A 40,758-nucleotide genomic window follows, 5' to 3' on the forward strand; every position below is an offset into this window, starting at 1 on the left:
GAGATCGGCAACCCCCGCGCCGACGCGGATGGAATTGATCGCGTCCGGATCCCCGGCGATACGGATATGGCTGGTCACCGCCCCGCCCCTCTGGGCAAGACCCGCCATGTCGATGATGCCGGTGCCCTTGCCTCCCAGATGCGCGGCCATGCCGAGCACCGCGCCGACGGTGACGACGCCCGTGCCGCCCACGCCGGTGAGAAGGATGGCGTAGGAACCGGGACCATCGAGCGTCGGAAGCTCAGGCGCGGCGAGACCGGAAATATCCGACCCGTCCATTTCAACCGCCCCCACCGGCTTCTTGCGCAGCTCCGCCCCTTCCACGGTGACGAAGCTCGGGCAGAAACCCTTCAGGCACGAGAAGTCCTTGTTGCAGGTCGACTGATCGATCTGCCGCTTGCGACCGAATTCCGTCTCCAGCGGCTGAATGGCGACGCAGTTCGACTTCACGCCGCAATCGCCGCAGCCCTCGCACACCAGCTCGTTGATGACCACGCGCTTGTCGGGATCGGGGAATGTGCCGCGCTCACGCCGGCGGCGCTTTTCCGCCGCGCACGTCTGATCATAGATCAGGATGGACAGCCCCTCGACGCCTGAGAGCTCCCGCTCCACGTCGAGAAGCTCGTCGCGGTGATGGATGGTCGTGCCCTTCCGCCAGCCGATCGAGGGTAGATACTTGCCCGGCTCGTCGGTGACGATGGCAATGCGGTTTGCGCCTTCGCCCGCCACCTGGGCGGCGATCTGCGGCACGGAGAGCCCACCGTCATGCGGCTGCCCACCGGTCATCGCGACCGCGTCGTTATAGAGAATCTTGTAGGTGACGTTGACGCGGGAGGCCGCGGCAGCCCGGATCGCCAGATAGCCGGAACGGTTGTAGGTTCCATCGCCGAGATTCTGGAAGACGTGATCGCGGATGGAGAACGGCGCCTCGCCCACCCAGTTGGCGCCCTCGCCGCTCATCTGGGTGTAGCCTTCCGTGTTGCGGTCCATCCACTGCGCCATGAAGTGACAGCCAATGCCGGCATAGGCGCGCGAGCCCTCCGACACCTGGGTGGAGGAATTGTGCGGGCACCCGGCGCAGAAATAGGGCGTGCGCACGGCCACGTCCTCGGTCTTGCGCAAGATCTCCTGAGCCTCGGCCAGATGGCGGGTGCGGGCGATCAGTTCCTCGTTGGGCGAGAACTTCGAAACCCGCTCGCCGATGGCAACCGCGATGTCGTTGGCCTCCAGCGCGCCCTTGGCAGGGAAGAGCCAGCGGCCCTCCTCGTCGCGCTTGCCGACGATGACCGGGGCGTCAGTGCGCCCGTAAAGGATCTCGCGCATCCGGCTCTCGATCAGGTCGCGCTTTTCCTCAACGACGACAACTTCCTCCAACCCCTCAGCAAAGCGGCGGATATGGATATCCGTCCGGCTCCAGCGGCCAGGAGCACCCGACCTTGTAGAGCCGGATGCCGAAATCGGCGCATTTCACCTCGTCGACCCCGAGACTGTCGAGCGTCTGCAGCACATCGAGCCAGCTCTTGCCCATCGACACGATGTCGATCCGCGGCTTCCTGCCGCCGGAATGGACGATCCGGTCGAGACCGTTAACAGTCAGATAGGTAAGGGCTGCGGGCAGCTTCACCTCGTGCAGCCGCGCCTCATGGGCAAGCGGCGGATCGCCGATGCGGATATGCGGCCCGCCTTCGGGGAAGGCGAAATCGGGAAGATCGGGAGAGAACCGCGCAAGCGAGGCATAGACCGAGCCGGTCGATTCCTCGTTGTCCCTTGAAGCATTTCATGCCCGCCCACACCCCGGCGAACCGCGACAACGCCCAGCCATGCAGACCGTAATCGAGCATTTCCTGAACGCCCGCCGGGTTGAGGACCGGGATCATCGCATCGACGAAGGCATATTCGGACTGGTGTGCGGTGGTGGAAGCTTTCGCAGGTGTGGTCATCGCCCATCAGCGCCAGAACGCCACCATGCGGGCTGGTTCCGGCCAGATTGGCATGGCGGAAGGCCATCGCCGGAACGGTCGACGCCCGGCCCCTTGCCGTACCAGATGCCGAAGACGCCCTTAACGCGCCCCTCGCCGCGCATGGCGCGACCTGCTGCGTGCCCCACAGGGCCGTGGCCGCCAGATCCTCGTTGATGGCGGGTTGAAAATGGATATCGCGCGGCGCCAGAAGCTTCTTGGCGCGTGAGAACTGCTGATCGAGCCCGCCCAGCGGCGAGCCGCGATAACCCGTGACAATAGCCGCCGGTGGAAAGACCCGCGGCCTCGTCCAGCGCCTTGCGCATCAACGCCAACCGTACCAGCGCCTGGGTTCCCGAGATGAAAACACGGTCGATATCAAAATCGTATTTGTCATCGAGGCGAACCGGCTTCAGGTGCATGTGATCTCCAATGTCGATTTCGAACAGGACGCAAGTCAGGCGAGGCGCGCGCAAAAGCTAATGAGAACGCTTGCGCTGCAGCGGCAGGGAGGGCCGCCGATCATGCCGTCGCCGACGGGGCCGGTCTGGGCAACCGGCCATGCGAGATCCTCCATAGCTTGGCCGAGAGGGAGGCAACACGTCAAATGGTTTATTGGAAATATATCGCATGAGATCCAGCAATTGAACTAAATGACCCTCAGGACGTTTTCCACATATGGATCAGATTATCCACAGTGTTCACCCACTTGAGAAAGCAAATTGTGCAGTGTTTCAGATTGAAAAACGAGAGAGGAATTCATGCGACGCATCCGTTTGCACGCGCCGGGTCAGACGATCTTCATTTTGCCGATCCCGCCCTTCTGGATGCTGGTTATCGGCTACGCAATTCTGGCACTGGGCTGCTGGATACGGAGGATTTAGACGCCCCCCAATCCCTCCGCCGGTCATCCCTGACTTGATCGGGGATGACGGCGGAGGGGGCGGACGGTGTCGCGTCCTACCCGTAGATTACGTCTGGCAACCACGTCGCGATCTGCGGCAGGAACCAGATCAGCGCAAGCGCTGCGACCTGCAACAGCACATAGGGAATGATGCCCCTGTAAATCGCGGAAGTGCGCACGCTGTCGGGCGCCACCCCGCGCAGGTGGAACAGCGCAAAGCCGAAGGGCGGGGGGAGGAACGAGGTCTGCAGGTTGACCGCCATCATCACAGCCAGCCAGACCCGGCTCATCGGCTCGCCGCCGAGCATCTCCATCTTCAGAAGCACCGGCGCCACCAGCGGCACGACGACGAAGACAATCTCCAGAAAATCGAGAAAGAAACCGAGGACAAACATCACCGCCATGACGGCCAGGACCGCGCCGAAGGTTCCGCCCGGCAGATCGGACAGTGCCGACTTGACCAGCTCCTCGCCGCCGAGATCGCCAAAGACCAGCGAGAAGAAACTCGCCCCGATGACGATGGCAAAGACCATCGAGGTGATCCGCACACTCTGGCGCGACACGTCTCCGAGAACGCCGGAACGGATGAGGCGCACCAGCACCAGCGCAAAACTCGCCGCAAAGGCTACCGACAGGAAGACGGCAATGACGATTCCGACCATGTCGAAGGTCGGGATGTCGTCGCGCATGGGGCGCAGATCGACGAAGGATGTCAGAACAAGCAGGCCGATGAGATTAGGCAAAGGCGATGCGCACGGCACGGCTCGCACCGGTCGCCAGACGGTTTCCTGCCAGAAGCAGCGCGCCTGCCGCCCCCACGCCCGCGGCTTCCGTCGGCGTCGCGATGCCCGCCAGAATGGAGCCAAGCACGGCGACGATCAGCACCACCGGCGGCATCAGGGCCGACAGAATCTCGCCCTTCGGCAAATCCTCGTCCTCGCTGACCATGGCGGGCGCGGCCTTGGGGCGGATCAATACCACGACCATCTGCCAGCCGATATAGAGGCTGACCAGCATCAACCCCGGCAGCAGCGCCCCGGCAAAGAGATCGCCGACAGAAACGGTATCGGGCGCGAAATTGCCCATCTCCATCTGCGCCTTCTGATAGGCGTTGGCGAGCTGATCACCGAGGATGACCAGCACGATGGAGGGCGGAATGATCTGGCCGAGCGTTCTGGTCGCCGCAATCCCGCCGCAGACAAGGACGGGCGAATAGCCGTTCCTCAGCATGGTCGGCAGCGACATCAGTCCCATCGTGACCACGGTCACCCCGACGATGCCGGTCGACGCCGCCAGGAGCGTGCCGACCAGCGTGACAGCCAGCGCCAGCCCACCGTTCATCCGCCCGAAAAGACGTCCCATCGATTCCAGCAGATCTTCCGCGATCCGCGATCGTTCGAGCACCACGTCCATGAAGATGAACAGCGGCACGACGACCAGCACTTCGTTGGTCATCTGGTCGAAGATGCGCAAGAGAAGTGCTGCAAGCGTGATCGAGGCGCCCGCGAAATGACCCAGCAGCGCGAAGACGAGCGCGATGCCCGCCAGCGTGAAGGCGACCGGAAAGCCCGACATCAGGAAGATGCAAGCCGCAACGAACATCAGGATATCGAGAGAATGGACGAGATCGGTGGGATTGAGCAGCATGGACATCACGCGACCTTCTCGCCGTCGACGCCCACCTCACGGGTGAAACGGCGCAGGACGATCGAACTGCCTGCCAGCGCCAGAACCACCTTGAAGACGATGCCGATCCCCTGCAATGCCATCAGCCCGGCAAAGACCAGAATAAGCGTCTTGAGAAGGAAGATGGCCTGAATGCCGGAGGTCTCGCGCGAGCCTTCCAGGATCGACCAGGACCGCGCCACATAGGGCGTCGACACCCAGAGGATGACGCCGCACATGGGCAGCAGAAAGAAGATCATGCCCAACGTATCGACCAGCGCCCGGGTGCGCGGCCGGGCGTCCCGGTAGAGAATATCGACCCGCACATGGGCATCGACGGCCAGCGTGTAGGCACCCGCCAGCAGAAAGGTCGAGGCATGCAGGTAAACGATCGATTCCTGCATCCAGATGGAGCCGAGGCCGAAGACATAGCGCATCAGCACCACCGTCACCTGTATCACCACCATCAGGGGCATAGCCCAGGCGATACCTCGCCCGATGAGGGTATTGAGACGATCGATGGCGACGGCGACGGCAAGCATAAGCAGAATCCCGGGGAAACCTTGCGTTCGCATAGCACTGCGGGAGCGAAATAAAAACGGGCCATTGGTGCGGTTTTCTATTCCTTCCAAACCCCGCCCCGTTCTCCCTTGGGTTAATTGCCGCAACGGCATTTTACAGACACAATTGCGTAAATTTTCATTGAAAAAAGTATCTATATCTTCGCACAACCGCACGAATTCTGTGGAGCAGCGGACATGCGCCGAAAATGCAAGGCCCTGCTGGCACTGGCATTTCTTTTCCCTGCGACCGCAGGGCACGCCTGCACGGGCGACATTGTCGCCTGCCTGACGGGCGGCTCCGAGACCACAAGCCGTCCCGGCTACTGGCATCATGTATTCAAGACGAACATCTACGGCGAACAATCCGCCTTTCAGAACCGCCTGCACTACGACCTCGCGTTCTCCCGCGGGCCGGAAGGTCAAGGGCGCCTTGAGAGCCGCTCCGGCAGTCTTCTCGTCTGTCCAATGACCTGGGAAGTTACAGAGAGCGGAAAGATCGTTCTCGGCTACATGCTTCACGGACGCGAGTTGCAGATGCAAGTGACGGCCGCGACCTATCAGGGCGCGGATCACAGCGACGTCACGTGCGGCTATCAAACCGCCAATCTCGTGATCACTCAGGCAATCAACCTGAATACGACGAACCTGATTACTAACTGCTACCACTGGGTGCAGGCACTGTGAGTAAGTCCGCCCCCGAAAAGCTTGTCGCAGACAAACTCGTTGCCGAAGAGCCCGACACCGATGGCGCTTCGACATCACTGCGAAAGCGTATGCGGAGAATATTCGGAATCAGGTTTTTCAGCGAGGCCGCTTTGGCCGGTTTGCTGGGTTGGTTGTTTACCCTGTTCCTCACTGACTATCAGCAACTCAGGGCGGAGGAGACCCGGCTGCTAGGATTAGCGCAGGACTATGTCGGTGCGGTCCACCAAATTCTCAGTCAACCGGAGCCCTCGGTGAAACGAGCGCCCGACCAGCGGCAGAACGACAGAGAGAAGTTCGCGACGGCCTCGGCAAAGCTTGCCGGTTTGCGGCGGGAGCTCGACACGTTCGCCCCAGGGTTGAGCACGGATCTGCTGATATTCCATGCAAACCTGAAGATGGCCGTCGTCGGCGTCCACGGCACGCGGGAGACTCCGGAGGGAACGCTTACCGCGTTCGCTTTTCTTCGGGGGAATTCGCTCCGTTGAGTGCGCGCCTCGACCGGTGCCTCACACTCTATGAAACGCATAGCATCTTCGAATTCTTCCTTCGCATCACGATACGGCCCGTTGAAAGCTGCAGCGAATAGCCTGTCCGGGACCGGCGTCTCTCGATCCTTGCCATTTGATCAAAGCACCTTGAGAGGCTCCATGACTTTCATCTGCATTCGAAGGATTTCGTACGCGGCGCTCGCGGTGCTGATGAGCGCGGGCGTAAGCACAGCAGCTGACCGTCCCGCTCCTGACGCCCGTCCTGTTCAACTCTATTATCTCGCCGTGGGATCCGAGGACTATGCCTATGTCTCCGATCCCGAACGCGGCCGTGTGCAGCCTGAGGACGGCGCGCAAGGGCTTTTGGGACGGGTTTCGGCACCCGAACATTCCGCCCGGCGGGTCGCCGAAGCGCTGGAGGCCGCCGGGACACATTCGTGCATCCTGCTGACCTCCGACATCAGCAATGCGCCGGGCGAAGGACGCATCTCGCGCGAGGATGTCTTTTCCGCCCTCACCGCGCTGAAACGCCGGATCAGGCAAGATAAGGCAGAAAACCCGCGCATCGTCTTCTATTTCATGGAGCACGGGTTCATGGGGCACGGGCTCGGAGATGCAGCAGGGCGCAATCTCTATCTCCTGTTCGGCAACCTGGAATTCACCAACAGCGCCGGTCAAAGCTTCACGCTCAGACTGATCAAGCGCGCAATCTGGAGCTGGGACGTGCTGTCCGCCCTCGTCTATTTCCGCGAAGACGACAGCATGCGCCATTTCGACGATTTCGTTCCCAGCCAGCTTATGCCCGACATCACCGATTGGCAGGACACACAGGCGGCCTTGCGCCGACAGCAGGAATTGATCGACATAGATCGGCAACGACGTGCGGAGAACGCATACCGCACGGACGGCAATCCGCTCGTTCCCTTCCTCGCCCTTTTCGACAATTGTTATGCCTCGGTGACCCAGGAACTGACCGGATTGGCGTCGATCGCTCCACTCGTCTTCCCCTTCTCCGCCCTGATGGATCAATCGCTGGCCAAACTGACCGACGAAGGCCTCGCGTTTTTCGCCGCAGAGCCCGGTCGTCAGATTTCCGATCTCGCCGACACGACGCGCGAAGGCTCGCAAGCAAACGCCCCGAGGATAGGATCGCTCGCCCGCCATCTCGTCGCCGTCATCGAGGCCCGACGCAAGGCCGGCAGGCCTCTCTCCGTTGCCGCGGTCGCGCACGTCTTCGGCCGGGGCGTTGCTCCGAACGAGTTCTCTTCGCCCATGCAGGAGGCGGCGAACTTTGCCGATTGGGTGCCATATGACGTGCCCGGTGCAAGATTAAAGGAGGACGTCACGGAGGTTGATCTCCTGCCCTTTTCCGGCAAGAACGCCGGGGCAACAGTCGAGCGCACCGGCACCGGCGCATCTCTCTCCACTTGTTGCGAATAGAAAAGCCGCTCAAGATCGAAACCTCGGGCGGCCTTTGATTTCAGAGGATCGAACCGGACCACAGCCACCCCGACCCGATCGACTTGTGGCTCAGAAGCTCAGCGACAGATCGCGGTGCCCGGACGAGCAGGCCGCGACATAGAGCGACTGGTCTTCCGACAGACGCGGCTGGAGACGCAGACCGATCGTGTCGCGGATCGCCGCCTCGTAGGCCTCAAGCGGGGCCTCCGCCTTCTGCCGCCAGGCAAGACCCGTCTCGTATGTCGTCATCACCTCCGCGATTGCCGCGCGGGTCGCGTCCTTGTCCGGCGTCTTGGAGCGCATCGCCTTACGCACGTCGTTGACCGCCGAGCGCAGATCCGACGTGCCCTCCACATCGCAGATCTGCCGCGTAGTCGACAAAGGCGTCCGGCTTCAACTCGTCGAGTTTCGGCTCCAGCGTATCGAACTCCGCCTTGAGCGCGACATAGGCAGACGTGTCGTGCAGCACCTTGAGCGTTTCCTGCAAGGGCTCGTAGGCCTGATCGCTCAGGCGCCGATAGGTCTGACGCGCCGTTTGCTCCTTGCACTGAATCTTGGAAAACGCGCTGCTGCGCTCCTTCCAGTCCGCCGGGATCTGCGCCTTCAACTCGGCGTGCTCGGCCTTCAGCTTCTCCACCTTGGCCTTCGCGCGCTCGCCGCGCACCTCGGTGTAGATGCCGTTCGGTTCGGCGCGATTAATGATCAGCTCCTCTCGATCTTCGCCTCCAGACGACGCATGTCGCGTTCGAGCGACCGCACCTCATCATGGATTGGACGATAGTCGCCTGCCGCCGCGTCGACATTCTTCTACACGGCAATGATCGCGTCCATCGCGGGCATGACCTCGCCCGCCCAGCCGATCGACTCCGCCAGATCGTCGCGCAGATCCTCCGGCAGAACGGAGAGATCCAGCGTCTTGGCCTTATCTATGGCCGAGGAGATGGCGGTGCCGTTTTCGGCGTATTGCTCGCGATCCCATTCCTCCATGCAATATTGCAGGCATGGGTTGCGGGGCGGCAGAGCGGTTTTCGAAGTCAGCGCCACGCAGTTGGGTAGGTAGTTCACCAGCGGCGGATAGAAGCCGACGATGCAAAGCATAAACAGCTGCAACCCGATGAAGGCGATGGCGCCCTTGTAGATGGAGAGCGTGCGCACCGTCGGGGGCGCGACACCGCGCAGGTAGAACAGCGCAAAGCCGCAGGGCGGGGTGAGGAACGAGGTCTGGATGTTCAGACCGATCATCACGCCCAGCCACACCGCGGTGACGTTTGCGCCCGGATCGGAGAGCAGGATCGGCACCACGACCACCGCGATTTCGATGGAATCGAGGAAGAAGCCGAGGATGAAGATCACCAGCATCACGATGAAGAACTGCATCCAGAACCCGCCGGGTAGGCCTTGCAGGGACTCGCGCACCAGCTCCTCGCCACCGAAGGCGCGGAAGGCGGCCGTCAGCATGGCCACGCCGATCAGGATGATGAAGACCAGCGACGAGGTCTTCGCCGTCTCGATCATCACCTCGCGCAGCGTGTTTTCGAACTTCATCGTGCGCCAGCCGCTCCACAGGAGCGCGATCAGCAGAAGAGAGACCGCGATGAGATGAGGGCGACCGCGAGCGAAGTCACGTCCGCTTGCGTCTGGATGCTCTTGATGTTGACCGAATGGAAGCCGACCACCATGGCGATGGCGATCAACGCAACGACCGCGAGCGTGGCGGGCCGATAAGCCCCTTTCTCACCTTCGCGCAAACGATACCCGGCCATGATCATGGCACCCGCGGCACCGATCGCGCCCGCCTGATTGACGGTGGCGACGCCCGCGATGATCGACCCCAGCACCAGGAGGATCAGCGCCAGCGGCGGCACGAGCGTCACCGTCACCTTGCCGAGGAACCGGGCGTTGATCTTCTCGCCGGTATGGACCGACGGCGCCAGATGCGGTTTGGCGATCGCAAAGCCCAGAATGAACAGCATTTAGAGCCCGACCAGCAGCAGGCCGGGCACGAAGGCGCCGAGGAACATTTCACCGGCCGACGTGGAGATCACGCCGAAATCCGACGGCATGGAGATCTCGCCGGTCGACGCCTTGTAGAGCTGCTGGCGCAGCGTCCCGGCCTGATCGACCGCGCTGGCCAACTGATCGGCCAGCATAATCAGCACGATGGAGGGCGAAATGATCTGCCCCAGCGTGCCTGAGGCGGCAATCGTGCCGGTGGCCAGCGGCACCGAATACTTGGAGCGCAACATGGCGGGCAGCGAGATCAGCCCCATCGCCACCACGGTCGCGTTGACGATGCCGGTGGTCGCGGCCAGAAACGCGCCCACGAAGACGACGGAGATGCCGAGACCGCCGGGTACTGGACCGAACAGCGTCGCCATGGTGACCAGCAGGTCCTCCGCGATCTTGGAACGCTGCAGCATGATGTCCATGAAGACGAAGAGCGGGATGGCGATCAGCGTATCGCGCTCCACCTCCCAGTAGACGCCTCTGAAGTTGGTAACGCCGGCAGACAACCACTGGCCCGGACCGCCGAGCGCGAAATAGGCATCGGGATTGCCCGCAAAGAGCCCGCCGGAGAAGGCCGCGATTGCGATGGTGACGATGGCCGACCCCGGTAGCGCGAAAGCAACCAGAAAACAGGAGCCCAGCGCCGTCGCCATCACGATGATCAGAAGGACGAGAAAGAAGAGTTCCATGAAAGTCTCGCTCAGCGGCTACTGGACGGCGTGGATGGTGTGTTCGCGGCCCCCCGGCTCGTCGCGGATATCGGTGACCGCCTGGAGGAAGTAGCTTACGAACTGGATCATCATCGACGTGGCGAAGACGGCGAGAAACGCGGTCATCAGATACTTGACGTAGAGACCGAAGCTCGCCTGGGTTGTCTCGAACGACAGCAGCGGCGAGTTGATGATGTTGGACTTGCCGCCCATGCCCACCACCAGCCCGACCCAGCACAACGCGATGCCGAAGACCACCGAACCGAAGGCGTTGACGAAGCCCTTGGTGCGCGGGGAGAAGTTCGTGAAGAAGACGTCCACGCACACATGCCCCTCCTCCTTCAGCGTGTAGGCGCTGGCGAAAAGGAAGAGCGCGGCGTACCAGAAGCGCACCAAGTCGGCCATGAAGGCCTGCTCGTAGAAAAAGATGCAGCGGCACAGGACGATCAGCAGCTCCGCCACCACCACGAGAAGCGCAAGCCAGGGGAAGCCCAGTGTCCGCGTGAAGATCGCGATGACGATGGCAAGCCCGATCAACGGCATGTGGACATAGGTCCCGCACCAGTGCGAACGGCCGAGATCGGCGCCAATCTCGTGTCCAACCACCGCGTCGAGAAGGCCCTCCACGCGCAGGAAAGAGATCGCCATGTCCGCCAGCCCGACACGATCAGCACGGTCCAGAAGGCTGCGCGGATGATGAAGGCGTTGATGTCGGAGATACACTGGGAATTCACCCTGAGCGGCGTATCGCGATGCGTTCGCACATAGATGAAGGCGGCCGCGATCCCCACGACATAGAGACCCGACTGGAGATAGACGGTTGGATCGCCCGAGGAGAAGGCGAACGCGCCGGGCATGTACAGCCAGTAGGTCAGATAGTTGTTGAGGAGAAAGGCGGCCAGGACGGCGAGAACCGACCAACCGAAGAGACGAACTACCATTGCATTCTCATTCGATCATGCGAGCCGGCCGAGGCACGGGCTGCTTTTGCGATCTTTTTTCCGGTTGCCTCATGCACCACGCACCGGCCGCAGGCTCCGGGAGCCCATTGCGACACCGCATGGCGAATGCACGACATCACGGAAAAACCTTCGGACAGGACGAGATGGGATAGACGGGCGGGCCCCGGTTCGGGTTCGCCCGTCTGATCAGGATTCGCGATCAGACCGTGATGCCGAGCACCCGGTTGCGCTGCGCGGTGTAGCCGGTGTCGGCGAGTAGCATCGAGCGGCCGAGATCTGAGCGCGCCTTGGCGAAGCTCTCGTGCACCCGGCGCGTCAGATCGGAATGCTCAACGGTCTCCGCGAAGACCTCTTCCACCGCCTCACCGAAGGCGTCGTAGACCTCGTCGGAGAACTTCCTGATCTTCACGCCGTGCTCTTTGATCAGCTTGTCGAAATAGGCGCCGTTGTTCTGGTTGGTTTCCGCAGCCTGCATGGCGTTTTCTTCCATGCAAGCCGCCTCGATGATCATATGATCGATCTTCGGCAGGCTGGTGAACCGGGACTTGTTAGTCCCCAGAACGAGCTGGGTGCCCGGCTCGTGCATGCCGGGATAGTAGTAGTACTGCGCCGCTTCGTAGAACTTCATGAAGTATTCGTTCCACGGACCGACCAATTCGGTCGCATCGATCGCGCCCGATACGAGGTTTTCGTAGATCTGACCGCCCAGCAGGGCGACCGGAGACGCGCCGAGCTTGGCCAGAACGTCGCCGCCCAGCCCCGGCATGCGCATCTTCAGGCCCTTCAGATCGTCGGCCGTCTCGATTTCCTTGTTGAACCAGCCGCCCATCTGGACGCCGGTGTTGCCCGCGGCGAAATTCTGCAAGCCATAGCCGTCGACCAATTCGTCCCACAGTTCCTGACCGCCACCGAACTTGATCCAGGCGTCCATTTCAGCATAAGTCAGGCCGAAGGACACGGACGTGAAATAGGCCCAGGTCGGGTGTTTGCCCTTCCAGTAGTAGTTGGCACCGATGTAGGCCTGCGCATTGCCCGAAGCCACTTCATCGAAGCTGTCGAAGGCGCCCACGCGCTCGCCGGCGGCGAAATACTGCACGTTGATATGGCCTTCGGTCAGTTCGCCGATGCGCGCGGCAAGGCGCTGGGCCGAGGTGCCGAGGCCGGGGAAGTCACGCGGCCAGGTGGAGACGATGACCATGTCCGTGGTGGATTGTGCGCGAACCGCGGGCGCAACCAGCGTAGCAGCCGCAGCGGCGCCCGCACCGAGACCCGTGTTCTTCAAGAATGAACGACGATTCATGAGTTTATTCCTCCCGAGTAAAAAAAGCGCGACAAGCATGCCGCGCTTACGATGACACCGCGCTCCATCTCCCAAAGGAACGCAGCGTCCGCCCTCGTCAGAAGAACTGTAAGTTAATATATAAAACGAATAGCGCGTAAATTTACAAGTTAAATTACTCATTATATGTAGAACTCTATACGCAAACCTTCATATGATATGAGCATTTACATCTCCCGAAGAGGACTTAGATGACAATGCCGATCGTATCGTCAGCTCGGATGTTCGCACCGCCGACGGTCATGAGTGGCACGCTGCTGCCGCGAACTATTATCTGAAAGCCGTGCTGATCGGCTCCAGAGCCATGCCGCTGATCCTGCCTTCGCTAGGCGAGGCGGATCGACCTCGACGCCGTTCTGGCACGCGTCGACGGGGTGCTGCTGACCGGTGCGCGCTCCAATGTCAGCCCGACACTTTACGGCGACGTGGAGGACGAGGCGAACGGGCCCTACGACCCCGATCGCGACGCCACCACCCTGCCGCTTGTCCGCCGCGCCCTGGAGCTTGGCATTCCGCTTCTGGCCATCTGTCGCGGCCTGCAGGAGCTGCACGTGGCGCTGGGCGGCACGCTTGCCAACGAGATCTAGACCCTGCCGAACCGCGCCGACCACCGGGCGCGCACGAGCAAGGATCAGAACGTCCGCTACGGGCTCGTCCACGAGGTCGCGGTCGCGCCGGGAAACTGCCTTGCCGCGACCCTGAATATCGGCCCGGCCGGCGGGCGGACGCGTGCAGGTCAATTCGCTGCACCGGCAGGCCATCGCCACGCCTGCGCCGAACCTCGAGATCGATGCACGCGCCGACGACGGCACCATCGAGGCGGTTCATCCGACCTCCGCACACGGCTGGGTTCTGGCAACCCAGTGGCACCCGGAATACTGGGTGAAGAGCGACGACACCTTGGCCCGGATCTTCGCCGCCTTCGGCAAGGCTATGCGGGAGTGTCAGCAGCAGCGGGCGGGATGAGGCAGGCGACACGGGGGAAGTGACGCGGCGAGGATCTTTGCCGTGGCCCATCCGTCGAGACGAACCTAACGGTCCTCCTCAGGATGACGTTGTGGGTGTTGAAAGATCTGGATTCATTAGCCCTTTCAGCGCGATAACGCCATCCTGAGGAGCCCGCGACCGCGGGCGTCTCGAAGGATGGGCGACATGCACGCCTTACCCAACCCCCAATTCGCCCCACCGGTTCGCCCAACCAAAATTGTGCTCTAGTATAGCGCGCACGGCTCACAACAACGCGGCGCACGAGGGAGAGAGACCGAGATGACCGACGACATACGACGGATGCTGCGTTCAAGGGCGTGGTTCGACAATCCGGACAACCCGGCCATGACGGCGCTCTATCTGGAGCACTATCTGAATTTCGGCTTCACCCGCGAAGAACTGCAATCGGGCAAACCGATCATCGGCATCGCCCAGACCGGCTCCGACCTCTCGCCCTGCAACCGGCACCATCTGGAACGGGCCAAGCGCGTGCGCGGCGGCATTCGCGAGGCCGGCGGCATTCCCTTCGAGTTTCCCGTTCACCCGATCCAGGAAACCGGCAAGCGGCCGACGGCGACGTTCGACCGTAACCTCGCCTATCTGGGCCTGGTGGAACTTCTCTACGGCTACCCGATCGACGGCGTGGTGCTGACCATCGGCTGCGACAAGACCAAACCCGCCTGCCTGATGGCCGCCGCCACCGTCAACATTCCGGCTATCGCCTTTTCCGTCGGCCCGATGCTGAACGGCTGGTACAAGGGCGAACGCACCGGCTCAGGCACGATCGTGTGGAAAGCGCGCGAGTTGCTGGCCGCAGGCGAGATCGATGCGGGTGGGTTTGCCGATCTGGTCGCCTCCTCCGCCCCCTCCGTCGGCTACTGCAACACCATGGGCACGGCGACGACCATGAATTCGCTAGCCGAGGCGCTCGGCATGCAGCTTCCCCGCGCAGCCGCCATTCCCGCCTCCTATCGCGAGCGCGGACAGATGACCTACCTGACGGGCCGCCGCATCATCGACATGGTGCACGAGGATTTGAAACCCTCCGACATCATGACGCGCGCGGCATTTGAAAACGCCATTGTGGTCAACTCCGCCATCGGCGGCTCGACCAACACGCCCATCCACTTGAACGCCATCGCCCGTCATCTGGGCGTGCCGCTCGACAACGACGATTGGCAGGCCCTCGGCCACCGCGTACCGCTTCTGGTCAACCTGCAGCCCGCGGGCGAGTATCTCGGCGAAGACTACCACCACGCAGGCGGCGTCCCGGCCCTGATCGCGGAGCTGATGAAGGCGGACATGCTGCCCCATCCCCACGCCGTGACCGTCAACGGCCGGTCGATCGGGGAGAATTGCGAAAGCACGCAGAACATGGACCCGCGCGTCATCCGCCCGGTCTCCGATCCGCTGATGAAGGATGCAGGTTTCGTCAACCTGAAGGGCAACATCTCCGACAGCGCGATCATGAAGACCAACGTGATCACGCCGGAATTCCGGGCGCGCTATCTGGAAAATCCGGACGATCCCAACGCCTTCGAGGGCCGTGCCATAGTCTTCGAGGGCACGGAAGATTATCACGAACGCATCGAGGATCCCGCGCTCGAAATCGATGAGGACTGTTTGCTGGTCATTCGCGGCGCGGGGCCGATCGGCTATCCGGGCGGGGCGGAAGTGGTGAACATGCAGCCGCCCGCCTCGCTTATCAAACGGGACATCACCACCCTGCCCTGCATCGGAGACGGACGGCAGTCGGGAACGTCATGCTCCCCCTCCACCCTCAGCGCCTCGCCGGAGGCCGCAGCAGGTGGTGGACTGGCGCTTTTGAAGACAGGCGACCGGCTGCGCATCGATCTCAACGCCTGCACCGCCAACATTCTGATTTCGGATGAGGAACTGAACATCCGGCGCAAGGAGCTGGAGGCATCGGGGGGCTTCGCCTACCCACCGCATCAGACCCCGTGGCAAAAGATCCAGCGCTCCCTCGTCGATCAATTCGACAAGGGCATGGTGCTGAAACCGGCCGTGGACTACCGCGACGTAGGCAATTCAGCCCCGGCCGTCGGGCCGCACGGCATGACCGGGCGTCCCGCGCGACAATCACTGAGCATGATACCGCGAGCGAGCGGCCAGAACGTTCGCTATTGTCAGTAAAGCAGCCGTATCCACCCCCTCTCCCGTGGGGGAGAGGGTTGGGGTGCGGGGCGTAGGATTGCCGTATCCACGAGAGCCCGGCCCCCTCAGCCGGACCTTCGGCCCGACCTCTCCCCATGGGAGAAGTGATTACCGCCGCTTTCCAACAAACCATGACACCACTCTGGCGCGTTACACGACCTCCAGATCGCGGGCCTCGTCGCGGTCGCCCGCGCGCACGAGTTCGTAGAAGACCACCTTGCCCTCCTTCAACAGCGCAAGACCCGTGGCCTTGACCGAATTCATGTCGACGAAGACATCCCGGCCACCGTGGTCAGGCTGGATCAGTCCAAATCCCTTTTGCGGATCGAACCACTTAACATTACCGTTTTCCATTTTTCTTCTTCCTTGTTTATCGAATAGAAAGGCAGTCACGCATATTCGCGTGGCAACCTTGTGCAACACTTACGGTTTTTGTTGAAAATCCGCGAAAGAAACGCGCGCCTTTTCGCAAGCGAAAGCCTCAAGCGTTCCGCTGCTGCGCCTGGCGTTTCCATAAAAAGAGACCGCGCGTGAATGCCGCGTCGGCCTGCCGTTCGGGTTTGCGTCCGTCACGGACGGCACCCTCGGCATGGTAAATAGATGGGACGGTCACCGCGAACTTCAAGTACCGGCAAGGAAAATCGGCAGAGCAGCCCCTTTCAAGACAAACGGTACGAGCCGATCTGTCTGACCGCCTCCCGCCGCTTTGATGCGTCGTCGTGATGCCCGGCTTACCACGTCACGATCTCCGGCCCCATCAAGGCATAGGGCAGGAAGATCGACAGAGGCTCGATATAGGTCACCATGATCAGAAACAGGAACAGGATCGCCACGAAGGGCGCTGCCGCGCGCACCACCTGAACGAGCGACATACCTGTGATACCTGATGTCACGAACAGATTGAGCCCGATCGGCGGCGTGATCATGCCGATCTCCATGTTCACCACCATGATGACGCCGAGATGGACCGGATCCACCCCAAGCCCCATGGCGATGGGGAACACCACCGGCGCCACGATCAGCAGCAGTCCCGACGGTTCCATGAACTGACCGCCGAGCAGCAACAGCAGATTGATCGCGATCAGGAAGGTGAACCAGTTGAACCCGGCCCCCAGCATCCAGTCGGTGATCGCCTGCGGAATGCGTTCGGAGGTGAGCACATGGGCAAACAGCAGCGCGTTGACAATGATGAACATCAGCATGATGGTCGTGCGCGCCGCATCGATCATCACCTTGCGCGTTTCGACATTGTAGAACGCGGGCACGAAGGCGCAGGTGATCTGCCACAGGTTGCGCCGCCAGATGCGGAGCGAGCGCGCATAGGCGGTGCCGATGCTCTCCGTCCGCCGGTCCGCACGCAGCACCGGATAGTAGCCCAGCACCGCCAGCGCCAGCACTACACCGGCCCAGAATCGCGTCTCCAGGCCGAGATTGCCCAGGAAGAAGAAGGACATGATCAGCCAGATGAAGAGTGCTGCCAGCGCATAGATGGAGGCGGAGAAGCCGACCCGCGCATTGGGGGCGTCATCTTCCGTCACCCACGACACGTCCTTCAGCGGTCCCATGTAGCGATAGATGAACACGGCAACGAAGAACGAATAGACCGCCGCAACGGCCGCCGCTTCCGTTGGCGTAAAGACGCCGCCGTAGATGCCGCCCAGGATGATGATGATCAGGAACAGGCCCCAACCCGCATCGCGTCCCGCCGTCAGCATCTCGTGCACGCCGACGAAGGGCTGCTTGGGCATGTTCTTGCGCCGGGCGTTGATATAGATCGCCACCATCAGCATCAGATCGGCCACGATGCCCGGAATGACACCGGCCAGGAACATGCGCCCGACGAAGACGTCCGTCGCCGCCGCATAGACCACCATCACGATGGAGGGCGGAATGAGAATGCCGAGCGTACCGGCATTGGCGATGCGCCCGCGGCGAAGTCCTTGGTGTAGCCGACCTCGCGCATGCCCGCGATGGCGATGGTGCCGATGGCGACCACAGTCGCCGGCGAGGAGCCCGACAGCGCGGCAAACAGCATGCACGAAAACACGGCCGCGATTGCCAGACCGCCGCGCACATGGTCGACGGCGGCCACCGCAAAGCGGATGATGCGCCGCGCCACGCCGCCCGTCGACATGAAGGCGGAGGCGAGGATGAAGTAGGGGATCGCCAGCAGGGTGTAGTTCTGCGAGGCGGTGAAGAGCTGCTGCGCCACCGACGACATGGAGTCGGAGGAGAACAGCGCGATTGCCAGAACGCTCGACAGACCGAGCGAGATGGAGATGGGGACGCCCAGGAACAGGAGCGTCAGCACCATGACGAAAAGTGCGATGACTTCCATGACGCTCAGTCCTTCAACACGTCTTTATTTTCGGCGACGAGGTCTTCCGCCTCATGCGCCGCAATCATCATCTCGCGGTCGCCCTTGATGATGGCCCAGGCCGCCTGCATGCAGCTGAAGGCGAAGAAGGCGAGCCCGGTCGGCAGGACCAGACAGGCAATCCAGCGCTGCACGCGCTCCTTGGTGCCGAACAGTTCCTGCATGATGTCGAGATAGCGCAGCTCGTCGAGGCCGATACCAGTGCGGAAATTCAGCGACCAGTAGGTCACCGCCCCGCCGCGCGTGTTGATGACCAGCACCTGAAGCCAGTCTGCGGAGATGAGGATGCAGGCATAGGCAACACCGCACAGCGCACCGAAGACGGCGAGTACGCGGAAGACCTTCGGCGGTAACAGCCGGATACCGGCATCCACGCCCAGGTGCGAGCCGATCTTCACGCCGTAATTCATGCCGAACAGGATCATCCAGGCAAACAGGATGCGGGTGAATTCCAGCGCCCCGCCCCAGCCCGTCGGATCAGTTCCTTCGCGGCGGCGGGGTTGGCGACCTTGTGGCCGGAGATCACGTAAAGATAAACGTCGCGCGGGCAGATCGGCGCGGGCTCGGCGAAGATCGCCAGCCCCTCCGGCGCGCGCCCGGCGGCCCATGTTCCGGCCCGCTCCGCCCACAGATCGAGATCGGCCGCCCCGTAACCGCTCTCGTGCGCCTCGCTCGTTCCCATCAGCCGGACATAGACGAAGGGGGCGATGATATCGGCGATCTGGGGAAACTCCGAATCCGCGGCAACGACCACGCCGACCTGATACTCGCGCAACAGTGCAACGAAATCGGGCGCGCAGAAACTGTCGTGGCGCACTTCCACCACATGCCGGATTTCCCGTCCCTCCACTGTCTTCGGCAAAAGTTTCAGAAAGATCTCGAAATCCTCAGGGTCGAATTTCTTGATCTTCATGAACTGCCAGTTGATCGGGTCGAGTTTGTCGCCCAGTTCCATCACTCCACCCGTGAAGAACTTCTCGATGGACGGCTCGGCCTCGCCCAGCACCCGCCGGTTGGTTGCGAAACGCGGCGCTTTCAGCGAGAAAACGAAATCGTCCGGCGTCTCCTCGCGCCACTTGATGAAGCTCGCGGGCTTCTGGCTTCCATAATTAGGTGCCGTTGACCTCGATGGAGGTGAGTTGACCCGCCGCATATTCAAGCTCACGCTTCTGCGCGAGTTTTTCAGGGTAAAAAACTCCACGCCATGGCTCATACGTCCACCCACCGATACCGACCCGGATTGCCCCGCGCTTTCCATCCGACATTCGCAAACCCACCCTGTTGCCGGGCCCCGAAAGGTGCATGTCTTTCCGGCAGACCAATGGTCCGTTCGGACCTACCCTATTGGCAGACAGGGACGGTTCGCGATGTTTTTTATTTTTTCACATCGCACTGCGGTTCCGATAGGTCAATTTTTCCGGGTGTTACGACCGAAAATCAAATCTAAAATTTTGAATTTTCCAATAAAACTACTAATTTATATTTTATATATTTCGGATAGGAAAATTTTTTCTATTATATAGGCACATTTTTCCAGTAAAATATTTATAAATATACGTCTGATACAAAATTTTTACAGCCTGATTTCTATCGTCTGTCCGTAAAAGAGATAAAGCCCCGGCAAATCGCCGGTGGAGACTGTAGCGGGCGGAAAGATGCTGAACATGGCCTTCGCGACGGCAACCTCTAACTGGCCCTACCTGTGGCCATGGACGTGAAAGAGCTGGTCGCCCGGGAACGGACGCAGAGAACGGAACGCAACATGAATGCGGCCAGCGACGATGAGTTGCTGCACCTCATTGGCACGGGCAACGAAGCGGCCTTCCGGCTTCTCGTAGAGCGTCATGTCGACCACGAATACCGCCGTCGCCCGCCGTATCCTGCGCAACTCCAATGATGCCGAAGATGTCGTTCAAGATGCTTTCCTTCAGGTCTCGACCCGCCGCGGTGAATGGCAGGCGGGCAAGGCGAAGTTCTCCACCTGGCTCTACCGCGTCATCACCAACCGCTGCATCGATCTCCTTCGCAAGCCCCGCATGGAAGCAATGGACGTCCTGCCGAAGATCCCCGACGACCATTGCGACCAGATGCAGAGCCTTTTGCGCGACGAGGCCAGCGTGCAACTGGCCGAAGCAATGACGCGTCTTCCTGATCAGCAACGCATCGCCATCGTCTTGTCTTATACAGAAGCTCTCAGCAACGCCGAGATTTCGAAATTCATGGATACGACCATATTCGCAGTTAAATCTCTTTTAAAGCGCGATCGACAGAAATTGAAGCGCATTTTTCGAAAAAAATACATATATATATAATATATATTATTACAAATCATTAATAATTATTTTACATTACGATAAATAAAAAATTCAGAATTGGTAATAATACTACATATTATCTTGAACGGAGCTCCCATTGTAGGGGCACACGCGCAAGAAAGCGCGTCAGTGTCGCGCCTGGCATGCGTGCGCTGGTCTTGAAGAAATCAGGAGACGACGATGCCCGTCATTTCGACGAATACCGCCGCGAACACCGCGGTCAGTTACCTCAACATCAATTCCACCGATCAGTCGGAATCGCTGGCCAAGCTGGCTTCCGGCGCGCATTACCAAGGCGTCCGACGACGCGGCCGGTCTGGCGATCTCGACCAAGATCTCGTCCGACGTCTCCGCCCTGGAACAGGCGTCCACCAACGCCTCGCACGGTATTTCGATCCTGTCGACGGCCGATGGCGGCGCAGCGAACATCTCCGACATCCTGGAGCGTATGAAGACGCTGGCCTCGCAGTCGGCTTCCGGTACGGTGACGGACACGGAACGTACCTACATCGAGGCTGAATTCGACCAACTCGTGGACGGACGGTATCGCCACGTCCACCCATTACAACGGCCAGAGCCTGCTCAACGGCACGTCCGACCTCTCCGACGACACCGTCGAGACGGCTGCCGAAGTGACCTCGTCGCTCACCAGTGCGACCACGGCTGACAGCTCGCTGACCACTAGCTCCACCATCAGCACTGCTGTCGGCGATGATCTCAGCTTCGACATCAACGGCACGACGATCACCCTCACGGCTACCACCACGACCCTTACGGCCGAAGACATCGTCGACGCGATCAACGCTGAGAGCGACACCACGAGCGTCGATGCTTCGGGCATGACTCTGACCGCGACCGGTGGCTCCGACATCACAATCGACAACGTCGGCGTCGGCTCCTCCAACACCACGCTGAGTTCCGCCGATCTAACGACCTTGGACTTCACCGACACCGACAGCGACGGCACCGAGACATTTTCCGTTTCCGACTTCCTGACGGTGAGCACCGGAGAGGAAGTCACGTTCGACGTCAACGGCACCACGGTGACCCTGTCGAACGATTCCGAGGAAGCTGTTGGCTACACGGCCGATGAGCTTGTCACCGCGATCAACGAGGCACTGGTCGAAGACGGCAACTACGATGTCTAGGCGAGCCTGGATGATGAAACCGGCGCGCTGACCTTCACCAGCCGCACGACCGGCGAGAAGGCCGAAGCCACCATCGACAATCTGACCGGCAGCCTGGACGGTTCCGCCGACTTCTCGCTTGCCGATCTCGGCCTGACGGAAGCAACCGCTTCGGCCACCGGAACCGCGACCGAGTCGAACACAACCGGTTCCGACATCATCGTCGGCTCCGATGTCTCCGATACGATCACGCTGACGATCCAGTCGCTGACCTCCGAGGACCTCGGCATTTCCAACCTCGACGTCTCCCACGCAGGAAGGCGCCGAAGAGGCTCTGTCGGTTCTGGATACGGCCATCGACACGGTGTCCAACGCCCGCGCCGAGATGGGCGCGACCATGTCGCGGTTCGAATTCCACTCCGCCCAGATCGATACCTCGATCGAAAACCTGGAAGCTGCGGAATCCGCCATCAGCAACGTCGACATCGCCTCTGAACAGGCTTCCCTGTCGGCATCGTCCGTGAAGGTTCAGGCCGCGGTTGCTGCCGCTGCCCAGGCCAATCAGATGCCGGAGAACCTGTTGTCGCTTCTGCAGTAAGCAGAAGAGGCCAAGTCCCGAAAAGCTCTCGACAGCCCAGAAACCGTCATTGCTTTGAGAGATCCGGCCGCTCGAGACCAAGCCCCGACCGCGCGCCCTTCCGGCCGTGCGGCCGGGCCCCCAATCCGGGAGGCCCCGCCATGAGCGACATATCCAGCAGTACCTCGACCACCACCACGACAACGACGAGTTCGACCTACACGTATTCGTACGACACTGCGGATATCGATTGGGATGCGCTCATCGAGGCTGCCGTTGCGGTCAAGACCGCAACCGCCGACACGATCGACGTCAAGATCTCTGACAACGAAACCAAGATCGCCGCCTACGAGGAAATGCAGAACCTCCTGCAGGACATCAACGACGCGGCCACAGCTCTTCGCGGTTCCACCGGTTCGACCCTGGATGACGACGACGTCTTCGCCGACCGCGAGGCCTACCTAACCTCCAACGGCGACGTGGATGCGGAATCCGCCATCGTGGTGACCGTCGACGAGGGCACCGACGAGACCACTTACGATCTCCAGATCCTGCAGCTTGCCAAGGTGCAGAAGGTCGCGAGCTCCGAGTACGAGACCAGTACCGACGAAATGGGACTCGAAGGCACCTTCACGATCGGATTGGAAGACGAAGAATCCGTCGAAATCGAAATCACCGAGGACATGACGCTCGCCGAGATCGCATCGGCGATCAACGAGCAGTCCGACACCACCGGCATTCAGGCGACGGTGCTGGAAGTTTCCGAAGACACCTACCAGCTCATTCTGTCCGGTACGGAAACGGCGCAGGAAATCGTCATCACCTCCACCGACGGCACAGACACCATGCAGTCCCTCGGGATCAAAGATTCCGACGGCGACTATGTCGACGAGCTGCAGGCGGCGCAAGACGCAATCATCACGCTGGACGGCATTGAGATCACGCGTTCGACCAATTCCATCGATGACGTTCTCGACAGCGTGACCTTCGACCTCTACCAGGAGACCGGCGAAGACGCCTCCATCTCGGTGGAGATTTCCTCCGACGTTAGCGCCATCAAGGACGCGATCATCGCCCTGGTGGATGCCTACAACGCCTACCGCGAATGAGCGATCACCCAGCAGGAAGTCAGCACCGACGGCACGGCGTCCGACGATGCGACGCTGTTTGCCGACAGCACCCTGCGCTCGACCAATTCCTCCATCGCCGACGATCTGTCGACGATCATCGATAGCGACTCCATGGCACTGCTCGGTCTTTCCTATAACGAGAACAACTATCTCGAATACGATGAGGACACGTTCAACAGCGCCCTACTCGAAGATCTGGATACGGTGGAGTCGCTTCTCACCTTCCAGATGGAAAGTTCCTCGTCCGATATCTCGCTTCTGCGCCGTAACACTTTGATGCCGTCGGAACTGACCCTCGACATAACGGTCGATGACGAAGGCAACATCACGGAAGTGTCCGTCGACGGCGACACCTCGCTCTTCACGATCGACGGCAGCCGCATCATCGGCGCCGAGGACACGGACTACGAAGGCATCACGTTCGTCTACACCGGCGACGAGTCCGAAACGGTGGAACTGACCTTCAGCTCCGGCGTCGCGGAAAACCTGTTCGTCACGACCTACAACGTGGCTGACGAAGACGACAGCACGCTCACGGACCTGATCGAGAGCCTGACCGAGACCAACCAACGAGGATCTTGAGGAAAAGGCCGACGACATCCGGGATCGGGCGGAGACCTACGAGGACATGCTGACCGAACGCTACGCCGCATATCAGGCCGCGATCGAGGAAGCGGAATCCAACCTCAACTACATTGAAGCCATTTTAGACTATGGGGACGACTGATCATGAGTGTCATGATGAATCAGGCCATTTCGGCCTATCGCAAGGCCACGACGACGGTACCGCCGGTCACCGCCGTGGTGCTGCTTTACGATGAAGCGATCAATGCCACTCAGAAGGCCGTCGAGGCCACCGAAGCAAAGCTCTATGAAGAGGCCGAGATCCAGATGCTGCGCGCCGTCAGCATCCTGCGCGGTCTGCGCCAGGCCCCCGGCATGGAAGCCGGGGGAACCTCGCCCAGAACCTCATGGAACTTTACAACACCACGATTCTGGCGCTGACGCGGACCGCCGGAAAGCCCGACGCGGTGGAACGCTACCGTCGGCTCACCTAGGGTCTGACCGAGTTGCGCGATGCCTGGGCGGCGATGACCACCCTGCTGCCGCGCGGCGCGACGACCGAGGCCGCGGGTTAGTCCGGACAACAGTCGGAGCTGCAACCCGGGTTGCAGCTCACGGCTGAAGTATGGGCAGAAAATCGGACAAGTGGTTATGGCTACATACCGATTTGCCTCAACATGGACTCACTTTCACCCGAGATGTAGGTTGATTATTAGCCGTCGGAACGGCGTCGCTGATTCCGCCGACACCGGTGCAATGGAAGTCATGACGCTCGAACAATTCGAAGATCGTCTCGACCGCAACGGTCCCGATCTCGGCACCTAGCCGAAAGGCCCGGCGACAGAGGCAGAAGCCCTGCTTGCCGAAAGCGCGCAGGCCCGCCAGCTCCTGGAGGAGGCCCAGGCGCTCAAGAACGTGTTCGACGCAGAGCCCGCCATCCGCGCGCCGGCGGGGCTCGCCGACTGTATTTCTGCTCGCGCGATGCAGGAAGACACGCCCCCCCCCCGCCGGTGCGGATCCTGCCGCAGAGCCCACAGCAGCCTTCCCCACCTTCAAGCCGCAGGCGAGCATCCCCTCGATTCCGGTCGCTGCCATGCGCACATCCGGGTCGCTTCCGCCGGCGTGGACGTCGACCCGCCCCTGGTATCGCGAACTCGCCTCGCTGATTTTCGGCGGGGGCAATCTGGCCTTTCCCGCCACAGCACTCGCCATGTGTTTTGCAGCCGGCGTGTGGGCCGGTTACACATTTAACGAACAGAATATTGATTCGACGGCGTACGAGACGATGGCATCGCTCTTTACCTATCTCAACCGTACGTAAAGCCGAGACGGAACAGCTTCATGACACGCCAACGCCTTACGGTTGTGCTCGCCAATCTGCTTTTTATCCCCATCGCCGCGAACCTGTTCCTGGCAGGTTGGGTCGCAAGCCGCAGTTTCTATCGGATGCCGCCCCCCGTCCCCCTGAAATGATCGACCGGTTCATGAAAGATAACCTTTCCGAGATCGGTTATAAGCAGGTCCATGCCCTGATCGAGCGTGTTCAGCTGCAGTTTCGCGACATGAACGAAACCATGCGCATCAATCGCGGTAAGATGATCGATGCGCTGTAAGCGGCCCAGTTCGACAAGAATACTTTCGACGCAGCTGCAACCGTCATCATCGGGTCGTGGACGTCTCTCGACAAGGTCACGCTTGAGAGCATCTCCGAGGTATTTCAAGGATTTGACCGCGAGGACCGGCGTGCCGTGGCACGCTTTATCGAGATGGGACCTCCCGGCCCGCCTCCACCAAGATAATACTACCCACTTGGCAATTTTCGCCCGTGCAGAATATACTTATCGGCAATATTTTCCCTGTAATTTATTGAAATTACTTCACCTGATCTAACTCCGCCGTTCGTTTCTTTAGCAACACGGACGGCTCGATCCCTCCCAAACAACAGATCGACCCGTCCGCCAATTCGTCACAGCGAACATCGGCGGTGCGGACATGACTATATCCACGGTCAACAGTTACAGCTTGACGACCACAACAACGAGTTCGTCCTCTTCATCTTAACTGGGCCTGACCAGTGAAGATTTTCTCTCGCTCATGCTGGAGCAGCTCCAGAACCAGAACCCTCTGGATCCGACCGATACGGATACGCACCTCGATCGGATGGTCTCCTATGCGAGTTACGACACGCAGAACTCGATCAATGACCAGCTGAGCACGCTCGTTGACTCCGTGGATTCGGCGATCTCCGGTTCCGGGCTCGGATATCTGGGTACCACCGTCGAGGCCTACGGCAACACCAACACCCTGACCGACGGCTCCGCCACCTGGGGCTACACGCTGGAATCGGACGCGGAGACCGTGACGATCACGATCTCGGACTCCGACGGGCAACACCGTGTGGACCGGCGAAGGCGAGACCTCTTCAGGATCCCACACCCTTGCCTGGGACGGCACCACCACCGACGGCACGACCACCGTCGTCGGTGTGGTTACCGGCATCGACAGCTCCTCCGGAGACACCGTTCTGCAAATCGGCGACGCCGAAATCGAAGTCGACAACATCCTGTCCATTCAGCCTTAGGAGAAGACCGTGAGCATCGCAGGTGCATTGAATTCAGCGGTCTCTTCGCTTTACGCCCAGAGCCAGGCCCTTTCCAACATTGCCGACAACCTCGCCAATTCGGAAACCACCGCCTACAAGGCCAATTCCACGTCGTTCGAAAACCTGGTGGCGAGCTCCGGATCGAGCTCCAGCGGCGGCGTGACCAGTTCCACCCGCTCCAACAACTCCGCGCAAGAGTTGCTGACGGCGACCTCTTCGGAGACGGATCTGGCCATCGACGGGTCGTCTCCACCATAACCGACGGCAGCGGCTCCTCCTACTACACCCGTAACGGCGAGTTCGAGATCGACGACGAGGGCTATCTCGTCAACGGCGACTACTACCTGATGGGCTGGGAGATCGACGAAGACGGCAACATCATCGGCGGCACGAGCGAAAGCTCACTGGTTGCGATCGATACCGACGCCTATCAGAGCTCCGTCGGCGCCATGACCGAGATCGACATGCAGGCCAACCTGCCTGTCGACGCCGAAGTAAACAACTCCTTCTCTACCACGGTCGAGATCTACGATTCGCTCGACACCAATTCCACAGTGGAAGTAACCTGGACAAAGACGGCCGAGAACACTTGGGAGATGTCATTCTCTGATCCGACGATCTCCTCCACCGACGCCGACGGCGGCGACACCTCCACGACCGCGATCGAGATCACCTTCAACGAAGACGGTTCGCTCGCCTCCACCAACCCGGATCCGGCCGAGATCACCATCTCCGACTGGACGACCGGCGCCGCCGACAGCACGATCACGCTGAACCTCGGCACGGTCGGCAAGTCGGACGGGCTGACCCAGCTTTCCTCCGACTCCTCCGAGCCGAGCATCACCATCGACTCCATCAGCCAGGACGGCCTCGCCTACGGCTCCCTGTCCGGCATCGAGATCGATGACGACGGTTCCGTGATCGCCAGCTACACCAACGGCGAAAGCCGCACGATCTACAAGATCCAGGTGGCCACCTTCGGCAACGAGAACGGCCTGAAGGAAATGAGCGGCGACGTCTGCGCCTCCACCACAACCTCCAGCACCAGCATCATCCAGGAGGCGGGTTCGGGCAGCGCCGGCACGATCAACGGCGGCTATCTGGAATCGAGCACCACCGACACCAGTGAGGAATTCAGCCGCATACTGTCGGCTCAGCAGGCCTATTCGACCTTCTCGCAGATCATGTCGACCGCTGCGGACATGTTCGACACGCTGATGACCGCGGTGCGCTGATCATGGCAGCGCCTGACGATCCCCTGCTCAAGGCATTGCGTCAAAGGATAGTCGAAGTCGACGCCATCCGACGCAACGAAGAAGGTCCACACAACCGTGTGGACCTTCTTCGTTGCGTCAGTCTCTCAAGGCGCTCGCTCCCCAACTCGTCGATCGCAAGGCCGAAGTGGGCAAGGACATAGGGCGGCTTCGCGCCGCCACCGCGGCCGCGGGCTCCTATGCCCACATGGCCGCCATAACCAAGAACCCTCGACGCTGAAGGAGATGTCAATGCCCCGTTCGGCTCCCCCGGTCGATCTTGAACAGACGCCGTCGCCCCAGGAGGACGTGGATGCAGCGGTTCAGAACATGATCGGGCTCTCGGATGCGTTGTTGCAACTAATAGACCGGGAAAACCGGCATCTGGCCGAAAGCATGCCCGTTCCGCTCGGCGATATTGCCGAGCGCAAGCATGAGCTTGTCGACGAATTGCGCAAGAGTGTCGGAAACGCCGACATGCAGAACGCCGCACTTGCCACCGCCTCGCCCGAACTCGCCGAGGCCCTGCGCCAACGCGGAGCGGAACTCACTGAGGCCCTGCAGGAAAACGGCGAACGTCTGCGCAAGGCGATCGCCACCAGTCATCACCGTGTCGAAACCATCATGCGCGCGATCCGCGAAGACGTGAACCGCCCCTCGGCCTACGGCGGCAACGGTCGCTACGAAAACGCATCCTATTCGGCACGTCCGGTCTCCCTGCGCCCCGGCGTAGAAGCCTGACGGTGAGGCCCCGGCGGGAGAAGAATTTGCCATGTCGCTCAGTACCGCAAGCAGCATTGCCTCCAGTTCGCTAACCGCGACACAGGCCCAGCTTTCCGTTACCGCCGCCAATATCGCCAACGCCGATACGGACGGCTACACCCGCAAGGAAGCCTCTTCTTCCACCCTCGTCACGTCCGGCGTGGGGACCGGCGTCGAGGTCTCGGAGCTTAGCTCGAAGGTCTCCCAGCTGCTGATCTCGGACCTTGCGGACGCGACATTGGAGACCACTTCGGCGACCGCGACGGCCGACTACCTCGACCAGCTTCAGACCGCCCTCGGCTCCACCTCCGACAGCGACGACGGCGGCAACCGCGGTGACCGAGCTCGATGAACTCGCCTCGCAATTGCGCGAAACATCGGAGAGAATTCAGGAACTGCGCGAGGACGCCGACAGCGCGATCGAGGATGTGGTTTCGTCCGCCAATGACGCCATTGCGGAAATCGACGATACCAGCACGATCACGGCGGATTCCGTCTATGACGGGACGTCTTCGAGCCTGTCCGGGGTCACGGTGAATGGAACCGATATCACCTCCGATATCGAAGGCGGCACGATCGGCGCATTGCTGACCCTACGCGACGAGACCCTACCCGCTGCCCAGAACATGCTGGACGAACTCGCCACCAGCCTGATTGACGAGATGAACACGGCCGTCTCCGGACTCATGACGGGAACGGGCGCCAGCGACATCGCGGTCAGCGAAACGATCCTCGCCACTCCCTCCGACTTGCTGGGAACGACCGATCAGGCTGACACCGCCCAGGCGCTGCTCGACGCCGTTCAGGACGACACCGATTTCGACGCGGCCGGCAGCCTCGGCGCAACCTCGACCACCCTGAGCGACTACGCAAGCGACATCCTGACGACGGTCGTTTCACAAACAACCAGCGCGCACTCGGCCCTCGACACCGCGACCACGTCGCTGGAAACGATCTCCGACAGCATCTCCTCACTCTACGGCGTCAACGTCGACGAGGAGACCGAACGGATGACAGAGCTTGAGACGCTCTATTCCGCTTCCGCACAGCTTCTCAGCACAATCCAGGAAATGTACGACGCCCTTCTGGCGGCGGTTTCATAAGGAGACGGGACAATGGCAATGCGCGTCACCACGTTCGCCCTGTCGAACTTTCTGCTGACCTATGCCCTGTCCACCCAGGTCAAGCTTGCGGAAAAGCAGACGCAGGAAGCCTCCGGCCTGCTCTCCTCTACCTATGGCGGATTGGGGTCGGATGCGGGCACGCTGGTCGATCTGGAAGTCTCGCTCGCGCGCTCCGAATCCTATGCCTACGCAGCCGAACAAGCCACCAACCGTGTCGAGGTGATGTATTCGGCGACCGGCAGCATCGTCGATCTGCTGACCGATATGCGCACGGAGGTCTCGGCGGCCTCCGTCGACACGTCCGACATCGACACGTTTCAGGACACAGCCGCAAGCCTGCTGGAAGAGCTGGAATCCCTTCTCAACACGCAATACGAGGGCCGCTACCTCTTCGCCGGCAGCAACACGCAGGAAGAGCCGGTCGATCTGGACAGCTACACCGCCACCGATCTGACCACCGCCGACACCAGCTACCATTCGGGCGACGACACGATCATTTCCGTCCATGTGAGTTCGCAACGCACCGTGTCCTACGGCGTGACCGCCGACAACGATGCGTTCGAGGAGGCCATTCGCGTGCTCTCCTATATCGCCAACGCCGACGAGTTGACCGATGACGACCTTGAGACCATCGGCGACATGCTGGTGGAAGCGCAGGACGGGGTCATCGCCATCCAGAGCGGCCTCAGCCTCGACGCCGGCTCGCTTGAAAATGCCCAGACCGAGCAGGAAGAGCTGATCGCCCTGACGGAGACCTCCATCGACGATATTCGCTCCGTTGATCTGGCGACCGTCGCGGTCGAAATTGCGCAATACGAAACCCAGCTCGAAGCAAGCTATGCCGCCGTCGGCAAGCTCTCCGATTTCAGCCTGCTGGATTACCTGTAGAGTGCCCTGCGGGAGAACCCGCAAATACGCCTTCAGGAGATCGGTCAGACGGCCACGGCGCGGCTCGTCTCGGTGTAGATTTCGCGAAGTCGCGTGACCACCGGCCCCGGCACGCCCGTACCGATCTTGACGCCGTCGATCTCCACCACCGGATTGACGAAACCGGTCGCCGACGTGGAAAACGCCTCGGTCGCGACCTTGGCCTCGTCCACCGTGAAGGACCTCTCCTCCACCTTCGCGCCGATCTCGCCGGCACATTTAAGAACCGCGGTGCGGGTGATCCCGGACAGGATGTCGTAGGAAAAACTACGCGTGACGATCGTCCCGTCGCCCTCAACGATATAGGCGTTGTTGGACGAGCCTTCGGTCACGAACCCGTCGCGCACCATCCAGGCATCGTCCGCGCCTTTCACCTTGGCCTCGTTCTTCACGATCGACGCCCACAGGAGCTGGACAGTCTTGATGTCGCAACGCCGCCAGCGCAGATCGTCGACCGTAATGACCTTCTGCCCGCGCTTTGCCAGCGCATTGTCGATGAGCTCCTTTTCCTGGGTGAACAGCACGACGGTCGGCGGCACGCTTGCGGCGGGAAAGATGAAATCCCGATCGGCGGCGCCGCGCGAAATCTGCAGATAGACCAGCCCCTCGGTGATCGCGTTACGGCTGACGAGTTCCCGATGAATGGCCATTAGGTCCGCGTCTTTCATGTAGAACGGCATCTTCAGCTCGTTGAGAGAGCGGTGCAGCCGCTTCATGTGGCCGTCGAAGTCGATCAGATTTCCGTCGAGAATCGACGTGACCTCATAGATTGCATCCGCAAAAAGAAAACCGCGATCGAAGACGGAAACCGTTGCTTCTTCTTCCGGCACATAGTTGCCGTTCACATAGACCGTACGCATTCAATAACCTCAAAGATCGGAAAGGACGAAGCGCGACTGCGCTTCGCCGGAAAGGCGCAAGGGGCGGGAGGGCCCCACGCGCCTCAAATCGTGTCCAGCGCCTCCGCCAGACGCTCCGCACCGTGGCGGAAGGGATCGACAGTCGAAAGGTCGAGGCGCGCCTCGATCTCCGCACAAAGAGTCAACGCTTCGTCCAGACCAAGCGCGGAGGTGTTGAGCGACACGCCTACCACCCGACAGGCCGGATTAACGATCTGCGCGATCGGCAGCGCCAGATCGCGCAACGCCTCGAGACTGGGAAGCCGGTAGTCGGGTAGACCGCGCATGTGCGGGCGGTTCGGCTCATGGCACAGAACCAGGGCATCGGGCTGCCCGCCGTGAATGAGCGCCATCGCCACGCCGGAAAAGGACGCATGGAAAAGGCTGCCCTGCCCCTCGATGATATCCCAGTGATCCGGCTCGTTGTCGGGCGTCAGATACTCGATCGAACCGGCCATGAAGTCGGCGATCATCGCATCGAGCGGCACGCCGTCACCGGTGATCAGAATGCCGGTCTGACCGGTGGCGCGAAAGGTCGCCTTGCGGCCCAGCGCCTGCATCGCCTTTTCCACGCACAGGCCAGTATACATTTTGCCGACGGAGCAATCTGTCCCCACCGCCAGGAGCCGCTTGCCCGTCCGCTTCTTGCCGTTGGCGATCGGATAGGACACGGAGGGAACGCGCACATCGTGCAGCGTGCGGCCGAGCTCCTTCGCCTTGACGGCCAGATCCGCCTCATTGCGCAGCAGATTGTGCAGACCGGAGGCAATGTCGAGCCCCGCATCGAGAGCTTCCAACAGGGCCGACTTCCAGACCGGAGAGATGATCCCGCCGCGATTGGCCACGCCGATCACCAGCGTTTTCACGCCGGCGGCGACCGCATCGGCAATCGTCATGTCGTGCAGGTCGAGATTGGCCTTGCAGCCTTCCAGGCGCAATTGGCCAAGGGCGTGATCGGGACGCCAGTCCTTGATGCCTTGCGCGACCTTCGCCGCAAGCGGATCGGGTGCATCGCCCAGAAACAACAGATAGGGAAGTTCGATCATGAAAACGCGCTCGTGTTGGAGGGATCGGAATAACGCTCCGGCATGCAGGTTTCGCGCCGTGTCGGACAATCCGGCGACATCCGCGGAAAGCGGACATCGCACACCCTGACAATGCCCAAGCAAGATCACGTGGGCAAGATCGCTGTTACGGTACGCCTATCTTGTGAACCGACAAAGAAGAGAAAAAGCGCCGCCGAAGTACCCTACAGCCCACTCTCCCAAAGAAGCCGACCCCGCTTTTCTTGTACGGGATCGGTTCTTGCTGCCTGAAACGAGATATTCGTTCCAGAGCATTCTAGAGCAGTACGTCAGGAGCGCCGTGCGCGGATCGACGCAGCCGCCTGCCGCCGCTTTTACGCCGCAGACGCGGCCTTGCGGCCAAAGCCTCACCGATCCTCCTGCCCGTCCCCGACCAGCATCCGCTCCACATAGCGGGTCTAAGCGGAAATCGTCGTGTGCACGAAGAGATCCACGATCTCCACCTTGACGCCGAATGCCTTCGACAGAGAGGCGGCCAACTCAACGGTCAGCAGCGACGTTCCACCGATCTCCAGAAAGGGCGTGTCCGAGGCGGGAGCATCGGTATCGATCGGCGATCCGCTCCCTGACGCTCGCCTTCATCTACTTGACGACGTTCGAGCGGGACTTCTTCGGCACGTCGCTCTTCGGCAAGGCGTTGTAGTCCACCTTGCCGTTATAGGTTTGCGGCATCGCGGAGAGATAGGCGAACCGCGAGGGGATCATGTAATGCGGCAGGCTTTCGCGCAGATCCCGCCGCAACACGTCATCGAAATCCCGATCGAGTTTCAGGTTCACGGCCGCAGAAGCCCTCGTTTCCCTCGGGTGAGACATGTGCGCGGCTTCGAATTCCGGTCGCGACGGCTCTGACGTTATCGTCGATATCGTCGACAACGGAGAAGGGATTGCATCGGATCGCAAGCAGGCGGTTCTTGCCGGCGTTGCTGATCGCGACGACCGCAAGAGCATCGGGGGGTTGTACAATGTGGACAGCCGCTTGCGACATTACTTCGGTAACGATCACGGTCTGGAGATCGTGAGCCCATTCCAGGGTGGACGCGGAACGTTCGTGCGCCTGCCTGCTGAGTTTGACGACGCGGCATTCTGAGCCGCCCCCTTTCGTGCGAACCAGTCGGTGAGGTTCACTCCCTTCTCCCGGTCCCTGGCATGGTTGAAGCGGGCCTCCACCTCACAGGGCCGACGGTCATCGCGATCAAGATGCAAGGATGACGTCGTAGCGATAGCGGGTCATTTCCTCCTCGCCCTCGCCCAGACGGAGATCGGCCTCGACCGCACAGGCCCTGTCCACCTCGGCAGCAAGCGCATAGAAATCTCCGGGATCGAGCCAGAGTTCCCCGGCCCCGATCGCACGAGCCCGTCGTTCGATATCCTCCTCGCCCGCCGCCTCTTCCTCGCCAAAGGCGAAGGTCGTCACCGCAATCAGATCTTTCATGGACGCGGCCGGAACATCGCCGACAACCACCCGTCCGTTGGAGCCGCAACAGGCGACCGCCTGTTCCAGAACGCGCGCCAGATACGCCCGATCCGGAAAATATTGAACGACCGAATTCAACAGCACGACATCGAACGTACCGAGCCTGCCCGGGTGGATCTGATCGGCCGACAGACACGCAGCATCCCAACGCGACGAGGGCCCGAACATCCGCTCAAGCCGTTCCTTAGCCGTCTTAACAGCCGTGGCGGAGAGATCGCATCCCCGGTAGCGCTCCACATCGCGCCGAAGAAGATTTTCGCCCAGAAGCTCGACCCCACATCCAACATCGAGCACGCTTTCCGGCTGAAACCGCATCACCCGGTCGGCCGTCACCTCCGCCCAGGCGCTGACGGCTTCATCCGGGATGGCCTGGCCGGTCAGAGTGGACGTGTAGCCGGTGCCTTGCGCAGCACCGGCCTCCTGCTGAACCTTGTAGGCCGCATCCCACACCGCGCCCCAAGTTCCGACATCGGCGTCCGCCGCCGCGGTATCGCCGCGTTTCTCGTCGCCACGCACCACATAGGCAGCCAGATACTTCTGTCCGTCATCGGTCTCGGCAAGTTTCACCACCGACTGTTCCACATGTTCCAGCCGGTCCAGAACCTTCTCGATCTCGCCGGGCTCGATACGGAACCCGTTGAGCTTCACCTGCCGGTCCTTGCGCCCGACATAGACGAGCTTGCCGTGGCCCCGACGTGCAACGATATCGGCCGGTCAGAAAGGCAAATGGCGAGGTCTCCGAACCGTCCCCGGAGAACTTGCTGGCATCGAGGTCCGGTCGCCGGAAATAGCCCGCCGTCACGCCCGGTCCCTCGATGCGCAGCTCGCCCTTGTCCGATGTTCCCTCGCCCACCAGAAGCGTGAAATCCGTCCCGGCAAGCGGCCGACCGATCGGCACGATTCCGTCCCCGTAAGAGAAATCCCGCGCCGCGAAACGATGCGCGAAGGACCAGATCGTCGTCTCCGTCGGGCCGTAGAGGTTCCACACCGCCTCGAAGCGTTCGTAGAGTTCTTCGGCAAGCGGATAGGGCAGCGCCTCCCCGCCGCACAGCACTCCGACACCATCCGCGCCCGGCCCGTCGGCGGCTGCGGCGGCAGAGGAAATCATCCGCCACATGGTCGGCATCGCCTGGATGAGGCAGCGCCCGCGCCCTGCCGCCAGCCGCAGCAACGCCTCTCCGCTCTTGGACCGAAGATCATCGGCCAGAATGGCCGTTCCCCCGCGCGAAATCGGCAGGAACAGCTCCAACACGGAAATATCGAACCCGACCGTCGTCGCCGCGACGAGCCGCCCCCAGGACGCGAAATCGATCTCCTTGTCGATCCCATCGAGGAAGTATTCGACATTGTGCCGCCGCACCATCACGCCCTTGGGCTAACCCGTCGATACGAACGTGAACATGATATAGGTGAGCGCGTTCCCGTCGCCGGGCACACGCATCTCACCCGCATGCCCCGCCCCCCCATCCGGTAAAGCAGCGACCTTATCAAGAGGCATCCCGCCGCGCGCGGGAAAGCGCGTTGCGTCCTGCCCCGCATCCACGACCAGAAGATCGAGTTCGGCGAGATCGGACACGAGCGCGTTGCGTGCCGGTGGCGAGTCCACCGGCAACGGAACATAGGCCGCCCCCGGATCCCAGATCGCCAGCAGGGCGGCGACGAGATCGTGAGAGCGCCGCATATGCACGCCCACCCGCGCACCGGGCGTCACGCCTTTTGCGCGCAGACGGTCCGCGATTGCATCGATACGAACGACGAGGTCTGCGTAGGTGATCGTATCCCTATCGCATTCGATGGCGGGACGGTCCAGGAACCGCGAACGAACGTCGCGGATCCAGGACAGGATATCGAGATCGGCCATAGAGTTTCTCTGCCGGATATGTCGATTTGAGAGACTTATTCGGGCAGAGACGCGGACACGCGCTCCAGCGTGACACCGGAAACCCACTTCGTCCAGATCGGGCGATAGGCCTTAAAGAAGTGCGCGGCCGTCTCCTCCGGCGAGGCCTCGTGCATGTGCATGTAGGCCGCCAGCTCGCCCATCGTGTCGGTGCCGATGAACAGCTTCTTCAGGAAGGCGACGATCTCCGGATTGCGGTCCGCCATGTCGCGCGTGACGTATTTCAAGATCGGAATGATCTCGTAGGCGCAGGCCTCGGAAGCGGGCACGCCCGGCTTGAACGGCGTCAGATGCTTCTCGATCGCAGCTCAGTACTTCGCGCTGTATTCCGGCACCTCGATCCCCGTCAGATCGATCATCGCGGGCAGCGCGCTCGGGGTACAGTAATAGGTCACGAAGGGGCGTCCGCCTCGTATTCGGCCATGACGATCTCGTTCAGTTCAGCCTCCGTCTTCGGCTCGACCGACGTGATCGTCTTGTCGAGACCGTAGGTCGCCAGTTTGATGAGATTGATCTCCCGACACGCCCAGCCGGGAATGCAGTTGACCAGCATGACCTCGTTGTCGGGTCGGTTCTCGCGGAAGGCGTCGGCATATCCCGCCAGATCGCCGATCTTCTTCAGGTCCGGCGCGATCGGCTTGATATCGCGCGCAGCATCCCCCTTCACCACATAGGTGGGAACGTAGAAACCTTGCGAGGCGGCTTCGTAGATCGCCCCCAGTTCCACGATCTTGTCGGCCACAACCTGATCGCACCCCCATTCGGCCATCAGGTTGTTGTACATTTCCAGGTTGACGTCCATCGTCCCCTCTTCCATGGCCTTGTGCATCTTGGGAACGTTGGAATCGACATCCTCCGCCTCGCGGCCGTAGCCGTTTTCGATGATGTAGATCGCGATCGCATTGCTGATCTGGATGTTCTCCCAACCGCCGTCATAGAAGGTAATCGGCCGGTCGTTTGAGGCCGCGAACGACGCGGCACACGACATCCCGACGAGAGCCAGGAACGATCACCGAACCGTCGGCGATCACCGCCCCCGACAGGGAAACGAAGGCCATCCATCCGAAGCCGCCGCCGAACAGCAACGCAAAGGCGATCACTCCGACGATGATCGGCGTGCGATAGCCAGTGCGAACGGACGGCTTTCGAGTCTGATCGCTCATCATCCGCCCCCTATCCGGTCGCCATGCGCGTCACCTTGCGCAACACGTCGCTATTCTCGCCGAGTTCATTCATCGTCCCGTTTGCCAACATCATCACCGTGCTGACGGCAACGATCGCCGAGGAACGGTGGGCCATAACGACCACAACGGAGCCCACCGCGTGCATCTGTTCAATGGCCGCGGTCAACGCCGCATCTCCATCCGCATCGAGGTTCGAATTCGGCTCGTCCAGCACCACGAGCCTCGGCCGACGATAAAGCGCACGGGCAAGGCCCACGCGCTGAACCTGTCCGCCTGATAACGGTCCGACCCGTTCCGAGATCATCGTTTCATAGCCATCCGGAAGCCGCAGGATCATATCGTGTACGCCCGCTATCTGGGCAGCACTCACGATCTCCGCGTCATCCGCATTCGGATCAAACCGGGCGATATTTTGCCGAATGGAGCCGGGCAAAAGCTCCACGGTTTGAGGCAGGTAACCGATATGGCGCCCGAGCGCCTCCTTGTTCCAATGCTCAAGCAAGGCCCCGTCGAGCCGAACGATCCCCGCGTCAGGCACCCAGGCCCCGATAAGCAACCGAACAAGCGTCAATTTCCCCGCCGCACTTGGCCCGATGACCCCCAAACCGTCGCCCGGCTCCAGATCGAAATTCACGTGAGAGAATCGCCCGTCGCTTATCCCCCGGCGCCACGCGCTCACCCGGCGCGAAGTGACTTGCGATCCGAACCTGCAGATGGCCTTCGGGTTCCGGCAATATCAGCGGCGTGGATGGAACGCTTGCCGAACCAAGATGGCCCTTCAACCGCCGGTAGGATTGGCGGGCGCGCAGAATCGAGCGCCATTGTCCGATTAGCTGGTCGATCGGCGCCAACGCCCGCCCGGCGATAACCGATGTCGCGACGATCGTGCCCGGCGTGATTTCCTGACGGATGGCAAGCCACGCCCCAAGCCCGAGGATTGCGGATTGCAGCAGCAACCGGCTCGCCTTGGAAATCGCGGCAAAGAGTTCGGCCCTTTCCCCGCCGGCCTGCGCGCGCTCGACGCCTTGCGAGTGGAGCTCCTGCCAATGGTCCGCGATATGCCCCAGTATCCCCATCGGCACGGTGCTTTCCGCGTGTCTGTGGCTTTGATCGGCAAACCGGGTCTCGGAAAGCTCAAGCACCATCGCCTGGCTCAGAGCCTTTCGGATGGAGAACTCATTCACCCAGGCGAGCACCGTGACGAACACGGCCCCGCCCAACGCCAACAAACCGAGATAAGAATGTATCAGAAAGGCGATCGCCAGATAGAGTGGCATCCAGGGCAGATCGAACAGACAAAGAAGCCCCGGACTTGCGAAAAACGAGCGCACGACCGCCAGATCACCGATCGGCCACCCCGCGCTGTCCGACAATCCTTTGGGAAATATAGGTTTTCATCGTGAGAGATCCGATCCGATCATCGAACCAATAGCCCGCCCGCGACAGGGCACGCGCCCTGATCGCTTCAAAGAGATCGAGAAAGAGGAACAGACCCGCGACGAGCGCGGAAAGTGCGATGAGGGTGGGAACGGAACGGCTGCTCAGCACGCGGTCATAGACCTGCAGCATGAAAAGCGGCCCGGTGAGCATCAGGAGATTGATCGCGAGACTGAACACACGCCGACGGCAACGAAGGCGCTCTTTAGTGCCTCGACCGAATCCTTCAGCGGATTCTTGCGATCGGGCATATCGGGCGATCGTAATCCTATCATTCACCACTCATGAGTCGCGCGGATCGCAATGACCGACGCTCAGGCAAACAGGCCTCGCTGGAAGATCTCGGAGCAAATTCCCGGTACCGACCAACCGGGGATTTCCCTGAGGCGTGATCGTCCAATTCGCGCCAGCCTCCGACGTCGACCCGCGTAGTAGAGCCTTCGGCCTGTTTCATTTCCGTTATTTTCTTTCGTTACGTTCGGAAGCTTACGGAAGGCCCCTGATTTATCAAGGCTCCAACGCAGTCTGTCAGGAAGCGAAAATTTCGAGGGAAGCAGCAGAATGGAGGCGCTTGCACGCGCGGCTCCAGATTTCGGGCGCGTTTGGGATATCAATGCGTCGGAGGGAGCTGGCTGATGCCGCCGGCCTGCGGTCACTAATCGGGGCCCTGTGTTTCAAACGCCAAAAGCGCCCTGGGGGGCGCTGTGTTTTGTATATCTTGGAAGATTTGGTTGCGGGGGCAGGATTTGAACCTGCGACCTTCAGGTTATGAGCCTGACGAGCTACCGGGCTGCTCCACCCCGCGCCAAGTGCGCGTCCACACGGGGAGACTGAACGTGTGGAGCTTACTGCTCCACTCGGGAGAATGTGTTGAGTGGAGGTTTATTGGAATGAACCGTTGAGAGGGAGTTTATGATGCCCTTTGCAGGCCTGGCGGTGACCTACTCTTCCGCGTCTTGAGACGAAGTACCATTGGCGCTGGGGAGTTTCACGGCCGAGTTCGGAATGGGATCGGGTGGGGGCTCCCCGCAATAGCCACCAGGCCGGCGAAGGGCATCATGTACAGAAGAAACTGGTTTTGTATTTCATCATCGAAGGATTGGATGATCATTGATTAATGAGAGTGATCAAGCCGAACGAGTTATTAGTACCGGTAAGCTGCATGCATTGCTGCACTTCCACACCCGGCCTATCAACGTGGTGGTCTTCCACGACTCTTCAGGGAGAACTCGTTTCGAGGTGGGTTTCCCGCTTAGATGCTTTCAGCGGTTATCCCGACCACATGTAGCTACCCTGCTATGCCGCTGGCGCGACAACAGGTCCACCAGAGATGTGTCCATCCCGGTCCTCTCGTACTAGGGACAGATCCTCTCAATTCTCCTACACCCACGGCAGATAGGGACCGAACTGTCTCGCGACGTTCTGAACCCAACTCACGTACCACTTTAATCGGCGAACAGCCGAACCCTTGGGACCTGCTCCAGCCCCAGGATGTGATGAGTCGACATCGAGGTGCCAAACGATCTCGTCGATATGGACTCTTGGAGATCATCAGCCTGTTATCCCCGGCGTACCTTTTATCCGTTGAGCGATGGCCCTTCCACGAGGGACCACCGGATCACTATGACCGACTTTCGTCTCTGCTCGACTTGTCAGTCTCGCAGTCAGGCGGGCTTATGCCATTGCACTCAACGAACGATTTCCGACCGTTCTGAGCCCACCATCGCACGCCTCCGTTACTCTTTGGGAGGCGACCGCCCCAGTCAAACTACCAGCCACACACTGTCCCGGATGCTGTGACATCGCGGTTAGACACCCATGCAGGTAAGGGTGGTATTTCAAGAATGGCTCCACCAAGGCTGGCGCCCTGACTTCAAAGCCTACCACCTATCCTACACATGCCGGCACGAATGCCAGTGTGAAGCCGTAGTAAAGGTGCACGGGGTCTTTCCGTCTGACCGCAGGAACCCCGCATCTTCACGGGGAATTCAATTTCACTGAGTCTATGCTGGAGACAGCGGGGAAGTCGTTACGCCATTCGTGCAGGTCGGAACTTACCCGACAAGGAATTTCGCTACCTTAGGACCGTTATAGTTA

The 40,758-nt window shown here is 60.9% G+C and carries 45 protein-coding genes, 1 tRNA gene, 2 rRNA genes and 9 pseudogenes (2 of these 57 running past the window's edge); 24 read left to right on the plus strand and 33 right to left on the minus strand.

The window, feature by feature from the left end; translation table 11 throughout:
- Positions 1-2,380, minus strand: a pseudogene (locus QNJ43_RS18680) (indolepyruvate ferredoxin oxidoreductase family protein); it reaches 1,120 nt to the left of the window's first position.
- Positions 2,381-2,719: 339 nt separating this feature from the next.
- On the opposite strand from QNJ43_RS18680, the gene QNJ43_RS18685 reads away from it, so the two are divergent.
- Positions 2,720-2,842 (plus strand): hypothetical protein, encoded by a 123-nt coding sequence (locus QNJ43_RS18685; protein ID WP_300472054.1) that lies wholly within the window; start codon positions 2,720-2,722, stop codon positions 2,840-2,842.
- Between the two features lie 76 nt (positions 2,843-2,918).
- Here QNJ43_RS18685 and QNJ43_RS27410 read toward each other — a convergent pair whose 3' ends face one another.
- From QNJ43_RS27410 to QNJ43_RS18695, 3 genes are read right to left on the minus strand one after another with little or no spacing between them, the layout of a single operon-like run.
- Positions 2,919-3,632 (minus strand): TRAP transporter large permease subunit, encoded by a 714-nt coding sequence (locus QNJ43_RS27410; RefSeq protein WP_346433042.1) that lies wholly within the window; start codon positions 3,630-3,632, stop codon positions 2,919-2,921.
- Entirely contained in the window at positions 3,598-4,515 is a 918-nt protein-coding gene (locus tag QNJ43_RS27415; protein WP_346433044.1) for a TRAP transporter large permease subunit, read from the minus strand. Before QNJ43_RS27415 ends, QNJ43_RS27410 begins: the two co-directional genes overlap by 35 nt.
- Complete coding sequence (locus QNJ43_RS18695; RefSeq protein WP_300472055.1) at positions 4,515-5,069, minus strand: TRAP transporter small permease subunit; 555 nt, start codon at positions 5,067-5,069, stop codon at positions 4,515-4,517. Before QNJ43_RS18695 ends, QNJ43_RS27415 begins: the two co-directional genes overlap by 1 nt.
- Positions 5,070-5,285: 216 nt before the next feature.
- On the opposite strand from QNJ43_RS18695, the gene QNJ43_RS18700 reads away from it, so the two are divergent.
- From QNJ43_RS18700 to QNJ43_RS18710, 3 genes are all read left to right on the plus strand, one after another.
- A complete protein-coding gene (locus QNJ43_RS18700) occupies positions 5,286-5,774 on the plus strand; it encodes a hypothetical protein (RefSeq protein ID WP_300472056.1) in 489 nt (162 codons plus the stop codon).
- Entirely contained in the window at positions 5,771-6,280 is a 510-nt protein-coding gene (locus QNJ43_RS18705) for a hypothetical protein (protein WP_300472057.1), read from the plus strand. The genes QNJ43_RS18700 and QNJ43_RS18705 overlap by 4 nt, the downstream gene beginning before the upstream one ends.
- A 288-nt stretch (positions 6,281-6,568) precedes the next feature.
- Positions 6,569-7,723 carry a hypothetical protein gene (locus QNJ43_RS18710; protein ID WP_300472058.1) on the plus strand — a complete coding sequence of 385 codons (1,155 nt, stop codon included), beginning with the start codon at positions 6,569-6,571 and terminating at the stop codon, positions 7,721-7,723.
- A gap of 90 nt (positions 7,724-7,813) precedes the next feature.
- On the opposite strand, the gene QNJ43_RS18715 is transcribed toward QNJ43_RS18710, so the two are convergent.
- The 8 genes from QNJ43_RS18715 to QNJ43_RS18750 all read right to left on the minus strand — a co-directional run bounded on the left by QNJ43_RS18715 (position 7,814) and on the right by QNJ43_RS18750 (position 12,723).
- The gene (locus tag QNJ43_RS18715) at positions 7,814-8,059 is read right to left on the minus strand and encodes a hypothetical protein (RefSeq protein WP_300472059.1); all 246 of its coding nucleotides are present in this window, start codon (positions 8,057-8,059) and stop codon (positions 7,814-7,816) included.
- Positions 8,052-8,408 (minus strand): hypothetical protein, encoded by a 357-nt coding sequence (locus tag QNJ43_RS18720; RefSeq protein WP_300472060.1) that lies wholly within the window; start codon positions 8,406-8,408, stop codon positions 8,052-8,054. The genes QNJ43_RS18715 and QNJ43_RS18720 overlap by 8 nt, the downstream gene beginning before the upstream one ends.
- A gap of 143 nt (positions 8,409-8,551) precedes the next feature.
- On the minus strand, positions 8,552-9,289 hold the full coding sequence (locus tag QNJ43_RS18725; protein ID WP_300472061.1) for a TRAP transporter large permease subunit: 738 nt from the start codon (positions 9,287-9,289) through the stop codon (positions 8,552-8,554).
- Between the two features lie 29 nt (positions 9,290-9,318).
- On the minus strand, positions 9,319-9,717 hold the full coding sequence (locus QNJ43_RS18730; protein WP_300472062.1) for a TRAP transporter large permease subunit: 399 nt from the start codon (positions 9,715-9,717) through the stop codon (positions 9,319-9,321).
- The gene (locus QNJ43_RS18735) at positions 9,718-10,440 is read right to left on the minus strand and encodes a TRAP transporter large permease subunit (protein ID WP_300472063.1); all 723 of its coding nucleotides are present in this window, start codon (positions 10,438-10,440) and stop codon (positions 9,718-9,720) included.
- An 18-nt stretch (positions 10,441-10,458) separates the two neighbouring features.
- The gene (locus QNJ43_RS18740) at positions 10,459-11,109 is read right to left on the minus strand and encodes a TRAP transporter small permease subunit (RefSeq protein ID WP_300472064.1); all 651 of its coding nucleotides are present in this window, start codon (positions 11,107-11,109) and stop codon (positions 10,459-10,461) included.
- Complete coding sequence (locus QNJ43_RS18745) at positions 10,995-11,402, minus strand: hypothetical protein (protein ID WP_300472065.1); 408 nt, start codon at positions 11,400-11,402, stop codon at positions 10,995-10,997. The genes QNJ43_RS18740 and QNJ43_RS18745 overlap by 115 nt, the downstream gene beginning before the upstream one ends.
- 220 nt (positions 11,403-11,622) lie before the next feature.
- Complete coding sequence (locus QNJ43_RS18750) at positions 11,623-12,723, minus strand: TRAP transporter substrate-binding protein (RefSeq protein ID WP_300472066.1); 1,101 nt, start codon at positions 12,721-12,723, stop codon at positions 11,623-11,625.
- 247 nt (positions 12,724-12,970) lie between these two features.
- Between QNJ43_RS18750 and QNJ43_RS18755 the strand changes: the two are divergent.
- Positions 12,971-13,728 (plus strand): annotated as a pseudogene (locus QNJ43_RS18755) (gamma-glutamyl-gamma-aminobutyrate hydrolase family protein).
- Between the two features lie 300 nt (positions 13,729-14,028).
- Positions 14,029-15,801 (plus strand): annotated as a pseudogene (locus QNJ43_RS18760) (IlvD/Edd family dehydratase); the annotation flags it as partial.
- A gap of 273 nt (positions 15,802-16,074) precedes the next feature.
- On the opposite strand, the gene QNJ43_RS18765 reads toward QNJ43_RS18760, so the two are convergent.
- From QNJ43_RS18765 to QNJ43_RS18785, 5 genes and pseudogenes are all read right to left on the minus strand, one after another.
- A complete protein-coding gene (locus tag QNJ43_RS18765) occupies positions 16,075-16,278 on the minus strand; it encodes a cold shock domain-containing protein (protein WP_300472068.1) in 204 nt (67 codons plus the stop codon).
- 377 nt (positions 16,279-16,655) lie between these two features.
- Positions 16,656-18,262: pseudogene (locus QNJ43_RS18770) on the minus strand (TRAP transporter large permease).
- Between the two features lie 5 nt (positions 18,263-18,267).
- Entirely contained in the window at positions 18,268-18,726 is a 459-nt protein-coding gene (locus QNJ43_RS18775) for a TRAP transporter small permease subunit (protein ID WP_300472069.1), read from the minus strand.
- A pseudogene (locus tag QNJ43_RS18780) lies at positions 18,723-19,566 on the minus strand (DUF72 domain-containing protein). The gene QNJ43_RS18775 and the pseudogene QNJ43_RS18780 overlap by 4 nt, the downstream one beginning before the upstream one ends.
- A 431-nt stretch (positions 19,567-19,997) precedes the next feature.
- Positions 19,998-20,156 carry a hypothetical protein gene (locus QNJ43_RS18785; RefSeq protein ID WP_300472070.1) on the minus strand — a complete coding sequence of 53 codons (159 nt, stop codon included), beginning with the start codon at positions 20,154-20,156 and terminating at the stop codon, positions 19,998-20,000.
- On the opposite strand from QNJ43_RS18785, the gene QNJ43_RS18790 reads away from it, so the two are divergent.
- The 3 genes from QNJ43_RS18790 to QNJ43_RS18800 all read left to right on the plus strand — a co-directional run bounded on the left by QNJ43_RS18790 (position 20,146) and on the right by QNJ43_RS18800 (position 21,764).
- Positions 20,146-20,613 carry a sigma-70 family RNA polymerase sigma factor gene (locus QNJ43_RS18790; protein WP_300472071.1) on the plus strand — a complete coding sequence of 156 codons (468 nt, stop codon included), beginning with the start codon at positions 20,146-20,148 and terminating at the stop codon, positions 20,611-20,613. The two genes, QNJ43_RS18785 and QNJ43_RS18790, sit on opposite strands and share 11 nt — an antisense overlap.
- A gap of 337 nt (positions 20,614-20,950) precedes the next feature.
- Complete coding sequence (locus QNJ43_RS18795) at positions 20,951-21,283, plus strand: flagellin (protein ID WP_300472170.1); 333 nt, start codon at positions 20,951-20,953, stop codon at positions 21,281-21,283.
- Entirely contained in the window at positions 21,249-21,764 is a 516-nt protein-coding gene (locus QNJ43_RS18800) for a hypothetical protein (protein ID WP_300472072.1), read from the plus strand. Before QNJ43_RS18795 ends, QNJ43_RS18800 begins: the two co-directional genes overlap by 35 nt.
- On the opposite strand, the gene QNJ43_RS18805 is transcribed toward QNJ43_RS18800, so the two are convergent.
- Positions 21,761-22,033 carry a hypothetical protein gene (locus tag QNJ43_RS18805; RefSeq protein WP_300472073.1) on the minus strand — a complete coding sequence of 91 codons (273 nt, stop codon included), beginning with the start codon at positions 22,031-22,033 and terminating at the stop codon, positions 21,761-21,763. The two genes, QNJ43_RS18800 and QNJ43_RS18805, sit on opposite strands and share 4 nt — an antisense overlap.
- Before the next feature lie 53 nt (positions 22,034-22,086).
- Between QNJ43_RS18805 and QNJ43_RS18810 the strand changes: the two genes are divergently transcribed.
- The 3 genes and pseudogenes from QNJ43_RS18810 to QNJ43_RS18820 all read left to right on the plus strand — a co-directional run bounded on the left by QNJ43_RS18810 (position 22,087) and on the right by QNJ43_RS18820 (position 24,455).
- Positions 22,087-22,341 (plus strand): flagellin, encoded by a 255-nt coding sequence (locus QNJ43_RS18810; protein ID WP_300472172.1) that lies wholly within the window; start codon positions 22,087-22,089, stop codon positions 22,339-22,341.
- Positions 22,342-22,481: 140 nt separating this feature from the next.
- A pseudogene (fliD, locus tag QNJ43_RS18815) lies at positions 22,482-24,032 on the plus strand (flagellar filament capping protein FliD).
- Between the two features lie 147 nt (positions 24,033-24,179).
- Positions 24,180-24,455 (plus strand): flagellar protein FliS, encoded by a 276-nt coding sequence (locus tag QNJ43_RS18820; protein ID WP_300472074.1) that lies wholly within the window; start codon positions 24,180-24,182, stop codon positions 24,453-24,455.
- A 231-nt stretch (positions 24,456-24,686) separates the two neighbouring features.
- Here the strand turns inward: QNJ43_RS18820 and QNJ43_RS18825 are convergent, their stop codons facing one another.
- Positions 24,687-25,109 carry a hypothetical protein gene (locus QNJ43_RS18825; RefSeq protein ID WP_300472075.1) on the minus strand — a complete coding sequence of 141 codons (423 nt, stop codon included), beginning with the start codon at positions 25,107-25,109 and terminating at the stop codon, positions 24,687-24,689.
- On the opposite strand from QNJ43_RS18825, the gene QNJ43_RS18830 reads away from it, so the two are divergent.
- The 11 genes and pseudogenes from QNJ43_RS18830 to QNJ43_RS18875 all read left to right on the plus strand — a co-directional run bounded on the left by QNJ43_RS18830 (position 25,108) and on the right by QNJ43_RS18875 (position 30,643).
- Positions 25,108-25,335: a hypothetical protein gene (locus tag QNJ43_RS18830; RefSeq protein ID WP_300472076.1), complete on the plus strand. Its 228-nt coding sequence runs from the start codon at positions 25,108-25,110 to the stop codon at positions 25,333-25,335. The genes QNJ43_RS18825 and QNJ43_RS18830 overlap by 2 nt on opposite strands.
- 163 nt (positions 25,336-25,498) lie before the next feature.
- Positions 25,499-25,627, plus strand: a complete 129-nt coding sequence (locus tag QNJ43_RS18835) for a hypothetical protein (RefSeq protein ID WP_300472077.1) — start codon at positions 25,499-25,501, stop codon at positions 25,625-25,627.
- A gap of 481 nt (positions 25,628-26,108) precedes the next feature.
- A pseudogene (locus tag QNJ43_RS18840) lies at positions 26,109-26,168 on the plus strand (hypothetical protein); the annotation flags it as partial.
- 241 nt (positions 26,169-26,409) lie between these two features.
- Entirely contained in the window at positions 26,410-26,595 is a 186-nt protein-coding gene (locus tag QNJ43_RS18845) for a hypothetical protein (RefSeq protein ID WP_300472178.1), read from the plus strand.
- 9 nt (positions 26,596-26,604) lie between these two features.
- Positions 26,605-26,874 carry a flagellar hook-basal body complex protein gene (locus QNJ43_RS27420; protein ID WP_346433045.1) on the plus strand — a complete coding sequence of 90 codons (270 nt, stop codon included), beginning with the start codon at positions 26,605-26,607 and terminating at the stop codon, positions 26,872-26,874.
- A gap of 23 nt (positions 26,875-26,897) precedes the next feature.
- Positions 26,898-27,851: pseudogene (flgE, locus tag QNJ43_RS18850) on the plus strand (flagellar hook protein FlgE); the annotation flags it as partial.
- 112 nt (positions 27,852-27,963) lie between these two features.
- Positions 27,964-28,110 (plus strand): hypothetical protein, encoded by a 147-nt coding sequence (locus tag QNJ43_RS18855; protein ID WP_300472078.1) that lies wholly within the window; start codon positions 27,964-27,966, stop codon positions 28,108-28,110.
- Between the two features lie 11 nt (positions 28,111-28,121).
- Complete coding sequence (flgN, locus tag QNJ43_RS18860) at positions 28,122-28,610, plus strand: flagellar export chaperone FlgN (protein WP_300472079.1); 489 nt, start codon at positions 28,122-28,124, stop codon at positions 28,608-28,610.
- Positions 28,611-28,641: 31 nt separating this feature from the next.
- Entirely contained in the window at positions 28,642-28,983 is a 342-nt protein-coding gene (locus tag QNJ43_RS18865; RefSeq protein ID WP_300472080.1) for a flagellar basal body protein, read from the plus strand.
- Entirely contained in the window at positions 28,967-29,734 is a 768-nt protein-coding gene (locus tag QNJ43_RS18870) for a flagellar basal body rod C-terminal domain-containing protein (RefSeq protein WP_300472081.1), read from the plus strand. Before QNJ43_RS18865 ends, QNJ43_RS18870 begins: the two co-directional genes overlap by 17 nt.
- An 18-nt stretch (positions 29,735-29,752) precedes the next feature.
- Positions 29,753-30,643: a flagellin gene (locus QNJ43_RS18875; protein ID WP_300472082.1), complete on the plus strand. Its 891-nt coding sequence runs from the start codon at positions 29,753-29,755 to the stop codon at positions 30,641-30,643.
- A gap of 44 nt (positions 30,644-30,687) precedes the next feature.
- On the opposite strand, the gene QNJ43_RS18880 is transcribed toward QNJ43_RS18875, so the two are convergent.
- The 3 genes from QNJ43_RS18880 to QNJ43_RS18890 form a co-directional block, all read right to left on the minus strand.
- Positions 30,688-31,542, minus strand: coding sequence for a D-amino-acid transaminase (locus QNJ43_RS18880; protein ID WP_300472083.1), 855 nt, complete (start codon positions 31,540-31,542; stop codon positions 30,688-30,690).
- A gap of 83 nt (positions 31,543-31,625) precedes the next feature.
- Positions 31,626-32,627, minus strand: a complete 1,002-nt coding sequence (gene dgcN, locus QNJ43_RS18885; protein WP_300472084.1) for an N-acetyltransferase DgcN — start codon at positions 32,625-32,627, stop codon at positions 31,626-31,628.
- A 621-nt stretch (positions 32,628-33,248) separates the two neighbouring features.
- Positions 33,249-33,443 (minus strand): hypothetical protein, encoded by a 195-nt coding sequence (locus tag QNJ43_RS18890; RefSeq protein WP_300472085.1) that lies wholly within the window; start codon positions 33,441-33,443, stop codon positions 33,249-33,251.
- A 34-nt stretch (positions 33,444-33,477) separates the two neighbouring features.
- On the opposite strand from QNJ43_RS18890, the gene QNJ43_RS18895 reads away from it, so the two are divergent.
- Positions 33,478-33,753, plus strand: coding sequence for a hypothetical protein (locus QNJ43_RS18895; RefSeq protein WP_300472086.1), 276 nt, complete (start codon positions 33,478-33,480; stop codon positions 33,751-33,753).
- Positions 33,754-33,858: 105 nt separating this feature from the next.
- Here the strand turns inward: QNJ43_RS18895 and QNJ43_RS18900 are convergent, their stop codons facing one another.
- The 11 genes and pseudogenes from QNJ43_RS18900 to QNJ43_RS18955 form a co-directional block, all read right to left on the minus strand.
- On the minus strand, positions 33,859-34,788 hold the full coding sequence (locus tag QNJ43_RS18900) for a class I SAM-dependent methyltransferase (protein ID WP_300472087.1): 930 nt from the start codon (positions 34,786-34,788) through the stop codon (positions 33,859-33,861).
- A pseudogene (locus QNJ43_RS27425) lies at positions 34,685-36,001 on the minus strand (AMP-binding protein). The gene QNJ43_RS18900 and the pseudogene QNJ43_RS27425 overlap by 104 nt, the downstream one beginning before the upstream one ends.
- Before the next feature lie 35 nt (positions 36,002-36,036).
- Positions 36,037-36,309, minus strand: coding sequence for a glycine betaine ABC transporter substrate-binding protein (locus tag QNJ43_RS18915; RefSeq protein WP_300472090.1), 273 nt, complete (start codon positions 36,307-36,309; stop codon positions 36,037-36,039).
- Positions 36,310-36,431: 122 nt separating this feature from the next.
- Positions 36,432-37,028: a glycine betaine ABC transporter substrate-binding protein gene (locus tag QNJ43_RS18920; RefSeq protein WP_300472091.1), complete on the minus strand. Its 597-nt coding sequence runs from the start codon at positions 37,026-37,028 to the stop codon at positions 36,432-36,434.
- Positions 36,973-37,203 (minus strand): hypothetical protein, encoded by a 231-nt coding sequence (locus QNJ43_RS18925; RefSeq protein WP_300472092.1) that lies wholly within the window; start codon positions 37,201-37,203, stop codon positions 36,973-36,975. Before QNJ43_RS18925 ends, QNJ43_RS18920 begins: the two co-directional genes overlap by 56 nt.
- A gap of 10 nt (positions 37,204-37,213) precedes the next feature.
- Positions 37,214-37,858: an ATP-binding cassette domain-containing protein gene (locus tag QNJ43_RS18930; RefSeq protein ID WP_300472093.1), complete on the minus strand. Its 645-nt coding sequence runs from the start codon at positions 37,856-37,858 to the stop codon at positions 37,214-37,216.
- The gene (locus QNJ43_RS18935) at positions 37,755-38,597 is read right to left on the minus strand and encodes a hypothetical protein (protein ID WP_300472094.1); all 843 of its coding nucleotides are present in this window, start codon (positions 38,595-38,597) and stop codon (positions 37,755-37,757) included. The genes QNJ43_RS18930 and QNJ43_RS18935 overlap by 104 nt, the downstream gene beginning before the upstream one ends.
- Positions 38,566-38,841 (minus strand): hypothetical protein, encoded by a 276-nt coding sequence (locus QNJ43_RS18940; RefSeq protein WP_300472095.1) that lies wholly within the window; start codon positions 38,839-38,841, stop codon positions 38,566-38,568. The genes QNJ43_RS18935 and QNJ43_RS18940 overlap by 32 nt, the downstream gene beginning before the upstream one ends.
- 548 nt (positions 38,842-39,389) lie before the next feature.
- A tRNA-Met gene (locus QNJ43_RS18945) sits at positions 39,390-39,466 on the minus strand.
- A 123-nt stretch (positions 39,467-39,589) separates the two neighbouring features.
- Positions 39,590-39,704, minus strand: a 5S ribosomal RNA gene (rrf, locus tag QNJ43_RS18950).
- Positions 39,705-39,784: 80 nt separating this feature from the next.
- Positions 39,785-40,758, minus strand: a 23S ribosomal RNA gene (locus QNJ43_RS18955); it runs 1,767 nt beyond the window's last position.

The sequence above is a fragment of the Breoghania sp. genome, assembly GCF_030066895.1.
GTDB lineage: Bacteria > Pseudomonadota > Alphaproteobacteria > Rhizobiales > Stappiaceae > Breoghania.

What these genes read in the sequence shown, in the direction of transcription:
- QNJ43_RS18685 (WP_300472054.1), top strand. Translation starts at nt 2,720, where the DNA reads ATGCGACGCATCCGTTTGCACGCGCCGGGTCAGACGATCTTCATTTTG.
- QNJ43_RS27415 (WP_346433044.1), bottom strand. Translation starts at nt 4,515, where the DNA reads ATGTCCATGCTGCTCAATCCCACCGATCTCGTCCATTCTCTCGATATC.
- QNJ43_RS18695 (WP_300472055.1), bottom strand. Translation starts at nt 5,069, where the DNA reads ATGCTTGCCGTCGCCGTCGCCATCGATCGTCTCAATACCCTCATCGGG.
- QNJ43_RS18700 (WP_300472056.1), top strand. Translation starts at nt 5,286, where the DNA reads ATGCGCCGAAAATGCAAGGCCCTGCTGGCACTGGCATTTCTTTTCCCT.
- QNJ43_RS18725 (WP_300472061.1), bottom strand. Translation starts at nt 9,289, where the DNA reads ATGAAGTTCGAAAACACGCTGCGCGAGGTGATGATCGAGACGGCGAAG.
- QNJ43_RS18730 (WP_300472062.1), bottom strand. Translation starts at nt 9,717, where the DNA reads ATGCTGTTCATTCTGGGCTTTGCGATCGCCAAACCGCATCTGGCGCCG.
- QNJ43_RS18735 (WP_300472063.1), bottom strand. Translation starts at nt 10,440, where the DNA reads ATGGAACTCTTCTTTCTCGTCCTTCTGATCATCGTGATGGCGACGGCG.
- QNJ43_RS18740 (WP_300472064.1), bottom strand. Translation starts at nt 11,109, where the DNA reads ATGGCGATCTCTTTCCTGCGCGTGGAGGGCCTTCTCGACGCGGTGGTT.
- QNJ43_RS18745 (WP_300472065.1), bottom strand. Translation starts at nt 11,402, where the DNA reads ATGGTAGTTCGTCTCTTCGGTTGGTCGGTTCTCGCCGTCCTGGCCGCC.
- QNJ43_RS18750 (WP_300472066.1), bottom strand. Translation starts at nt 12,723, where the DNA reads ATGAATCGTCGTTCATTCTTGAAGAACACGGGTCTCGGTGCGGGCGCC.
- QNJ43_RS18765 (WP_300472068.1), bottom strand. Translation starts at nt 16,278, where the DNA reads ATGGAAAACGGTAATGTTAAGTGGTTCGATCCGCAAAAGGGATTTGGA.
- QNJ43_RS18775 (WP_300472069.1), bottom strand. Translation starts at nt 18,726, where the DNA reads ATGATCCTGTTCGGCATGAATTACGGCGTGAAGATCGGCTCGCACCTG.
- QNJ43_RS18790 (WP_300472071.1), top strand. Translation starts at nt 20,146, where the DNA reads ATGTCGACCACGAATACCGCCGTCGCCCGCCGTATCCTGCGCAACTCC.
- QNJ43_RS18805 (WP_300472073.1), bottom strand. Translation starts at nt 22,033, where the DNA reads ATGCCGAGGTCCTCGGAGGTCAGCGACTGGATCGTCAGCGTGATCGTA.
- QNJ43_RS18820 (WP_300472074.1), top strand. Translation starts at nt 24,180, where the DNA reads ATGAGTGTCATGATGAATCAGGCCATTTCGGCCTATCGCAAGGCCACG.
- QNJ43_RS18830 (WP_300472076.1), top strand. Translation starts at nt 25,108, where the DNA reads ATGCGCACATCCGGGTCGCTTCCGCCGGCGTGGACGTCGACCCGCCCC.
- QNJ43_RS18825 (WP_300472075.1), bottom strand. Translation starts at nt 25,109, where the DNA reads ATGGCAGCGACCGGAATCGAGGGGATGCTCGCCTGCGGCTTGAAGGTG.
- QNJ43_RS18835 (WP_300472077.1), top strand. Translation starts at nt 25,499, where the DNA reads ATGAAAGATAACCTTTCCGAGATCGGTTATAAGCAGGTCCATGCCCTG.
- flgN (WP_300472079.1), top strand. Translation starts at nt 28,122, where the DNA reads ATGCCCCGTTCGGCTCCCCCGGTCGATCTTGAACAGACGCCGTCGCCC.
- QNJ43_RS18865 (WP_300472080.1), top strand. Translation starts at nt 28,642, where the DNA reads ATGTCGCTCAGTACCGCAAGCAGCATTGCCTCCAGTTCGCTAACCGCG.
- QNJ43_RS18875 (WP_300472082.1), top strand. Translation starts at nt 29,753, where the DNA reads ATGCGCGTCACCACGTTCGCCCTGTCGAACTTTCTGCTGACCTATGCC.
- QNJ43_RS18880 (WP_300472083.1), bottom strand. Translation starts at nt 31,542, where the DNA reads ATGCGTACGGTCTATGTGAACGGCAACTATGTGCCGGAAGAAGAAGCA.
- dgcN (WP_300472084.1), bottom strand. Translation starts at nt 32,627, where the DNA reads ATGATCGAACTTCCCTATCTGTTGTTTCTGGGCGATGCACCCGATCCG.
- QNJ43_RS18895 (WP_300472086.1), top strand. Translation starts at nt 33,478, where the DNA reads ATGTGCGCGGCTTCGAATTCCGGTCGCGACGGCTCTGACGTTATCGTC.
- QNJ43_RS18920 (WP_300472091.1), bottom strand. Translation starts at nt 37,028, where the DNA reads ATGTCGTGTGCCGCGTCGTTCGCGGCCTCAAACGACCGGCCGATTACC.
- QNJ43_RS18925 (WP_300472092.1), bottom strand. Translation starts at nt 37,203, where the DNA reads ATGAGCGATCAGACTCGAAAGCCGTCCGTTCGCACTGGCTATCGCACG.